This is a genomic window from Sinorhizobium terangae, from assembly GCF_009601505.1.
GTDB lineage: Bacteria > Pseudomonadota > Alphaproteobacteria > Rhizobiales > Rhizobiaceae > Sinorhizobium > Sinorhizobium terangae.
This window is the reverse complement of the sequence record NZ_WITC01000049.1, coordinates 1-57671: the sequence shown is the minus strand read 5'-3', so window position 1 is coordinate 57671 and position 57671 is coordinate 1. Positions and strand designations below refer to the sequence as shown.

43 protein-coding genes and 6 pseudogenes are annotated in these 57671 nt (G+C 58.1%); 14 read left to right on the top strand and 35 right to left on the bottom strand.

Translation table 11 applies throughout. From position 1 onward, the window contains the following. Positions 1 to 799: 799 nt before the first annotated feature. Together GHK62_RS13190 and GHK62_RS13185 are read right to left on the bottom strand one after the other, a co-directional pair. A complete protein-coding gene (locus GHK62_RS13190; protein WP_153439639.1) occupies positions 800 to 1723 on the bottom strand; it encodes a nucleotidyl transferase AbiEii/AbiGii toxin family protein in 924 nt (307 codons plus the stop codon). Further along, positions 1713 to 2558, bottom strand: a complete 846-nt coding sequence (locus GHK62_RS13185; RefSeq protein WP_153439638.1) for a type IV toxin-antitoxin system AbiEi family antitoxin domain-containing protein — start codon at positions 2556 to 2558, stop codon at positions 1713 to 1715. The genes GHK62_RS13190 and GHK62_RS13185 overlap by 11 nt, the downstream gene beginning before the upstream one ends. Positions 2559 to 2810: 252 nt before the next feature. Between GHK62_RS13185 and GHK62_RS34250 the strand changes: the two are divergent. Further along, positions 2811 to 2879: pseudogene (locus tag GHK62_RS34250) on the top strand (hypothetical protein); the annotation flags it as partial. A 377-nt stretch (positions 2880 to 3256) separates the two neighbouring features. On the opposite strand, the gene GHK62_RS13170 reads toward GHK62_RS34250, so the two are convergent. From GHK62_RS13170 to GHK62_RS13130, 9 genes and pseudogenes are all read right to left on the bottom strand, one after another. Then, the gene (locus GHK62_RS13170) at positions 3257 to 3766 is read right to left on the bottom strand and encodes a beta/alpha barrel domain-containing protein (protein ID WP_234886878.1); all 510 of its coding nucleotides are present in this window, start codon (positions 3764 to 3766) and stop codon (positions 3257 to 3259) included. A gap of 82 nt (positions 3767 to 3848) precedes the next feature. Next, positions 3849 to 4751 carry a terpene synthase family protein gene (locus GHK62_RS13165; RefSeq protein WP_153439637.1) on the bottom strand — a complete coding sequence of 301 codons (903 nt, stop codon included), beginning with the start codon at positions 4749 to 4751 and terminating at the stop codon, positions 3849 to 3851. Further along, positions 4748 to 6298 (bottom strand): hypothetical protein, encoded by a 1551-nt coding sequence (locus GHK62_RS13160; protein ID WP_184108974.1) that lies wholly within the window; start codon positions 6296 to 6298, stop codon positions 4748 to 4750. The genes GHK62_RS13165 and GHK62_RS13160 overlap by 4 nt, the downstream gene beginning before the upstream one ends. Positions 6299 to 6436: 138 nt before the next feature. Continuing rightward, the gene (locus GHK62_RS13155; RefSeq protein ID WP_184108972.1) at positions 6437 to 7444 is read right to left on the bottom strand and encodes a polyprenyl synthetase family protein; all 1008 of its coding nucleotides are present in this window, start codon (positions 7442 to 7444) and stop codon (positions 6437 to 6439) included. 141 nt (positions 7445 to 7585) lie between these two features. Beyond that, positions 7586 to 8928 (bottom strand): annotated as a pseudogene (locus GHK62_RS13150) (cytochrome P450). Continuing rightward, positions 8928 to 9764, bottom strand: a complete 837-nt coding sequence (locus tag GHK62_RS13145) for an SDR family oxidoreductase (protein ID WP_153439636.1) — start codon at positions 9762 to 9764, stop codon at positions 8928 to 8930. The pseudogene GHK62_RS13150 and the gene GHK62_RS13145 overlap by 1 nt, the downstream one beginning before the upstream one ends. Continuing rightward, on the bottom strand, positions 9751 to 10059 hold the full coding sequence (locus GHK62_RS13140) for a ferredoxin (RefSeq protein WP_153439635.1): 309 nt from the start codon (positions 10057 to 10059) through the stop codon (positions 9751 to 9753). Before GHK62_RS13140 ends, GHK62_RS13145 begins: the two co-directional genes overlap by 14 nt. Before the next feature lies 1 nt (position 10060). Further along, on the bottom strand, positions 10061 to 11350 hold the full coding sequence (locus tag GHK62_RS13135) for a cytochrome P450 (RefSeq protein ID WP_153439634.1): 1290 nt from the start codon (positions 11348 to 11350) through the stop codon (positions 10061 to 10063). Between the two features lie 94 nt (positions 11351 to 11444). Continuing rightward, positions 11445 to 11657, bottom strand: a pseudogene (locus tag GHK62_RS13130) (cytochrome P450); the annotation flags it as partial. A gap of 182 nt (positions 11658 to 11839) precedes the next feature. Here GHK62_RS13130 and GHK62_RS13125 point away from each other — a divergent pair. Together GHK62_RS13125 and GHK62_RS33535 are read left to right on the top strand one after the other, a co-directional pair. After that, positions 11840 to 12112, top strand: a complete 273-nt coding sequence (locus GHK62_RS13125; protein ID WP_153439633.1) for a type II toxin-antitoxin system prevent-host-death family antitoxin — start codon at positions 11840 to 11842, stop codon at positions 12110 to 12112. Then, positions 12105 to 12374: a hypothetical protein gene (locus tag GHK62_RS33535; RefSeq protein WP_167528229.1), complete on the top strand. Its 270-nt coding sequence runs from the start codon at positions 12105 to 12107 to the stop codon at positions 12372 to 12374. The genes GHK62_RS13125 and GHK62_RS33535 overlap by 8 nt, the downstream gene beginning before the upstream one ends. An 83-nt stretch (positions 12375 to 12457) precedes the next feature. Here the strand turns inward: GHK62_RS33535 and GHK62_RS13115 are convergent, their stop codons facing one another. The 3 genes from GHK62_RS13115 to GHK62_RS34830 all read right to left on the bottom strand — a co-directional run bounded on the left by GHK62_RS13115 (position 12458) and on the right by GHK62_RS34830 (position 14372). Next, a complete protein-coding gene (locus GHK62_RS13115) occupies positions 12458 to 13690 on the bottom strand; it encodes a cytochrome P450 family protein (RefSeq protein ID WP_153439632.1) in 1233 nt (410 codons plus the stop codon). Positions 13691 to 13875: 185 nt separating this feature from the next. After that, positions 13876 to 14049 carry a recombinase family protein gene (locus GHK62_RS34835; RefSeq protein WP_268833837.1) on the bottom strand — a complete coding sequence of 58 codons (174 nt, stop codon included), beginning with the start codon at positions 14047 to 14049 and terminating at the stop codon, positions 13876 to 13878. Positions 14050 to 14087: 38 nt separating this feature from the next. Beyond that, positions 14088 to 14372 (bottom strand): recombinase family protein, encoded by a 285-nt coding sequence (locus GHK62_RS34830; RefSeq protein ID WP_269285570.1) that lies wholly within the window; start codon positions 14370 to 14372, stop codon positions 14088 to 14090. Positions 14373 to 14486: 114 nt separating this feature from the next. Here GHK62_RS34830 and GHK62_RS13105 point away from each other — a divergent pair. Further along, a pseudogene (locus GHK62_RS13105) lies at positions 14487 to 14885 on the top strand (DUF4158 domain-containing protein); the annotation flags it as partial. A 190-nt stretch (positions 14886 to 15075) separates the two neighbouring features. Here GHK62_RS13105 and GHK62_RS13100 read toward each other — a convergent pair. From GHK62_RS13100 to GHK62_RS13015, 18 genes are all read right to left on the bottom strand, one after another. Continuing rightward, entirely contained in the window at positions 15076 to 15666 is a 591-nt protein-coding gene (locus GHK62_RS13100; protein ID WP_234886877.1) for a hypothetical protein, read from the bottom strand. 153 nt (positions 15667 to 15819) lie between these two features. Further along, on the bottom strand, positions 15820 to 16257 hold the full coding sequence (locus tag GHK62_RS13095) for a transposase (protein ID WP_184108970.1): 438 nt from the start codon (positions 16255 to 16257) through the stop codon (positions 15820 to 15822). A gap of 1723 nt (positions 16258 to 17980) precedes the next feature. Beyond that, a complete protein-coding gene (locus GHK62_RS13090; protein WP_234886876.1) occupies positions 17981 to 18844 on the bottom strand; it encodes an alpha/beta fold hydrolase in 864 nt (287 codons plus the stop codon). A 400-nt stretch (positions 18845 to 19244) separates the two neighbouring features. Next, positions 19245 to 20612 carry a glycosyltransferase gene (locus GHK62_RS13085; RefSeq protein ID WP_327791114.1) on the bottom strand — a complete coding sequence of 456 codons (1368 nt, stop codon included), beginning with the start codon at positions 20610 to 20612 and terminating at the stop codon, positions 19245 to 19247. A gap of 528 nt (positions 20613 to 21140) precedes the next feature. Next, positions 21141 to 22067, bottom strand: coding sequence for a LysR family transcriptional regulator (locus tag GHK62_RS13080; protein ID WP_153439631.1), 927 nt, complete (start codon positions 22065 to 22067; stop codon positions 21141 to 21143). 499 nt (positions 22068 to 22566) lie between these two features. Continuing rightward, positions 22567 to 23391, bottom strand: coding sequence for a response regulator (locus GHK62_RS13075; protein WP_153439630.1), 825 nt, complete (start codon positions 23389 to 23391; stop codon positions 22567 to 22569). Between the two features lie 261 nt (positions 23392 to 23652). Beyond that, entirely contained in the window at positions 23653 to 24693 is a 1041-nt protein-coding gene (virB11, locus tag GHK62_RS13070) for a P-type DNA transfer ATPase VirB11 (RefSeq protein ID WP_153439629.1), read from the bottom strand. A gap of 39 nt (positions 24694 to 24732) precedes the next feature. Then, complete coding sequence (gene virB10 / locus GHK62_RS13065) at positions 24733 to 25869, bottom strand: type IV secretion system protein VirB10 (protein WP_153439628.1); 1137 nt, start codon at positions 25867 to 25869, stop codon at positions 24733 to 24735. Continuing rightward, on the bottom strand, positions 25869 to 26747 hold the full coding sequence (gene virB9 / locus GHK62_RS13060) for a P-type conjugative transfer protein VirB9 (RefSeq protein ID WP_153439627.1): 879 nt from the start codon (positions 26745 to 26747) through the stop codon (positions 25869 to 25871). Before virB9 ends, virB10 begins: the two co-directional genes overlap by 1 nt. Before the next feature lie 2 nt (positions 26748 to 26749). After that, positions 26750 to 27457, bottom strand: a complete 708-nt coding sequence (locus GHK62_RS13055; protein WP_153439626.1) for a type IV secretion system protein VirB8 — start codon at positions 27455 to 27457, stop codon at positions 26750 to 26752. After that, positions 27444 to 27605 (bottom strand): type IV secretion system lipoprotein VirB7, encoded by a 162-nt coding sequence (locus GHK62_RS13050; RefSeq protein WP_153439625.1) that lies wholly within the window; start codon positions 27603 to 27605, stop codon positions 27444 to 27446. Before GHK62_RS13050 ends, GHK62_RS13055 begins: the two co-directional genes overlap by 14 nt. Before the next feature lie 31 nt (positions 27606 to 27636). Next, entirely contained in the window at positions 27637 to 28524 is an 888-nt protein-coding gene (locus GHK62_RS13045; protein WP_153439624.1) for a type IV secretion system protein, read from the bottom strand. Between the two features lie 82 nt (positions 28525 to 28606). Beyond that, the gene (locus GHK62_RS13040) at positions 28607 to 29293 is read right to left on the bottom strand and encodes a TrbJ/VirB5 family protein (protein WP_153439623.1); all 687 of its coding nucleotides are present in this window, start codon (positions 29291 to 29293) and stop codon (positions 28607 to 28609) included. Positions 29294 to 29307: 14 nt separating this feature from the next. Then, positions 29308 to 31677, bottom strand: coding sequence for a type IV secretion/conjugal transfer ATPase VirB4 (gene virB4, locus GHK62_RS13035; RefSeq protein WP_153439622.1), 2370 nt, complete (start codon positions 31675 to 31677; stop codon positions 29308 to 29310). Next, the gene (locus tag GHK62_RS13030; protein WP_153439621.1) at positions 31677 to 32003 is read right to left on the bottom strand and encodes a type IV secretion system protein VirB3; all 327 of its coding nucleotides are present in this window, start codon (positions 32001 to 32003) and stop codon (positions 31677 to 31679) included. The genes virB4 and GHK62_RS13030 overlap by 1 nt, the downstream gene beginning before the upstream one ends. Next, a complete protein-coding gene (virB2, locus tag GHK62_RS13025) occupies positions 32000 to 32365 on the bottom strand; it encodes a pilin major subunit VirB2 (protein WP_153439620.1) in 366 nt (121 codons plus the stop codon). The genes GHK62_RS13030 and virB2 overlap by 4 nt, the downstream gene beginning before the upstream one ends. Before the next feature lie 17 nt (positions 32366 to 32382). Further along, on the bottom strand, positions 32383 to 33084 hold the full coding sequence (locus tag GHK62_RS13020) for a type IV secretion system lytic transglycosylase VirB1 (RefSeq protein ID WP_153439619.1): 702 nt from the start codon (positions 33082 to 33084) through the stop codon (positions 32383 to 32385). Between the two features lie 713 nt (positions 33085 to 33797). After that, positions 33798 to 36131 carry a two-component system VirA-like sensor kinase gene (locus GHK62_RS13015; protein WP_167528231.1) on the bottom strand — a complete coding sequence of 778 codons (2334 nt, stop codon included), beginning with the start codon at positions 36129 to 36131 and terminating at the stop codon, positions 33798 to 33800. Positions 36132 to 38217: 2086 nt separating this feature from the next. On the opposite strand from GHK62_RS13015, the gene virD4 reads away from it, so the two are divergent. Then, positions 38218 to 39978 (top strand): type IV secretion system ATPase VirD4, encoded by a 1761-nt coding sequence (gene virD4 / locus GHK62_RS13010; protein ID WP_153439617.1) that lies wholly within the window; start codon positions 38218 to 38220, stop codon positions 39976 to 39978. A 297-nt stretch (positions 39979 to 40275) separates the two neighbouring features. Here virD4 and GHK62_RS13005 read toward each other — a convergent pair whose 3' ends face one another. The 3 genes from GHK62_RS13005 to GHK62_RS12995 form a co-directional block, all read right to left on the bottom strand. Further along, a complete protein-coding gene (locus GHK62_RS13005) occupies positions 40276 to 41484 on the bottom strand; it encodes a beta-ketoacyl-[acyl-carrier-protein] synthase family protein (protein ID WP_153439616.1) in 1209 nt (402 codons plus the stop codon). Next, a complete protein-coding gene (locus GHK62_RS13000; protein ID WP_153439615.1) occupies positions 41485 to 41763 on the bottom strand; it encodes a phosphopantetheine-binding protein in 279 nt (92 codons plus the stop codon). It lies immediately after the preceding gene. A gap of 356 nt (positions 41764 to 42119) precedes the next feature. Continuing rightward, a complete protein-coding gene (locus GHK62_RS12995) occupies positions 42120 to 43076 on the bottom strand; it encodes a glycoside hydrolase (protein WP_153439614.1) in 957 nt (318 codons plus the stop codon). 112 nt (positions 43077 to 43188) lie between these two features. Here GHK62_RS12995 and GHK62_RS34235 point away from each other — a divergent pair. From GHK62_RS34235 to GHK62_RS12955, 9 genes and pseudogenes are all read left to right on the top strand, one after another. Beyond that, positions 43189 to 43320 (top strand): annotated as a pseudogene (locus GHK62_RS34235) (IS5/IS1182 family transposase); the annotation flags it as partial. Positions 43321 to 43823: 503 nt separating this feature from the next. Further along, positions 43824 to 44019 (top strand): annotated as a pseudogene (locus GHK62_RS12990) (transposase); the annotation flags it as partial. 496 nt (positions 44020 to 44515) lie between these two features. Beyond that, complete coding sequence (locus GHK62_RS12985) at positions 44516 to 45286, top strand: hypothetical protein (protein ID WP_153439613.1); 771 nt, start codon at positions 44516 to 44518, stop codon at positions 45284 to 45286. Next, complete coding sequence (locus tag GHK62_RS12980) at positions 45255 to 46121, top strand: class I SAM-dependent methyltransferase (RefSeq protein ID WP_167528230.1); 867 nt, start codon at positions 45255 to 45257, stop codon at positions 46119 to 46121. The genes GHK62_RS12985 and GHK62_RS12980 overlap by 32 nt, the downstream gene beginning before the upstream one ends. 3 nt (positions 46122 to 46124) lie before the next feature. Continuing rightward, positions 46125 to 47030 (top strand): EamA family transporter, encoded by a 906-nt coding sequence (locus GHK62_RS12975; RefSeq protein ID WP_153439611.1) that lies wholly within the window; start codon positions 46125 to 46127, stop codon positions 47028 to 47030. A 942-nt stretch (positions 47031 to 47972) separates the two neighbouring features. Beyond that, a complete protein-coding gene (locus tag GHK62_RS12970) occupies positions 47973 to 54416 on the top strand; it encodes a non-ribosomal peptide synthetase (RefSeq protein ID WP_153439610.1) in 6444 nt (2147 codons plus the stop codon). A gap of 17 nt (positions 54417 to 54433) precedes the next feature. Beyond that, positions 54434 to 55822, top strand: coding sequence for an MATE family efflux transporter (locus GHK62_RS12965; protein ID WP_153439609.1), 1389 nt, complete (start codon positions 54434 to 54436; stop codon positions 55820 to 55822). A gap of 126 nt (positions 55823 to 55948) precedes the next feature. Continuing rightward, positions 55949 to 56599 carry a 4'-phosphopantetheinyl transferase family protein gene (locus GHK62_RS12960; protein ID WP_153439608.1) on the top strand — a complete coding sequence of 217 codons (651 nt, stop codon included), beginning with the start codon at positions 55949 to 55951 and terminating at the stop codon, positions 56597 to 56599. Between the two features lie 563 nt (positions 56600 to 57162). Continuing rightward, on the top strand, positions 57163 to 57671 hold a 509-nt coding region (locus GHK62_RS12955; protein WP_420377798.1), incomplete at its 3' end, for a calcium-binding protein.

Genomic DNA, 57671 nt, shown 5'->3' with positions numbered 1-57671 from the left:
GAGTTGCTTACAACGGAGGGTCGCGAACTATCTCAACACCGCGTGCCTCCGAAATGCGCGAGCCGTGTTACAAACTTGTTTCAATCATTTCCTTGGACGTGTTCAACCCGGCCATATCAGTGCGGTTTCAGATTGATCTGAACCCTTTGGTTAGAGTTTTCCGGTGGTTTCCCTGGTTGGGAAAATGAATGAAGACGATAACGCCATCGCAGTTGTCGGACGCGCAAAAGGCATTCATCTGAAGCAGGGTTCCCACGCGTCGTGACGCAATCCGTCCTTCGATCGTGAAATCTGGATCGTCGGCGCAAAGATGGCGCGCAGGGAAGCGCTCGTGGACGGTCTGGACGAAGCACCATGGGAGAACCGTCTGCGGCAGTTCCTTATGTACTGGGACGCCATGCGGACTGCCTGTGCCAGAGCGAATACCCGACTCAGATTTTATTGCTCTACTTGAGCTCGCTATTGGGCTTCCGCTGACGGCGCTCCCTTGAATCGAGCCAATCCCGAGGCTCGCGTCGGCTATGCGCAGAGATCCCGCGCGAGGTCGATGGTCCTCTGAGGGCACTAAGCAGACCGGGTGGCCGCTTGCTCAGGCTCGAACAGCGAGTCAACAAACGGCCGATGGCCGTTTTTGGATGGCCGCCGGTTTCTAGGCCGAGCTTCTCGGCCGCTCGTATCCGCATTAAGCTTGGTCATCTCCTCCAAGATCAATGCTGCCGCCATAGAGTCCCCTCTAATGTCGTTGCGGCTGCATGATGGCACTGAATACTCCGCTGCTTAACGTGTTTCGGGGATGGAGCTAGCTATATGACCGAAGCCCCTCGATCTCTCGCCGTTGCTCGGCCTGTTTTTTGGGATTCTGCGCCTTCAGCTTCTCGAGGTTGAGAATCTTCCAACGAACGGCCGGCAGATCGGCCGCTTGTGGCAGCCCGATTGCTTCGAAATCCGGTTCGCCATCGTGGAGTGACAGCAGAAAGCGCATTGCCTTGTCGTCGAGCCGTGTAAGAAGATCTGCCGTCATCCGGCTCTTCGCTACTTTCAGATCGTCGAGGCTGACGGGCTCGGTCGTCATCCCCTCGAATTCCTTCACGAAGGGCTCATCGAGTTCTGTGAGCGAGGGCCTGACCAATTCGTGCGGCGGGCGCCCGGAGCTTGCGACGTAGATCAGGAATGTCCGGAACAGGGCATCGGTTAGTCCTTCGTTTTCATATAGCAGCTTCACATCGAACAGGTCGCGAGGATGCTGGCGATCAACCGCCGCATGCAGTTTTCCACCGAACAGATCCTCGAACGAGACGATCTGCATTTCGGCAAAGCCGAATGTATTCTCCACGACCTCGCTGACACGTCGGCGCTCGGGTGCATGTACGGTGCCTCTTGCGACAGGCGATGTCTCGATTTTGATCTCGGCGGTTCCCTGGCGGACGAGAACGCGGGTGTCGTTGTTACCGCCGCCGGCCATCCTCTTGACGCTGACGCCGCGGAGATTGCGTAGCAGATCCTCGCGAATATTCTCGAGGATCGTGTCAATGTTTTTCAGCGTCGTTTCGCGATCCTCGATCGGGAGGTAGGTCAGGTCGATGTCGATCGAGAGCCTTGGCATATTGCGATAAAAGAGGTTGATCGCCGTGCCACCTTTCAGCGCGAACGCCTCGTGGCGGGCGATGAAAGGCAAGGTCCGCACCAGAAGATCGACCTGTCGCATATATTGTTCACGTGCCATACGGGGTTTCCGTGGGCATCAATTCTGCGGGGATTGTGATGCGATAGATGGGGTGCAGACGTCCGCCTTGTGTTAGCGCCCGGTCGCCCTTTCCGAGATCGATTGCTGACATGTCGATGTGTCGGCGCCATGCATGATTGTGCTTGTCAGCAAAGACAAAGAAGAGACGTTTGGTTTTCACGCTTCGGCATATGGTTAGCAGCGTCGTCAGCAACCGCGGACGGAGATTGCCAAGGCTCTCGAACGTCACGTCGACCTTGTGGAAGCTTTCGCCCTTCGGAATTTCGTCAAGCATTTCAAGGATCGCACGTTCAGGTGACGACATCGGCATTGGCCAGCGCCACGGGCTCTGCACCAGCTCTGGATCATCGTCGGTCGAGAGATCGAAATCGGCGTTTTCAACCCCCGTCGTTCCGTCGCCGAATAGGGCGTTGCTTTTGACCTTCACTCGGGCGTCCGTCCGCAACTTGGGCAGCCATGACGGGATGTCGGAGCCATAGAGATAGAGGGTGAAGTCGCCGCCTAAGGAAAGGTAGTGGACATGCCCTCGCAAGGATAGAGAGCTTGCCCCCCCGACATGAAATTTGTGCTGCATGAGCCACACAGCCGAAAGCAGGGGGATCTTCCAGCCGACGGTAGCCTCTGAAGTGGCGTCCAGCGAGAACGGTCGGCGGTAGACACCGGGCATGACCGGCTCGAGCCAGCCCTGTTTGATGTACCCTGAGACGGATTGCCGGGAGATGGCGTGACGGGTCATCCACCCCGAATCCACGAGAAAACCGGGGGGAACTTGTTGAAGAAGCTGCTTTAGCTTTGTCGTTGGTTGTCCATTCATATTTGCCACTATGGCAGAATTTTTGAAGCAGACGCGACTGAAACTTTACTTAAATGCAATTTTGTCAATCATGGATTGACCTAAGGCGCTGACTCTGAAGTTGCGAGGGGACGCCCTAATGGAGAGCTAGAGCATTTTTATCAATGACTTGATGCTTGTCACCACGGCACTGTTGGTGATCGCTCAAGTTCATTTCATGTATTCGGGGAGTGTGGCACGGCGATCAGGCTCATGATTTAGCCTAAGCCTGGAATGCCGCCGCGGGTTCAGACAGTGCTGAAAGCGTGCCGTAGCGTGAAGGTGAAGAGACTATTTCTCTGGTTCGCCGAACGGGGCGCTCATCCCTGGTTCGGCCGGCTCAATCTTGAATGTATCGTCTTGGTCGTGGCAAGCGCCAGATCGTGGTCGGAGGTCGGCTGGACAGCAAATATCAGATCACTGTGCCGGAGGCACTCGATGCCCCTCAAACTTACCGCGCGCAAGTCAGCCTCCTCGTTCGGGTTCTGCCACTCGTTGCTGAGGAGGATATCTTTGCTTGGCACGGCCATCAACCTCTTCGTAAGAGCCCTTCTACGCCCGCCGGTCGATATCGACCTGACTTATCTGCCGGTCGAGGATCGTGCGACGTCCCTCGCCAATATCGACGCTGGCAGGCCCACGCTGCGCGCGGCGCGAGCGATCTGCGCCAGGACACCGCGTCAGTCCCGGTCCCCCTCCGGCTGTACCGCTTCCTGCACCGGATTGAGATGGACGATGAGTCCATTGGCCTCCAGCGCATCCACCGCCCCGCGCGCCAGGTCCAGGCCGTCGGCCTCGCGCAGTTGCGCGGCGCCGATATTGGCCAGCGAGGGAATGTCTGTGGCCAGGCGGCGCAGCGCGCGCGTCAGGCCCTGGGAGTTGCGGGATTGCAGGCTCACGCGCTGCGAACCGACGCACATGGCGATCCCCAAGGCTTGCGCTGTCTCGCTCAGATGCCGGTTGATGGCCTCGGCGCGTGGCATGCCGCCGGTCATGGAGCTGACCAGCGCAAGGTCTTGCCCCGCAGCGAGGCGCGCTAGGTCGATCTGCGTCAGGTCCAACTCGGGCAATGCGCAGTGTTCGAAACGGATGCACTCCCAGCCGGGGGCGACCGTGACCGGCGCCGTTCGCCGATTCAGCACGATGTCCAGATGGTCGTCCTTGCGCCGGCTCAGGGCGATGTCGCTCATGCTCGCTCCATCCGTCGCATCGGCGTCGGCGTTGCGTCGGATCGGACCGACGGCAGCGCGCACGCCGCCGCTTCCCGCGCGTTCACGCCGGCGCACGCTGGCCCCCCTCCGCAGCGTCGCTGCAGTAGCGGCTGGTCGAGGTCTGGTAGTACTGCGCGCGGATGTCCGCCATGGCCTCGATCAACGGTCCCCACGGCGCGGGAAAGCGTTCTTCCGCCATCACCCGGTGCAGCATGCGCGTATGGCCGGCCAGCTCGTCGTTGAGGAACTCCACCACAGGCATAGCCGGATAGCGCTGCAGCAGCAGGATCGCCGCGTTGTCGGCCTCGCCGGCCGACCTGTCCTTGTCGCGTCCATGCAGATCGTTTTGCAGGCGGCCTATCGCACAGATGAGCCGCAGGACCTGGCGAAACGCCGGACGCGCGCGCAAGGTCGCCATGTCCAGCCCCCACAGCAACGACAGGCAACAGAACACGTTCGCGTAGCCGATCGAATCGATGCCGTTGTGCAGGTACTCGGCGTAGGACCAGCGTTCCGCCCCTGCCGCCTGCGCGTGTCCGGCCCGCAGCGCCGCGCAGTAGCACCGGGTATCGTCGAGAAGCTGAGAATAGTCGCGCCGATCGTAGGCGAGCGCGGCCAGCGAAGCGCGCAGCACAGCGCAGCCCTCGAATCCGGGGAGCGCGCACGGCACGCCGTGCCCCAGCGTCTGCTCCACCCCGGCGAGCTGCTCCGGCGCGATCAGGCCAAGATCGTTGCAATCATCGAGCCAGAACAGCAGCGCCAGTTCGCGATAGAACGCCACGATCAGCGTTTCGTCCTGCGGATCGCGGCCGGTGCGGGCGCTGGTGTAGCGCAGGCTCGGGCGGATGCGTCGCAGGATGTACTGACCGCCCCTGACCGCTTCGACGGCATGCTCGTCGGCGAACCCGGTCAGGGAACGCCCCCACTCCAGCACCTGCTGCAGCGCGCGTTCGGTCTGGATCATGACGCCGCTCCTGCTCCCTCGGCCGGGACGTGCCGCCCCCAACGAAGCGCTAGCCACAACCCGGCGAGTTCGGCCACGCGCACGACCCGGGTGGGGCAATACAGTTCCTTGCCGATCCACAGCGGCGTCTGCGGCAATGCATGCGCCGCATGGCGGGCGAGCATCCACTCCAGCGCACGCGCCACCGCCTGGGCGATGCGCCGGCGCCCCGTCGGCTCTTCGCTCCCGTCCATCACGTGCAACGCGAACAGCGCATAGGCGGTTTCCTCGAAGGTGGACGCGCGACCGGCGCCCCAGCCGCCGTCGTCGCGCTGCGCCTGCAGCAGCGCCGCCAGCGCGCGCTCGTCGCGCCACTGGGGCTTGCCTTGCGCAAGCGCAGCAACCGCATGCGCGGTGGGATACAGCCACGAAACGTGCCATTTTTCGTTGTCCCATAGACCGTGCGGGTTGCGATTGGCCTCGACGTAGGCGCTGGTGCCGGCGGCGGGCTTTCCCAACAGTCGCAACGCATGAAGGGCATGGATGTTGGTCGACACCGAGGCATTGCGCTCGCCGGGGAAGGTGACGAACAGCTCGCCGATCTCGAAATGGCGCAACGCATCGACAGCCGGGTCGCGGCCTGCAAGGCGCAGGACGCACAACGCAACGGCGGTGTCGTCCGCATCGGCCGCGAAGTGCAAGGCCGGGCCCAGACCGCGCACGCCCAGGCGGGCGTCGAGCTGCGCGACGATCACGCGCACCGCCTCGGCGAGCGCGGGATGCGCGAACAGCCCGGCCAGATGCAGGGTGTACAGCGACCAGCATGGCTCGAACACATTGATCGGCCAGACGTTGGGAACGACACCTTCGATGCCGCTGCGCGTCGCCCGCGATGCCGCCTGCAGATACGCGTCGGCGAGCCCGACCTGCGGCGTGCTCCCCTGTGTCACGGCGTGCGCACGCCACGCGGCGGTGGCCGCCGGAGAGATGCCGATGCTGCCGTCGTCATCCGGATACGCGGTGGTCGGTGACGTCCCCCAGGCTTCCCAGGAGTGCAGCAACGGATGGCCGCTAGGCAACGTCGCCACCGCCCCCAGCTTGACCAAGCACGCTTGCCGCAACGGCAACAGCGCCGGGTGGCGCGGAAACGCCAGCCCGCCCGGCAAGGATGCCGCCTCGCCGCACAACTGCGGCAGGATCAGCTCCGCGCCGATCGGCGCGTCTTCCGGCACCGCATGCGCGTAGGGATCGGGCTGGCGCTCGAGGAATCGGGTTGCAGCCTGGACTGCGTCGGCAGCGCCGGGAAGAGGACCGGCACGCTGCAATGCCAGCAACGCCGCCCACGTGGGCGCATGGCGGAACAGCGGGAAGTCCGCGCTTCCCCATCCGCCATCGGCCTGTTGCTGCGCGATGAGCCACGCGTATGCGTCCTGCCGACCGGTGACGTTGCCGTGGAACTGCAGAGCTCGCGCCGTGTCGTAGACGGACGGACCGACGCTGCCGCCGTCGCTCATCCCGCTCAGCAGGTGGCGCAATTCGGAAAGGATCTGTTCGGACAGCGCGTTCACGCGGGGTGTTCCTTCTGCAGACGGTTGACGAGAACCAGGATCGGGGCAGACGCCGTGGACTCGGACGCAGTGCAGCATGCACCGCGGCCGCCGGCCGATCGCAGCGGCACAGGGGCGGCTCCATGCGGACGGGCGCGCTCATGCGCATGGCGCGTGCTTGAACAGATACGCGTTGGCCCGCTGCACCATCTGCGCCAACCGTTCCGCACGCGGCCCCAGCGGGGCGATAGCCTCCCCGGCGTCGCGCAACAGATCCAGCGCGAACTGGCGCGCTGCCTGCAGCCCCATGATCGACGCGCAGGTCGGCTTCTGCGCCGCCGCGTCCTTGCCGGGGGTCTTGCCCAGCGTCGCGATATCCGCTGTCACGTCGAGAATGTCGTCGACCACCTGCAACGCCAGGCCGAAACAGGCGCTGTAGCGATCGAGCGCACAGTACAGCGCAGCGTGCGCGGCATCCTCCTTGACGGCGCATAGCGCGCCCATGCGAACGGACGCGCGCACGAGCGCTCCGCTCTTCATCCGGTGCATCGCCACGATCCGGTCCAGCTCGACGTGCTTTCCGACCACCGACAGATCCATGGCCTGCCCGCCTGCTGCACCCTCGGCGGACACCGCCTGCGCCAGTTCGCGCACGAGCGCGATACGATTGTCGCCCGGCGCATCCAGACTCGCCAGGGTCAGGAAGGCGTGCGCCTGCAACGCATCGCCGACCAGGATCGCAGTGGCTTCGCCGAACTTGACGTGCACGGTCGGAAGGCCGCGGCGAAGCACGTCGTCGTCCATCGCGGGCAGGTCGTCGTGGACCAGGCTACAGGCGTGCATCATCTCGATGGCGGCGCCCACGTCGTCGAGCATGTGCGCCGGCGTATCGGCCAGTGCTCCGGCAGCCAGACAGAGCAAGGCGCGGGTGCGCTTCCCGCCATGCAAGGTGGCGTAGCGCATCGCCGCCATCAGCTCGGACTCACCGTCGTCTTCGGCGCAGAGAAGACGCGCCAGCGCCTGTTCGACCCGCTTTGCGCCGTCCTGCATCCAGATCTCCGGCGGCAGTCTGCCGGATGCGCCGCGCGCCTGCGCGCCCAATCCGCCGAGCGCGGAAACGCTAGTTCGGCCTTCGTGTAGCGTGGAATCGGTCTGCATGTTGTCCATGTCCTTGTACCTGACAGGAGACGGCCACGGCGAGCGGCGAGCCGCCGCGGTGTTGCCGGCGTCGCACCGCGCGCGCCGAGTGCAGCAATGCCGCGCCTCGCCGGCGCCGCTGCCTCGCCACACGGGGCATGAGATGCCAGCTCATGAGAATCCGATGCGGATTGTCATGGACGGATGTGCGGTCGGGTAATAGCGCTGGCCTTTGTCGACGCCGCTCAGCAACCGCGGCCGCACCCCGGCCTTGTGCATGGTCAGCGCCAAGGCGATGCAGAACTGCACCAGTTCCAGCCATACCAGGTGGTAGCCGATACAGACGTGTGGGCCGGTACCGAACTGCAGCATGTCCACCGGCCGGATCGGCTCCGTGCGTTGCAGCCACCGCGCCAGGCGGAACTGATCAGGCGCCTCGTGCAGCAGCGCCGAGGTCGAGAAATGCAGCAGCGGGATGCACAGATCGGTGCCCGCGGGAATGCGCCGTTGGCCGAGTTGCAATTCCTGCAGCGCGCGACGCGGCAGGAGCGTGACCGCCGGATGCATGCGCACCGTCTCGCGGAACAGCGCCTCGGCAACCGGACACTGCGCCAGGTCCGCGTGCTCGGTCGGCACCGCGCCCACACGTTGCGCCTCCTCGACCAGGGCGTCCCACAGCACAGGCTGCCGCGCCAGCTCGATCACCATCCAGACCATCGTCGAGGCGGTGGTGTCGTGACCGGCAAGCAGCAGCACGCGGATATTGGCGACCAGGACGTCATCGGAGAGCGCATCGTCGCTGCGATCGAAGGCGCTCACCATCTCGTTGATCAACCCGGTGCGCGCGGCCTGCGCGCGTGCGTCGCGGACGAACTGGCGCAACTGCGCGTCGATCCAGTCGCGGGCGGCGCGGCCGCGCCGCAAGGGCAGTCCGGGCAGGTCGACCCGGGGTGCAACGATCAACTGCAGCAGTTGCCGGTACTTGCGATGCCATCCCGGCAGGTCTGCGCGGGGATTCCCATGAGGCTGAAGATGAGCTTGAGCATCAGGTCGCTGGTTTCGCGCAGGATGGTTATGTCGCCGCGGTCGCGCCACGCCTGCACCCGCGCCCGGATGACGGGCGCGAACAGGTCGCCGATGCCGCCCTGGGTCAGCCCCTTGGGCAGAAACGCCGCCTTGATTGCATCGCGCGCCTGCCGGTGCGGGCCGGCGTCCTGGGCGACCAACGTTCCGCCAAGCAATTCGGGCGCAATCTCTGCGATCAGCGCCGAGGACGCGTCCTTGTGCCGGAGCAGTGCGAACGCATCCGGATCCATGCAGGTCATCTGGTGTCCGGCAGGGCCGAAATCCAGCCAGAAATGGCTGCCCAGCATCCGTTCCGCGCGCTGCAGCAGGCGCGGCAGGTCGCAGACAATGGCAGGAAGATGCCCGACAAGGGGGAAAGCGCCGGGCACGACCGGGACGTCGTACCGCAGCCGGTGCCGACGGTTCAGCAGGTTGAGCAGCATGTCCATCAGCAGCGCTCCGCTTCGGCGGTATCGCCGGCAGGCCGCGCGGCGGGGCTGTTGCCGCCGTCGGCGTACGTCGGCACATGCGCCAGCATGCCGCCGTCGATGCACACGACCTGTCCGGTGATGAACGCAGCATCGTCGGAGAGGAGGAACGCCACCAGCGCGGCCACGTCCTCGGGGCGGCCAACGCGCGGCAGGAGCTGGTGCCGGCGTAGATGCCGTTGCATCCACTCGTCCAGCTTGGTAAGGAGACGCTCGGTCATGATGAGACCCGGCGCAACCGCGTTGCAGCGGATCTGCGCATGACCGTATTGGGTGGCGAGCGAGGCCGACAGCATGTTCATCGCCGCCTTCGACGCGGCGTAGGACGTCTGCGCGGTGTCACCGCTGAGTCCCTGGCACGACGACATGTTGACGATCGCGCCACCGCCGCGGGCGATCATCCGTGGGATGGCCTGCCGGCAGCAGAGCAGCGTGCCGCGCAGATTGGTCGCCATGGTCTGATCCCAGACCGCCAAGTCCAGGTCGAGGATCGTGCGGTCGCGCGGGGTCAGATGCATGGCGCTCGCGTTGTTCACCAGCAGGTCGACCCCACCGAAGTGCCGCTCCGCCTTCTCGAACAACGCTGCCACCGCCTGCGCATCGGCGATGTCCATGGCCAGGGCCAGCGCGTGGCCCGCTTCGGCCGCGATCTGCGCGGTGCAGGCGATGGCCGCCGAGCCATCAATGTCGGCCACCACCACTTTGCCGCCCTCGCGCGCGATGGCGAGGGCGCATGCCTTCCCGATGCCGGCGCCGGCGCCGGTCACCACGGCTACCTTGCCTTCAAACCGTCCCATCGTGTCCTCCTGGATTGCGTTGGTCTTTCGCGGCATGCCGCTCGGCGTCCGCCGGACAAGGCGCAGGGTCGGCGATGGCGCGCTCGTCATCGCCAGCGTCGCTTTCGATGACCCGAATGGCGGCGACCGGGCACTGGCGGGCCGCGAGCCGCACGGCGGCGTGCAGCGCCTGCGGGACCGTCACCACGCTCACTTCGGCCACACCGTCCGGTCCGCGCTGGCGAAAGGTGCCCGGCAGCGTCAGCACGCACTGCCCGGTGGTTCCGCACAGATCCTGGTCGATCACGACGCGCATCTCAGCCCCCCTGCGCATGCAGCCGCACTGGCAGCGCGCGGAACGTCCTAAGGAACGCGGAGGGCTCCCGGGTCGGCTGCTCGGCCAATGTCAGCGTGGGGAAGCGCGCCTGGATCCGCGGCAGGCTCTCGGCCAACTGCACCCGGGCCAGTTGCGCACCGAGGCAGAAGTGGATGCCGTGGCCGAAGCTCAGCATGATCTTCCCGTCGGTCGACATGCCAGGACTGGTGCCGTAGAACCGCGCGGGATCGAAGCGGTCGGGATCGGCGAAGGCGTGCGGGTCGCGATTGCCGGCCGCGATCAGCACGCGCACGTCCGCGTTCTTCGGGATCACCACGCCGCCCAGTTCGATGTCGCGCTGGGCGATACGCGGAATGGAGCTGAACATGGCTGGCGCGTCGCAGCGCAGGACTTCTTCGACGAATGCCTCCACCCCCACGGCGTCTTCCTGCAGCCAGTGCCGCTGGTCGGGATACGCCAGCATCGCCAGTACCGCATGGTCGATTGTCGCAGCAGTGGTGGCGAAGCCGCCCAGCATCATGCCCCATAGCATGCTGATCAACTCCGCATCCGACAGCGTGTCGGCATCGTCGTCGTGCGCGCCGACCAGCATCGACACGATGTCGTGGCGGGGATCGGTGCGCTTGCGCTGTATGAGGTCGCCGAAGTAGGCCTGCACCCTGGCGCTGGCCGCGTCCGCCGCGGCGAGCTGGGGATTGCTGGCGTGCGGGCTCAAGCCTTCCAGAATGGCGCCGATGACAGCAGCGAGCCCGAACATGTCGTCCTGTGGCATGCCGAACAGTTCGGCGAAGACCAGCATGGGCAAGGCCAGCGCGAATTGCCGATGCAGGTCCACCGCCTCCCCGCGCTCCAGCGCGGGCGCCATGCCGTCCAGGAGCGTTGCGACCATGCGCGCGATGCTCGGCCGCAGGTTGTCGATCCGGCGCATGGTGAAGTCGCGCGAGATCAGCCGGCGCAGACGCGTATGCGTCGGTGGTTCCTTCATCGCTAGCGTGGACGCCAGCAGATTGAGCGACAGGCTGGTCGCCGCACGCGGGAAATAGCGCGCCAGTTCGCCCGGCGCCGGACCCCGAAACGCATCGCCCGTGGCCTGGAGCGCCCAGTAGATGTCGGCGTGGCGGCTCAACAGAAAGAGGCCCGACGCCGCGCGATGCACCGGATCGTGCTCGCGCAACCACCGCATGAACGGATACGGGTCGTGGATGCATGCTGGCGACGCCAGTTCGGCGAAGGCGTCTCGGCATGCTGCCGTGGTTTCTTGCACGTCCATCTTGGTTACCTGTTGGCTGGCTGATCTGACCGGGGTGCGCCACGCGCGCCGATAAACTGCGGAGAAGATTGCGATCCCAGGCGGCCTCGGCGCATCACCAGAGCACCGGAAACTCCTCGAACCCGCCAGTGATGATCTCCTTGCGCAACTTCAGTTCTTCGGGCGCCACGGCCAGGCGCAGCGCGGGAAAGCGCTGGAAGATCGAACCGAACACCACCTTGAGTTCCAGCCTGGCCAGCGCCATGCCGATGCAGTAGTGCGGCCCGTAGGAGAACGCCAGGTGCGGCTTGTCGTCGCGTCCGATATCGGAGGCTGAAACGGCGGAGTACGGTATTCATAATTCGGCAGCGGTCGGCGCTCGCGTCATCGGCCCAGAAACTCGGATTGTCTCGAGAGAGAAGACCAGATTGAGCTGATCTTCTAAGGACTTAAAGCCGGAAAAAGCTCGCATTTCTGTATTATTCAGAATAATCAAACGAGGCAAGCTCAATGACCACCAAGACCATTTCCACCGTCGAATTTATTCGGCATTTCGGGCGCTACCTTGACGAGGCCATGCGAGAGCCCATCACGCTTACCAAACATGGCCGCGCTTCCGTTGTCGTGGTGCCCGTCGATCTGTTCGAGCGCATGACAAAGGGTTCAGAAGACCCGCGCAAGGTCTACAGGACCAGTGAGACCCCGCCCCAATTGGCCGACATGATCTTGACCGCATTGGACAAGCGATTGGCTCACGTGTCCGACGAGCCGCAGAATGACTAACGTCTTCGATGATGGCGAAATCGTCGAGTACGAATACCTGTGGGAGTGGCAGGCTGAGAAGGGCCGCACGAACGCCGAGAAAGACAGGCCGGTCTGCCTTGCGATGGTCATCAGGGACGACGAGCAGGGTTTAACCCATCTGATCATTCTTCCGATTTCGGGAACGCCGCCGCGCCCTGATCAGGACGCCATGGTCACTCCGTCCTTGGAGCTGCAGCTTCACCCTGCGGTCGCTGAAGGCCGGCGCCACGATCGTGCGTAACCGGGCATGCTCGCCCCCCTCGTGCGAGACCAGCCACCCCGGCGAGCCGAGAATCACCGAATCCGGGGTGAATGCCGCACTCCCTAAGCGATGGAAGGGCGGAAGGTGACCGGCAGGCGCTGCGGGCAGCGAATGACGTAGGACGGCATGTAGACGACGTCCTCCGCGGCGATGGTCAGCGCCAGATCCTCCAGCTGCCCGAACAGCGCGGGGAAGGCGCTGCGCAATTCCAGGCGCGCCAGCGCAGCGCCCAAGCACAAATGCGGCCCCTCGCCGAACGACAGGTGCGGGTTGTGCCGCCGGGTGACATCGAACCTGTCGGCGCCGGGACCGAAGGCCTTTTCGTCCCGGTTCGCCGCATGGAACGCCATCAGGACGGCGTCGCCGCGGCGGACCATGCATCCGTCGATCTCCACGTCTTGGGTGGCATAGCGGAACGGCAGATTGGCCACTGCGCTGCCCCAGCGCAGGATCTCCTCGATCGCATGTGACCACGGAACTTGGCCGCTGCGCACCAGGTGCAGTTGCTGCGGATGCGTCAGCAATGCCAGCACGCCATTGCCGATGACGCCGGTGGTGGTCACGAAGCCCGCAGAGAGCACCATGAACAGCATGTCGATGAGCTCGGTGTCAGAAACGATCTCGCCGTTGTCGCGCGCGACGATCAGGGCCGAAGCCAGATCGTCGTCGAGCTGGCCCCGCTTGAGCGCGATCAGGCGACGGAAGAACTCCGGGATGCGCTGCCGCGTCTGTCGCGCCTCTGCGGCTGTGGCGGAGGTATTGGCTAGGCTGTAGGTGAGCGCGACGATCTCCTCGCGCTGTTCGTCCGGCAAACCGAACAGTTCGGCGATAACGTTGGTGGGCAGCGGAACGGCGAACTCGCACATCAGATCGGCACTGCCGCCGCGCTGCGCCATCTCGGCCAGGAGTCGATCGACGCATTGTTCGATCCGTGGCGCCAGCAAGGCGATACGACTGGGCGCGAAGCTCCTGGACAGCAGGCCGCGCAAGCGCCGGTGATCGGCGCCATGCGCCGTGACCATGTTGTCCACTTTGCACATCCCGATCAGCGGATGATCCTCGGGAATCTCGCCGTCCTGCAGCGCCCGCCACTGTCGCCAGTCCCTGTTGAAACGCTGGTCGGAAAGAATCCGCCTGAGCGTCTGGTGATCGCCTGCCGCCCAGGTCACCACATCGCCTGGCAGCGACACTCGCGCCATCCCCCCCTGCTGCAGAATCGCAGAAGACAGATTATCAAGTTGCGTGGGAGCGACCGACACATCGATCACATCGCGATGATTGTTTTTTACGCGCATGCCAACAACTCCTTAAAGAACCAAGCTTGAACGCATGTCGGCCAGACCGCTTTATCTGCCTTTCGCATCTTCCTAATGGTGATCGACATAAATCCCCCTCTGCCAGGCGGTTGCGCGCCACAATATCGGCGACAGTGTTTTTGCTGATGCCGAGATCGCGTGCGATCCAGCGATAGCTGCGACCTTCAGCAACCAGGGCCCTGACCTTCGGCGCGAGTCGATCTGACTTGGGGGCGCTCTGCGGTCTGGCGACCGGGCGTTTTGCCCCGCGCCTTTGCAGCGGCGAGCCCGGACTTGACACGCTCACTGATGAGGTCACGCTCGAACTCGACGATGCCAGAGAGGAATGTCGCGAGCATGCGCCCATGGGGTGACGACAGATCGAACGCCATTCCGTTCAGGGCGATGACGGAGACTTTCCAACCTCCAGTTCGCGAAGGGTGTGGAGCAAATCAACTGTGGAGCAGCCCCAGCGAGAAAGCTTGGTGACCAGCACCGCGTCAATCTTACGAGCTTGGGCCAGTGCCATCACCTTGCGTCGCTCGGCACGGTCGAGTTTCGCGCCGGAGCCTGTCTCCTTGAATATTGCGGCAACCTCGTAACCTGCGCGAATGGCGAACGCAGCCAGGTCGCGTTCTTGGCGCTCGCATGACTGGTCAGCAGTCGAACCGCGGCAGTAGATGGCGGCGCGCTATCCTAATTGAACCCTCGTGGATTTTGGTGCCGGTAGGCCTTGGTTTGGTATGGGCCGATTGTTGTCCAAAACAGACAATACTTCAATAGGAACAGTTGCCGCATGCCAAGGCGACATATTCTCACCGAGCGACAACGCTCGGCACTCTTCCATCTGCCAATCGACGAACTCTCGCTGCTCAAGCACTATACGCTGGCCGACGAAGACCTTGAACATATCCGGGAACGGCGTAGACCGGAGAACCGGCTCGGGTTCGCTTTACAGCTATCCTGGTCGTGCGCTCACGCTCGGCGAATTGATCCCGAAAGAAGTCCTATCTTTGATCGGAGCTCAACTCGGCATCCCGGCTAACGCACTTCTCACCTATGCCACTCGCCGCCAGACCCGCCAGCAGCGTATGGAGGTCTTACGCGAGATTTACCGCTACAGAGGTTCGCGGGCCGTGGCGCGCGTGATTTGCGAGACTGGTTTCGATCAGCCACGGATATAAGAGCTCGCAAACCTCCGTCCCGTGGGTGTTCTGTCGCCCCGTTGTATAACGAGGAACGGCCACATGGTGGCATCGGCAACAAGGTGCCGATCTCGTTGATGAATTCGGGAAGCGCTACCAGTCCGCTCAGCGCGCGCATGTGAGCACCCATACGCTGCTGGCAGGATTTCCGACGCGGCCGTCGTTCGTCCAGCCCCAGCCTCACGTGACTTTAAACCGCTCAAGCATCCTCTTGAGCTGGAGGTTCTCTGCGTGAATCCGTGCAGCGAGGAGAGCCTTGAGCCGCTGATTCTCTGCTTCAAGGGCGGCCAGTTCATCGAAGGAAATTGAGCGTTCTACAGCTTTAGCGTGGCCCGTCTTATCCTCATGCACGTCCACTGAAATAGGTTCAGGGCGCTTGTGTGAAACATCGCTTTTGGAGCTTTTCCGAGGCTGCGATACTGGGGGGGCATCTTCCAATTGCACGACAGCGTCGGCTGCCGAACGACGACCCTCTTGCAGCTTCGACACTTCGACCTCCACGGGTTCGGCCGAGTTTATCGCTGCTTGCCCAATCTCCACGTTTCCTGGATCTTTGTCGGCAATACCGTCAATCGGCTCGATCGGCGGGGAGGGATCTGCCTTAGGCATTGCGGTAGCTTCTGTTGAACTAAACAGATGCGGCGCCATCTCTTCCACTTCGCGGTTCAAAGCCTTAAAGTCGGTCTCCCCCCACATTGAGTTCGTCCGCCCCTTCTGCTGCCGCCGTGCCGACTTGAACTCTACAATGAACTTACGTGGTGGTGTTTTCATATGTCTCAACCGCATAACGCCGATAGGCGCCACTGCATTCTTGCCGGGTGGACCAATACAGCCCCTTCCCGCTCTTTTCAAGTGATCGCCACAAGTGGGCTTTTCACAAAGGGCAGAGCGCCTATGGACGCTCTGCGGAGCTCCGACCCTTAATCAATCCATCCCAAGTCTCTTGCGCAGTTCGGCGTTTTCCGTACGCAATTTTTCCGCCAAGAGGTTGCGAAGCCGCTGATTTTCCTTCTCGAGTTGAACTAGGTCTGCCAACTCATCACCGGCGGACTCCGGCATGGCGACCTTTTGCTCGACAAGCTTGGCAGCTCGTTTCCACTGATAGTAAGTTTGCTCCGATATCCCGGCGCGCTTGATGGCGTCCTTCAGCGTACTATTGTGTTGGGCCACTTCCGTCTCAATGAGCTTGAGCTTATCGGCCCTTTCTTGTTCGCTATACTTCTTAGCCTTGGCAGCCGTTGTCTTTGTATCCTTAACCTGTTCGGTAGCTTTTTGACGCCGTGGCGACCTCCGCTTTTTAGCAGTCGGTGCTTTCATCTCGGCAGCCGCTTCAACTGGTCCCGTGTTACTCTCGTCAGCCACTGTGAATTCCTCCCTTAGCCATCTATGGTTTGGACTGAAAGAGCTCGAGAGTCAACTTGAGCGTTAAACTCAGACTTCACTCATGGTTGATTTTTGTTACCACATGCTCATCAAGCGCCCTAACGCACCGCACAGTGCGTACTTCCGGATGCACAAAAGCCCATAAAGGGACCGCTGTGGACCCCGGTCAGTGCAAGAGGAATATTTGAAGAGCGGCAACGCTACGCGTAATTGGGTGCTGAAATCTGTCCGGCCTGCGATGCGCCCATTCATTTGCCGCGGGCCTGTATGAGTTCCTAGATCGGAGCACAAATAGCTGGCTTTGCGAGCTCGTTTCTTACCGACTGTCGCGCCATACCAATCTTCGACCATCCTACACGCTCGACGACTTCAGGCAAGGCGGCTGTCCGGCCGCGGCCGGAGCTCTGTCGATGCCGTCCTTCGCCATGAGGTCCCAAACGATGCGGGCCAGCTTCTTGGCAAGGGGACGATCACAACCATACGAGGCTTGCGGATGAGCAAGCTCCCAAGCCACGATCCTTGAGGAACGCCGCGTCAATCCTCGTGGCGCGTCATGGCGCTCACCCGTACGACAAGCAAGCGCTCCGCAGCGTTCGCCCAACTTCGATGTGACACCGAGCTTCTGCTTTCCGCCGGTGGAGCCTTGCAGCGGCATGCGCCGGCGCGACCAATGCCGCTGTTGTTACCGGACCCATACGGGAATCGTTGCCAATTGCCGCGCATCGGTCCGGGCACGCCGCGTAATCTCCCCGTCGAGCGCTACTTGGTCCAGCGACCCAGCGCACCAATCAGCATAGCGGGCCAGCGGAACGCCTCCGGCAGATCGTTCGTAGGAACTGCGCCATTGATTGAACTTGGCAGTGTGAGCGGGGCCGTGGGCAACGGCCAGTCAGCATTCCGCAAGATGGCCGTGGGCAAGATATTGATCGCCCAAGTGCGTTATCGCACCAAACAGATCGCGGGCGCGGAATACCACTGCGCTCCCAATCCGCCACTAATGCCGGGACGTATGCTCGTCCCTACGAAAATGGCGATAAGCGCGGCGAGTCAGCTTCGTGCAACCCGTCCGTGCTCCTCAACTCCCGCACTGGGAAGCAGCTTTGAGGATCGGGTATAAGCGTTCTCAGACATCGATCGCTTCTGCACGCCGAACAACCTGCCGTCTACGCGGGTCTTGCCCCTAATTTGAGCAGGGGCAAGAACGATCAGGCCAGGGGCCATCCAGCGGGGCAATAAGTGCCTGCGCTGGTTTTCGTGGCGGCGATCGCGCGCCGCATCCCGATCCGCAGCTTCGAACCCAATATCAACTCCTGAAGGTCAAAGGAACGAAAGGGCGCGTGTCGCAATTTGCGCGCAAGCGTTTGACGGTCGCCTTCCGGATCCACGTAACCGCGCATCTGGGGGGCGCGGCATCAATGCGAGAAAGTCGGGTCGTCGACGAAATCCCGGCTGTCCTGATAGTGGATTAGCGAACCTGACAAGCCTAGGCTGCGCTTTTAAGGGGTATGGGAAGCCTGGAGCCGAACAAAGCCGCCATGTGGTCGAAGGCACGAAGACGGCATCAAGGCCACAATTGGAGAATGTCTCAAAGACCGCAGGACGAAACCAGGCCGCCCCTGCGAACGAGCCTTAACTGGCCGAAACGCGATCAAAACCCAGCGAACCCAAACACTAACTTGAATGCAGTCCATGCGCACATTCGTTATATACCAGCAGTGGCGAGGCGTCTGAGGCCGACTGTTAGGAAGCGGTCGAGCATTGCATTCACCTGATCAGCCACTTCGATGGTGTTGAAATGACCAGCTAACAGCGTCTTGGCCACGATGAGCTGTGAGCAGCGAGCCTGTAGCCAGTCGAGATCCCGTGCAGCGTTTACCAGCGGCACGTCCGCCGATATGTAGGCCATCGGGACTTTGCAACGCGATGCCGCAAGGGACGCGTCATAGTTGACAATGAAGTTACGGATTGCTGAATAGGCCACATGCTGCGGCGTCTTCTCGCACGAAGGCTGGATGTAGATGTTGTGGATGCTCTCGCGCCTGGCAGCATCGTCATAGTCGACGGCCATGGACAACGCATTTCTCCGCAAAACCGCCCGATAGTTTGGACCGGAAATTTCATCCAGCAACCGACCGACGTCGGCGCTTTCGCGCAGCGTCGATCCTGGCGTCACAATGGAATCGATCATCACCAGACCTGAGACCCGGTCCGGATGGCGCCCGCACAGCTCAAGTGCGACCGAGCCACCCAAGCTGTGACCGATGACCAACGGTTTCTCCAGCTTCAGCTCGGCGCATTGCCATGCTACGTCATCCGCAAAACCCTCTATCGTGTACTCCTGCTTCGGTGCGTCGCTCTCCCCGTGACCGCGAAGATTGACTGCAACGACGTGCCGACTGTGGGCGAAATATCCGATCTGCGGCGTGAATATCCTGTGATCGCCCGTCCAACCGTGAATCAAAACCAGCGGCGGACCCAGGGGTGAAGCCGGTTTTGCTTCGAAATGCGCGAGGCACACGCCGGCGCGGTTCATTAGGATAGGGCTCGATCCGGCTGCGTTACTCAAGGTCAGCTCCTTTTCTCTGTACTAAAGGGTAGTTGATTTGGTCCAGCGCGCAGAATGGCAAAGAACGGCAGTCAGATCGCGGAGGCGATGCGTTCGCCGATCCTCCCCAGCCGGTTTAGCCGGATCGACTGCTCCTGAACGACACTGGTGCGATCGAAAGCGCAAGTCCGTTATCAGTCGGTCTTGAGCCTCGGCAAAATAGGAACTGGATAATGCTGGAACACGACGATCTGTGAGAGGTAGCAAGCCGGGGATGAACGTCGACTTGGCCCAGTGCAGAAGCATCGGCGAAATGACGCGGATGCCTAAAGCCAGTCGGCAAGATGCCTGCGCGGGCCGAAGGTGAACTTGAAGAATCTGAATGCATGAGCACGATCGAACCGTTAGCATCAGTCGGCGATCAGGCAACGCGCCTGTTTGCCACCATGGCCTCCAATTCGTCAATGAGACCGGAGGCGGCGATTTCAGCTTTAATACCATCGCCCAACAGGCGGGCCGCATCACGGTAACGCGGTTCCTGAAGTAGCCGACTGACAGCATCGGCGATTTCGGCCTCACAAGCGCTCGGCGGTAGGCGTAAGCCAGCTCCCTTCGACACAACTCGTGCCGCATTATCGCCTTGGTCGCGCCCGTTGGGGAGCACCAATTGCGGCAGACCGTTTATCAATCCCCGGCTGACGGTGCCGTAGCCGCCCTGCGTCACGACGAGGCAGACTTCCCTCATCACAACGTCATGCGGTGCACCGTGCAGCAGATGCACGTTTCTGGGGGCCACCAGTTTTGTCGCGTCAACATGGGGACCGATGGTCGCTACTGCTTGCACGTCCAGCGTACCCAGTGCGCTGATGATCCGCTGAACCAACTCGTCTTGACCCTGAGCCCCGGTGCTGCAGGCGACAAGCACACGAGGTCGATCGGAGTCCACGGGCCAAGGAGCCTTCCAGCCCTTTGACCAATTCGGTTGATCGAGCAGCGGCCCGACATAGCGAACATTATCGGGCAGGGCGTCGGCTGCAAAGTCGAAGGTCTCGCTGATCGCGAGCAAGTACCGATCGGCACACTCGAACAAATCCACCGTCTTGTCTAAGCCGGAGAGGCCGAGGCCGGCGCGCGCCTCGTTTAAAAGTGGAAGGAACTGGTTCAGGAAGCAGGCCCAGTCTTCCCTCGCTGCCGCCGCCTCGATCCGCTCTTCTGGCGTTTGCGGCTGCACGTACCCGCTGGTGACAGGCGGAGTCCCTGGGAGAGGGCGAAGGCTGACATGGGGTGCCAACATTGCGATGGGCACGCCCGCAGCTTCGGCGCCCAATACGGCACCGAACAATAGATCGATGGCAACGACAGCATCCGTCGGGATGCGGCCGATCTCATCCCGGATATCGGCCGCATAGGCCGACGCGGGGCCGAACACCGCCTTTTGGAACCAGTCACCGATGTCCGAAAAATTAGTCGGGTCAGCGTCGATGCCTATCGGCGCACGCCGCCAGCACACGAACTCGAAACCCGCCGCAGCCACTTCACTCTGCATCGCTGGATCAGCCATGACGCGGACGTTATGGCCGCGTCGTTTCAGTCGTCGAGCCGCAGTCAGCAACGGACTCAGATTACCCGACGTCCCCCAGGACGCAAGCAGGAAGCTATACACAACACACCTCACCTTAACGTTGAATCGAAACCGAACTCGTTCGTAATCAGGGGGCGCCAAAGAATACATGATCGATGACGGTGACCTCATGGCGAGGTCGACGACCGCCACAATCGTATGCGGCACCAGAACACTTTCCTCAGCGGGACCTTCTCGGTAGAAAAACGGCGCGACGCAGGCGCCATCGCGCACGTTTTAAGCCGCTGCCGTAAACCCCTAGCATACAGTTCGACTGCATCCTGAGCTGACAGAGTCAGCATAGTGGGATCCAACTGCCTGGCCGGCCTCGATAGGGTAAAAAAACGTCATGCGAATTTGGGTCAGACACATTCTTCTCCATTGCCTCGCCGATGGCCCCGATCGTCCTTCAGCTCACGGTGTCGATCCTAACCTAACCGCTTTAGCTTCTTCTGCGGTTTTAAGGCGTTCAAGACGCTGAGTAAAATTGATTGATTGAATAAGTTCTATCCGTGAGCAGCATGACCTGCTACGCTGCTCGGCATCGGCCTGAGCACCTCGCTCCTGCTACACCAGCTTTTTGGGTCGGAACTGTCCAGCTTTGCCAGAGCGCTATCTATACCCCTGGTGCTGACGGGGCGATCGGGCCCGCAGATCCATGCGTTCGCTAGAAGTGGCGGATGATCTGCTTTTGCGCTAGCAAGTCTCGGATGGAGATTCGAATCGGGCAGCCTCCTGTAGCAGGACCTCCCGCATCCAGATGCTTGCCTGATCCCTGTTGTGGAGGGCGGGCCATTGGACAGCCTCGGTGAATGCTGGAAGCGGTAGCGGAAGCTCGACAATGCGTAGCGGCATTGTCTTTGCAAGATGAAGGGCGAGCCGAAGGGGTATCGTCGCGATACGCTCGGTGCCTGACAGCAACGACGGTAGTAAGCTAAAACCGGGCGCGGCGACCTCGACGCGCCTCTTGAGACGATGCTCGAGCAATAGCCATTCCTCGAGGGAGGGCTTCAACGTCCACCCGAACGTGCCTGCAACATGCCCCATCGACATATATGTTTCGAAGGAAAGCGGTCGCATTAGCTGCTGGTTCTTGGGGCAGCCGACGCACACGAATCTCTCCTCGAACAGATCCGCTTTTGGATGCTCGTTCGACATATACAGTTCCGGCATGATCAGAAAATCGAGTTCGCCGCGTCGCAGCGGCTCATTGGGATCATCATCGAGAGACAACAGCTCGAAACCGACGCCGGGCGCTTCCCGCGCCACACGCTCCACAACCTTCTCGAAGAACACAAGCGTCATGAAATCGGACAGGATGATCCTGAAACGGCGCTGCGATGCAGCCGGGTTGAACATGTCCCAGGAAATGATGGAAAACTGGATGTGCCGCAGGACGTCGCGGACTGCGGGAGCAAGGGCTTCAGCACGTGGTGTTGGGATGAGTTCGCGGCCCTGCATTGTAAATAACTCGTCGCCGAAATAGGTGCGTAGCCGGGCGATGGCCGCGCTCATAGCTGGCTGACTGAGATTGATGCTGCGTGCCGCAGCCGTGAGCTTGCGTTCGGTCATCAGAGCGTCGAGCGCAACGAGGAGATTGAGATCCAGGCCCTTAAAACGCATGTGCTAGTCCATACATGGAGCAATGGGCGTGATGGGCCGAGGCCGAAACCATCCGCCTTGGGGGAGGCCCATCTCGTTCACGGCCGGGCCGCCGGGGGTTGTTCTCGCCTCGACAGGCAGGAGATCGATCCCCGCGCAGTGCAACAGGCGTGGTCGCTAAGCCGTGCTGATAAATCAAGCTCTGTGTCCATAACTATCCTGTCGTTCAGAAGCAGAACACGCGCCTCGACTTAATTCGAGCGGCAAAATGGCTCGCCCAGTTCACCGCCGGGGCGGCCGACCGGCCCAATCTTGCTTGAACTGCGGCGCCCCATTAGCATGCGGGCCCGTGAATAGAAAATGGCAATTTTTCATGGAACTATGAACAATGTTCATAATGCCGATGTCCACAGCGACACGAAGGAATTAGATGCGGTTCTCCGGCGCGGAGGCCAGAAGCGACTTCAGCTCGCTGGCGATCACTGCAGTAGTGAAGCGTACATTGCGAAGGACGGGTATTTTACGGCCTGTTTGGAAACGAATGGGCGCTCCGGTCGGTTCGCCCCCCCGATTGCCGGGACACGGGTGCGGAGGGGGCAACGTCAACGGAGGTCAGGGAGCAGGCCGGCCAAGTGACGCCGTAGCTTATTTCCACGTCGGCATCGAAGAAATAACCCGCACCCCGGAATGTTTTAATCAGACGAGGGTTAGTCGGATCGGCCTCCAGCTTTCGGCGCAAACGCAGGATGAAAACGTCAACACTGCGGTCACATACCTCCTCTCCACGCACTCGGCTCGCAAACAGAAGCTGTTCTCTGGATAAAACATCGCGTGGTTTCTCCAGAAAGGCGATTAGAAGGTTGAACTCACCGGATGTCAGCTTGACCTCGCCAGCCTGTTCAGAGATCAGCTGGCGCTGCTTAACATTGAGCGTCCACCCGGCGAAATGAAACAATCGTCGATCCTTTGCCCTTGGGCTGATCGGGCGCTCGCGCAAGGCTACTCGGATGCGCGCTAAGAATTCTCGCATTCCAAAAGGCTTAGCTATGAAATCAGTTGCTCCAAGCTCCAGTGCAACAACTTTCTCAGCCTCCTCGAGACGATCGCCGCTGATGGTAATTATGGGAACATTGGATTTTGTTGCCAAATTGCGGACGATTTCGAGCCCATCCTCACGACCTAGATTGAGATCAACAACAACGAGATCGACCGCCTCACTCATGAGCACGCGATTGAACTGCCAGCTATCCGTTACTGCGGTTACCTTAAAGGCGCGCATTGTAAGATACTCGGCAATGAGGTGCCGCATGGCGACATCGTCATCAATGACAAGAACATGTTTCAACGTCTCACCTTTCAAACTCGAGCCCGACAGCTGGACCCCTCGTCAAGCACCGAAAGGCTACCCTTACACGCAACAGCTGCCCCAACGCCAATCCACTTGGCGAATGTCGGTATGCGTACCCGAGATGGCGGCGATGTTGCGTCACGACAGTGTCGGCAAATCGGGTCGTCTTATGACCGAGATCATGGCTCGTACAAATACCGATGCAAAAGGCTTGATAGGCATCCCGTAGCGACTGAACGATAGCTCCAGGAACAATGCCTAATGCTGTTTGAGAAGATCGGTCACTGTCTCTCCGCGTCGGCGGGCGTCGGCCGCAAGCCAAATCTCGCCGACCTCATAGACCTCGCCATAGGTACGGAACGGCACAATGACATCGATGGCGGCCGACAGCATATCAATCAGCGTGCGGTCTTCAAGAGCAGCTCCTTGCGAGCTGCTCTTGACTAGCGAAAACAGCTTTTTGCAAGCCTGAGCGGGATCGGCCCCATGTATAGTGGAGATTGATCCCGGATGGCCGGAAACTACCTCGCTGAGATAAGCCCAAGCGGCATCGTCGCGCATCTCGCCGAGCAGGATGCGATCCGGTCGCATGCGGAGGCTGGCCTGTAGCAGTTGTTCTGCCGTGACCGAACCTACGCCCACCCCATCCTTTGAGTAGAGTAGCCTGACGTGATTCTCATGCGGAATTACGAGTTCGAGCGTGTCTTCGATAGTGATCAGTCTTTCATGCGGCGGTATGGCGCTGATCAGAGTCTTGCTCATTGTCGTCTTGCCGCTGCCGGTGTGCCCGCACAGCAGCATCGTCAGCCGGGCTGTCACGCATGCATGCAGGAATCCCACCAGATCACCGCCGTCGTAATGCTGAAGGATCTGTTCGTCCTGTTCAGCTTGGCGCCGCTCGCGCGAGCGCCACTGATTCCATCGCGAAGCGTCATACCGCGACGCGACTTCCTTGAGCTCCGGAACACGTGAATTGGGACGCCGAATTGTCAGGCTGACGGTGCCCGACGGCACAGCCGGCGGCAAACAGATTTGTAGCCGTTCTCCATTTGGCAATTCGGTGGCGCAGAGAGGGCTTCGTGGCCCAACATCTTGCTTTCTTAACGCGCCCGCCAAGATCGCGATGTCTTCGAGGTCGTCGTAGGTGAGAGATAACGGATATTTTGTATATCCGCCGGCCTGGCGAACGAAAGCCTCTCCGGGTCCATTAATCGCGACTTCTTCGGTCCTTGGCTCCTCAAGCCATCTCAAAACTGGTTTGAGGAGAAACCGCAATTGAGGATCTGCCTTCGTCTGCATTCAGGTCTCCGATTTTCGTTATCGTTGAACTACCTGGGGCTAGGTTTTCCGATTTCCCGCTTTCGTTGCCCCAGTGGGTGTCCGAAGCTCGTATACGTCTGAAAAGTCGATGTCGCGCGCGACAAATATCGATACCGCGTCCCCCTGGTTTTTCTTCAACGTGGGTGGAATGTTGATCGACGCCCTTAGCAACGTATTGGCGCTTTGTTCTCCGTTCCCTTGAAAGCTGTTAATGCTAGTGCCGGCACCTGAGCTGCCCGCGTAACCACTAGCCGCCTGGAAAGCACCCTGGACGGCGCTCAAGAGCATTGCCCCTCCAACGCGCGCCCAGAAGTGATTGTCGACCGTGCCAGGCAGTCCCGAGCGGCCAACTTCGTCAGCTCCTGGTGACGCGAGCGACACAACGGCATGATCTGGTGTAACGGCGCGATTCCAGATCACAAACACGCGCGCATCTCCTTGTTGCAAGCCACGCTGGACTTCGCCAACCACGGTCGTGCCGCGATCTAGGAGCACAACGCTGCCGGTTTCCCCACGAACGTCCTGGGGCAATACGCATTTCACATACCCCGCCAAATTGGTATCGATCGCTGTTTGCAAAATGCACGGAATAATCGTTCCTTGCGTGATCATGAGGTCAGGGTGGGGTAAGAGTGTGGCCCGGCTTGCCTGCAGCACAGTCGGCTTCATCCGCGTTGAAAGATCATTCTCCACTGAAGCTTCGCCGTTAGGCAAGGAGCTGTCCAGTTCCTTGTCTTCGTGTTCGTGGCCAATGCCCGGCCGTCGTGCCGGCCTGCTGATGCCTTGATCACCGCTGCTATAAGCAAAAATCGGCGTTTTCTCAGGCCGTCCGTCATCGCCTTCCGGCTGGCTCGCCTCTGACGCAGGTCCTGTCGGCTGCGCAGGCTTCTGGGTTGCCGGGGGATCAGGTGCAATTTCAATCGGCGACGGACGAAAGGGTTCGGTGTTGGCGCTGAGAATCGTTGTTTGAGGCAGGGAAGCGCCGTCCACTTCCTTTGAGTGACCACCCAGCCAGATGAGACCTAGGGATAACGCCAGAATTAGGCCTGCGACCATCAACTTCTGCGTTCCCGAAAGGCGCCGACGAGGTGTGTCAGAAACAATGGATCCGGTCGCATCCACATCGTGCATGGATTGTGGATTGTTGTCGCTCATCACCGCGGTTCCTTTAAGACACGCCAAACATCTGGTCTGACCGTGCCGGTGCCGGGATCTCGGCCAAGTGGATCGTGCGCGCTATTCCAGATGCATAACACCGTGTCTCCATCTCTCAGTCGCCAACCACGAGCAACCGAGGAAATCTCGACATAGTCTCCTTTGACTGAATAATTGGCGGTGGCTTCCTTGCCATCTGGATTGATCGTATAGATAGATGGTATGCGCGCGTTGCCTGGGAAGCGGAATACAGTGGTGATGCCGTTGTCAAAAACTTCCAAGGGCATCAGCGAACGATCCCCCTGGGCGACGTAATGCCAATTGTTGGCGCTGGGACTGCCGGTTGCGGCCGGCTGATCTAATAAATCCTTAGCCCTGCGTTGATACAGTGCTTCCGCGCGGAGCCGATAGGCGACGGACCTCTGTTCCGCTTGCTTGCGCCGAGCCGCAACCTCATCGCCAGGATAGGCGAATTGTACGCTGTAGTAGAGCTCAGGCTGCTCTTTGTCGAGCCCAGACATGGTCTTGGCGGAGATGCTGAAAACATATCGCCGCATACCCGCATCGCTCGCTGTGAGCACAATAACCGGCTGCGGGGAGAGCACGCGACTTGCCTTGAAGAAGAGATAGTTACCGCGCGGAAGGGCTGCGAGGTCGTTGCTGTTGGAAACGGCGACGGCTGTGACCGTCTCGTTCGCTCCAAATGTCACAACCATAGTTGCCCCGACAGCGGTTGACAGGCGCACCACCTGGTCTGGGTTGTAGGCTAGATAGCGCATGCGAGGATCCAGCTTCCCGGCCGTAGGAATGTCTTCCGCACGCGCCCCCAGCGTGATGAAAAGCAAACAAGCCAGTGTGAGCAGCGTTTCTTTCGTCATGGTTAGTTGCCCCCCAGGTTCGAGACGGAATCCTCCGAGGTTTCATAGGAGGTAACAAGTAAGCCCCCCGGGTTGGTTAGCCTCGATCGGCCGGGCAGGCTTGTCACCTTTTCATAGTGAACGGTTGCAGTCCAAGTGCTCACCACCGGCATCTGCCCCTCCAGGAGGAGCGTGCGCTTGTAGCGAATCTGTTGCACACCCGGCGAGATGTCACTCGAGGCGATGTGCTCGACGTCCAGCCTGCCACGCTTACCGATTACCACTTGGGGGGATTCTGGATTGGGGTAGTTGAAGAACTCTTGATATTCTTGTCGCACGGCCGGAGCACTGAAACCTGACACGAGATCATAGGCATACTGAGCCGTGTCCGCTGTATAGCTCTCGCGCTGGCGCACATACTGCCAAAGGGAGGCATTCACAACTGCTTCCTCTTGCGTCGCCGGTAGCCGTGAAACGGCCACTTCACTGTCAACTGTACCATCGGGCCGTACCCAAAGATAAACAGGCACAAGCTTGTTTAACGGAACCATGGTGGCGATCGTAAACGCCTGTACAACATTTCCAAGAACAGCGACCGCTGCAGTGGCGATCAGCACCTTGGAGAGACGCCGTGATGACTTCGCACGTGCAGTTTGAAAGGCTTCCACCTCCTTGTAATGGGCAGCCAATGCTTCTCTCTCCACCAGCAGAGCATATTCAGGGCCCTTCATTAAGTTCTCCCGTGACCTGAAGATCTGATGGAGCCGGTTGCCAGCGTCCAACATTCAGCGGGAAAATTGGACCCTTGCAGGCCGCCGGCTTGCCGGTTGTCTGGCACGCGGCTAGAGTAAGAATTAGAAGCAAGAGGCAATACTTCATTCCATCTTCCAAGTTGAGTGAATGGTTGGATCTAGCCACGCGTTAATTGAGCGAGGTGGCGATTCAGGCTGCTGCCAATTTGGTGTGTTCCTCCCAAAAAGCCGCCTCCAATGTTGCCGGCGATCACCGGGAGCGCGACGATCAGAGCGTCTCCGGCGAGAAAGAACATGTCGAGTTCATAAAGGCCGATAATCTTGGCTGCGGTCGTGCCCGATAAAGAGATCACGCGCAGCATTACCGCAAGGGCGGCCGCTTCAGTCGCGATAACCATCGTTGCCACGATGTTCAGCAGGAGCAAAAGTATCCCGTAGGAGAGGAGTTGACCTACCCATTTAGCAGCCATGTCTCGAGTGCGTTCAAAGAGGTAGCCTACAAGGATCAGCGGTCCAATTGCCACCAGCACCTTCGTGAGAATTCCAGCGGAATCGTAGATTGCGAACGCAGTCCAAAGCGCGCCGTAAAAAACCCACTGCGCGCCTTCAAAGGCGAGAATATCTTGGCCGTTCATTGGTCCGATTTCGGATGCTATCCTTTGAAAATGGTATTGGCTTTGAGCGAATATGATGTCGAGCTTTACCGGAACCTCAACGAATGGAATGTGACTGCCACTGACCCGGTCCACGAAGTTTGGGATCGTGTCCTCAAAGATTGACACGACGTAATCATGGTAGTTCGCCTGCCCCACCACGAGGGAGACAACAAGGGACACCATGATGACCTTTGTAATGCCACGACGCGTGTCGATTTCACCGCGCATGACCAAAATGCCCTGAACTATTATCCAAAGCGTGACGCACGCCACCAGCGGCGCGCTGACCGCGCTCTGGATCTTCTCCAGTATCGTGTTCAGCTTGATGTTAAAGGCCGTATCAAAGGTCAGGTGAATAGCTGTAAACGGCGCGGCAATCCTGAAAGTCATCGCTCCAACCTGATTTGCTTCTCTCCGCCCTCCGGTGGGGACCGGCTGCGCGTCCACCCGAGCGATAAATCTGACCAAAAAATTACGGTGCCGTGGCAAACATCTTCGCAGTTTCCTGGCGTTCATGCCGCTGTGTCGTTGCCTCCTCTGCTTCTTGAAGGCGTGCCTGTGCAGCGGTCATCGTCAATAGGCTAGTAGCCTGAGTGTTCTGAATAATCGCGTCGTGGATCTGCTTGAGAATTAGACCGTTGGTGACGGTCGCCTGCATAATGTTCCTTGAGCCGGAAAGCTGATTTAGCGTGCTGGCATTTTCCCTCAGGCGATGATCCATAGCGTCCAAATTGCCGGCTGCGGCCCCCGCTGCATTGGAAGAGCCTATAATCTGCTCGCGTAAGACAGTCCCTTGCGCGTCGTTACCCCATACGACATCGTTTTCGGCATCCGATGCGATCGCGCGCGCTGTCGGCGATGCTGGCGCCCGAGCAGCAAACATCTGCTTTTCAAGGTGATCCGTAGACGGATAGCGGCTCGGCTGGTTGAGTGAGGTTAAAAGCCCCGTGACCCCGAAGGACGTCGTGAACATCTGCACCATTTGCACTGTTTGCTCGAGCAATGCCAATGTGTGCACAACGTTCTGCGCAGTGTTTCCTGCAGTTAGAAGCGACTGGGCTTCCGTTACCGGATCGCTGACGAGCAACTGCGCTCGGGCGGGGGCCCGCAGAAGGAGGCAGGCCGCAATCGCCGTTGCCGTGAGTTGTGCTATTTTCATGAATATTGCCTCCGTCAGTCTTGTACTTCATCGTAACGCGCCATGAATTCGTCGAGCCATGCAGGCGAGTTCTCGCCATATGTCTGACGTAGCTGATCTGCAAAGCGCACGGTGTTTGCCCGTCCCGAGAGTACGGCGACATATTCGCGCATCTCCCGAAGGTCGAATTCGCACACAACACTTCCGCTCTCGCGCTTAAGCAAAAATTTGCGGCTGCCGATCGTCATATCCTCACGGATCGCCTGAAATTCTCGTTCGGTACATTTCAGCCCGTCGATATAGGCAGATCGGTCTGCTGTAGGCGATGGGTAAAAGATTTTTGTCATGCATTGCGCGACAAGGCTGGCCCCGAGAGGCGACTCCAACACGTGCTCAGGTTGCTGTGTTGCGAGTATAAGCATGCCGTTATTCTTGCGCACAGTGAGCAGGAATTTGTCCACAACTGCGGAGAATTGCGGGTTCAGCAGGTAGAAACGAAACTCGTCGCAGCTCATGACAAATCGACGGCCATCCACGACAGCGCCCACCCGATGCAAGAGATATGCAGCGGCCGGCGCACAAACCTCCTCGTACTCCAGGAGTTGCGTCATATCGAAGCCCGTGACTGAGGCATCCAGCCTTACTTCATCGATCTCTCCGTCAAAGGCCCAACCGAGCGCGTTTCCTCTGCACCACCGCTGCAGTCGCGCACCGGCACCCTCGGATGGGCCGTGCAACAAGAATTCGCGCAGGCCTGCGAGTGAGCGCATACCCGGCTCAAACGAAAGCTGCCGAGCAATGCCTCGCTCCAATCGGCGGTTCTCCTCCGGGGTGATGCCGCCACGTCCATCGGCCTCGATCAGCGCCACGATCCATTCGCGCAGAAAATCCCGCGACGCCGATGTATTGGGCAGGCCGCGCAGAGGCGCCAAGCCGCTCGGCGCTCCTCTGCGTAGAGCCAGATATGTTCCTCCCGTTGCACGTACCAACAGTTCACCACCACGGTCCTTGTCGAAAAAGACGATCGCGCCATTGCGGTGAGCCATGCTCTGCTCGAGCATGCCCAGGATAAAGGTCATGAGCGTCGTCTTGCCTGTCCCGATAGGACCGAATATCGCGGTCATGCCAACGTCGTTCTCGTGGGGGACATAATCGAAAGGGGTCCCACCATTGGTGCGAAAGCGCGCAACTGCGTTGCCCCAGTGGCCCTCAACGTTGCCGCCAGGGAAATTCTCAAACGAGACAAGACCGGCTAAATTTCGCGAGGTGATCGCCCCGGGGCGCGTACGCCACTTGAAGTTGCCCGGAAGCTGCGACCAGTAAGCGGCCTCCATACCGATACTCTCTTGGACGGTGACGGCCCCTGCATCCGTCAACCGTGTGCGGGCTCGCGCAGCGCGATCGGCAAGACTATTGAGATTATCCGCATAGACGCAAAGGCTTAAATGATGCGAGCCCATAACGAATTCGTTGCTTGCAAGTGCGTCCTCTGCCTTGGCAAGTTCACCAATCTGGGTGATGGCCTTGTCACCGGAACTGATCATCTGACTGGACTTAAGACTGAGCTTGGCATGGGCCTGTGCACGGGTGAGGAACGAGAAACTTTGGCTCAAAACAAGCGGGAAGTCTGTGCACAACAGCGTATTGAGCATTCCCGGCCGCGTTTTTGCCGGGTATTCACGTAACGAAAAGATTGAGCCCACGTAACTATCTTGCGGCGTTCGGATCTCTAGCGCCCGCTTGCCGCAGATGACTCTGTCAGTATAGATCGAAGCGCCAAGTGAGCCGCTGACGACTGGAACCGGTGTAAAACGGCAAGTCATGATCAGGCGGAGGGCTTCGCCAATCTCCGAGAAAAGCACGTCATCTTTCTCACGAATACCGAGCCGGCGGGGACCATACGCGTCGAGGGCGCCAGCAAGCACGTGCCAGAGATCTTCCAGATTTCGCATCTGGCTTGCAAGATCGGCTTCTTTTCTTTTGTAGAACCTCGTGAACCGGCTGCTTATTTTCCCAAGCGGGGCGCGGGGAAACACAATCAAGGTTAGGAAGTGATCGTTGCGGAAGAGTTTACCGGAGAGCACACGCTGCTCAAAAGCTTCGCTCAGGCGACTCGCAAAAGCGCTGCGGAACTGCCGTTTTGGCAGCGGCGGAACATCGTTATGCCGCACAAGATGAGCGTTTATTGACACGTTATCATCGGCGATGTTGCGCAAGAGCGTATTAAACCCGCGGCAGCGTGCATTGCGGATTTCAACGTCTTCCAGTTCAAAGGGCAAACCTTGGACATGTGCCATGGTCATGATCGAACCGTCTTCCAGAACGACAACGTGATCGTTGAGGTGCCCGATATAAGGAAGATAGATCTCACCGGACCGCTCGGTCGCGCCGCTTGTGCCGAGCATTAGATCATTCCTCTTCCGCGCTGCGGCACCTTTATTGGATTGGGGCTAACACTTGCTCCGCCCCAAACTTGGCCATCAACGCTTCTGCCGGCACTCTGCAGAAAAAGCAACACTACGCTCATAGCGTTATAGTCACGCTCTACGATGACGCGCGCTGCGAACCAGAGTGGCACAAGAATAAGTTCGTAAAGGGGGTTCTTGAAGATGACGATCAAAAACCCGGCCGACATCATGAACAACCCAGCCACGGTTAGCGGCACCCCGAAAAACAACGCTGGTCGGGTCGCCGCCACATAAAGGGTGCTTTCTTCCAGACGGGCACTCATCCGCCGGCTCCTCCTATGAGCGTTTTACCAAGGAAGCTGGCTCCGAACATGATGACGATCCCCCCAACAACGCCTGCCACAAGGCCAAGTGAAGCACGACCGAACATCCAAGATACGCCAATGGCGACGATGCCGAGAACAGCCAGTGACTGTCCGAACGGACCAAGGATGAACCCGCATATGTTGTTCACCATCGCCGCAGGGTCACTTCCGCCCACCTGGGCCGCAACTGGCCCGGAGGAGACAAGGCTCCATCCGGCCGCCCCACCAGCGGCAGGCGCATAGTTGAAGGCCACGCGCAACACGATGTCCACAGGACAAAAGCGCTCCAAACGTCCGCGGCACCTTTTAAGGAATGTCATTGATACACCTCTGTTGTTCAATCGAATATGAGTTGATTGTCTTCTGGGGAGTTGCCGTCTTTCGGCATCTCGGGAGTACTTGATGAATCGCTGCCAGAACGGTGCCGCTCACGCGGAGCCCAAACATCCCACGTTTCTTCCGGCTTCGCTTTTTCATCGCCTTTGTCCGGCAGGTCGACCAGGGCCGGCAAGATCTTTCGCGCGGCTAACTCAACCTTCCGCACATATCCGTTCGCAAACCCGCGCGTCAGATTCCCAGTATTGTAGGCGGAGATTGCCTGACGAAGCGCCCGCTGCTCTGCCGCGGCAGTGTTGCCGCCCGCGTAGCGGCTTTCAAGCAAGGTCGCTGCAGCCGAGAGTGAGATGCAGGGCTGAAACGCATTCTCAGGCGTGATACCCAGCGCGGGAAAGTTCTTGGAATTGATCTGCATAAGCCCAACGTCGATCGAATGTCGGGCTTTGATGCGCTCCTTCACGCTCTGCGTTGCTTCCGCTGGATCTTTCCAGTGAAGAGTTTCACCGGTGGTATTGTCATGTGCCGAAAGCGGATGAAAATCACTTTCAACTTTGGCAATTGCTGCAAGCGTAGACGGAGAAACCCATGGCGCGCATTCGCGAGCAAGCTGGCCGAACTCACGCAGGGAGAGTGGCGCTGCCTCGCTTGAGATATACATGGAGGCCAAAAAGACCATCGACACGGGCCAAGCCGCATTCAACATTTCCACTATCCCCTCACTGTCGCAACCCGTCGGCCGGAACGAGTTGGCATCATCTGTTATTGGCCATTATGGGGAGGGTCGGTTACTCTAGAATTTTCGAATTGCTCTTTTCTGTTTCATCTGAAGCAAATGCCGTTTGAGGGCGTCAGGCGAGTACAAGATGCCGGATCCAGGGCGTCACCAACGCAACCTGTCGCCGCCGCGCCGGACCTGCGACAAGCCAAACTGATGCAGCTTGCTTCAAAGTTAGTTGACTGAGTCAAATCACGTGGACCGTCTAATGCAGTCAAACACGCCCTCGTCATTGCCACCCTTCGAGGGCTGGCCTTCCATTTCGAGGACTCTGCCGCGTTTCGCGCCTTTACGCGGCTGCCGTGCCCGAAGAAAACGAAGCTAGGACGGACGATCCGCGCCGACAGCACGGCGCCAGCAACAAACTGGTGTTGCAGGGGGAGGCAGGTGGATCAGCGCCGTCCGTAGATCAGCCTGACGCCGGCCGCTGCCCTAAACGTCGCACATGCTCGCCGGCAGAGCACCTTGCACGGACTTCCCTTGCCTCGCCGCACAGGACCTTGCCGCGCCGCCACCAGTACCAAACGCCGACAATCCGTCCATCCGCCAGCCAAGTGTCACCAGATAGCCTAGTAGAACAAACGGTTACGATGGGCGCGAGTCTGATTATCTGGTTGAACGCTGACTATGAGATGAACGGATTACTCGCTAAGCGCGAACATCCTCGAGGCGGCAATCCAGTCCTCATACATCTCCAGCGCAGCTGGATCGGGCTCTGCTACGGCGATGATCTCTCCGTTGCCAACTGGTGTATTACAAGGACCCACAAAGCTAGCAGGACTGACCGGCTCCTTAGGAGACGGCGGCAGATAGATGTCGAAGCGCGTACCGCGTCCAATAGCTGAGCGAACGTCAATGTACCCGGCAAGCGCGCGCACATGACCGTGCACTGCGGCGAGGCCGAGCCCCGTTCCGCCAGTGCGAGCGCGCGTGGTGAAAAAGGGCTCAAAGATATGTGGTAGTACGGCTTCAGCAATGCCTTTGCCAGTGTCTGCAACGGAAAGGAGGACATAGTCGCCGGCTGGTAGATCGCCATGCGCAAGGATCTTCGATCGAGTTACAACAACGCGAGAAACGCTGACCTCAATGCGGCCTTCATCCGTGAAAGCCTCCGAGGCGTTCTTGCAGAGATTCATCAGAATCTGCTGTACCTCAAGTGGACACCCCTCGATCACTGTCTGGTTCTCGTCAATTTTGAAGTTCAGCTTTACATCCGCACGAAGCGCTACGCGCAGCAACGGAGCCAGGTCCATTACTACCTCGGAGACGTTGAAGGGCTTCGTCATGCGCTCCCGATTTCGGCTCAGTGTCAAAATCTGATCGATAATCAGCCTCGCTCTGTCGCCTGCCGAGATGATTTGGTCGATGTAATCTCGAGTTCTTGAGGGGCGACGCAGAAGACCGTGGGCTATCTCAGCGTACCCAAGAATTGCCCCTAGGATGTTGTTGAACTCATGCGCGATACCACCTGCAAGTGTCCCGACGGCCTTCAGCCGTTCCGCATGTTCCAACCGCTTCTCCAGCAGACTGCACTCCTTCTGTCTACGTTGAAGGTCTAGGTAACTGCAGACACGGCCAGCCGCGCACTCAAGAAGTTGGATCTCCCTAGAAGAGGGCTGTAGACCGTCTCCTTCATAAAGAAGGCAACATACCGCGATGAGTTGATCCGAGACCTTGAAGACAAGCAATTGACAAAACCCGGGTGTCCCTTCCGCAACGCAGCCAGCCTTTTGCGCGGGAAAAAGGCGAAACACTGCCCTGCGCCCCTCCGCCTGAGCAAGAGCAGCGGTTTCAAGAAGCCAAGCATCGTTCCAGATCGGCGCAGGAGTGTCGGCGGCAAAGCAGTCGACAATACCCTCCACACTCACGTCGACCAGTGCCAGCGCGCACTGATCAGCATTGAAAAAGCGCTGGACAACTCGCAGTGCCGCTTGGGTGGAGGCGGCTAGCGAAGCCCTTGTTGCCCCACCATCCTCGAAGCAAGCCCCAATCTCTCTCGTTGCCGCTTGAAATTCCAAGCGCCTTGCCAATCGATCCGTCTGCAGTCGCAGCCTGGAAAATAACGCAATTATGCAGAAGCAAAGGCATATAGAAATTGAGCCTAGGAAAACATTTGCCCGCCGCTCGCTCGCATCGACCAAGCTGTAGCCCTTCAGATATTCGCGCTCCAATTCCACAGCTTTGTCGATAGTGTCGGATGACGCGATCCTGTTTACAGCGTCGTACACCTGCGGCAGCAAGGACAGGATAACCCGGCCATCGCGCGCAAGGGAATGTTTAATGGCTTCATCTTCGCCCATAGACGCCTGAAGCCGGTCGAGATCTTGACCGATCCGTGACGCGAGGCTCGCAGTCGGCCTAAGCGAGAACCGCAGAACCAGGTCGCCCAGTTCCAAAGGCCGTACAGTACCAGAAACGTCGCTTTTCGACGGCAATCTCGCAAGCAAGCTCAGCGACTGGACGAAGCGACTGAGAGAAGCTTGCAAGATCACGTCTTGCGCGCCCATAGCTGCCGCGGCCGCATCAGTCCTTTCGACCGAAGATTTTACCTGGCTGAGCAGGTGAGAGACATCACTGGCGTTCTCAAGAGCCGCCTTTTCGAACAGCAGCTCCAAGTTTGCCACGCTCTTAAGCAAAGCCCCTGTCGTGGTGAGAAGAGCTTGGCGATTCAACAGCGTGCCGGCACGTGCGCGAACGACATCACGTTGCAGCAATGCGCTATCAATCCGAATTGCGCCCAGTTCACGTAGGATCGCCTGGTTGGCCTCGTCGTCCTGCCCGCGCGTCATCCCCAGCCCCGCAAACAACAAAGTCAGGATCACCAACATTAAGATAAGGTTGGCATTGAGCCTTTTCTCCGTTGGGGACGGCGAACAACCATGTCGGTTTGCCTCCCTCTGCGAGCGCCGAGGCTCGAACATCAGCTCAGCTTCGATCTGGCGGGTGAATGGCCGCTGCTGCGTTAGGAAAGCCACTTTGGGCTCCATTTAGAAGAAATCGCATCCCAGCGACGATCCGCCATAGCCTTACTGGATCGAGCGCCACACGTTCGGATGGGGTTACGAAGGGTTATTCGGCTTATCCGGACCTCGGAGGAGTGAAACCTAGCCACGTATGACACTTTACTTCCTTGTGCATGCGAACGGATGTTCAGGACCAGTGCCGCGGAACCCCGTGTGCTAAACACCTAGGCACCTCTCGCTCTGTTTCAGCTAGAGGTGCCTGACACGCTATGACGAGCCTTTACGCGAAATAGCGCTTACACTGTGAACGTGACACGCTATGAAGCTCATCGCCCCCAGTTTGAGCGTTCTCTGCTTCTCAAGGAAGATGCCAGTTCCGCTCGCGCATCATTGTCAGTGCTATTGAGGCGTTCCGCGGTCGGACGCATCTCGCTCAGTTCCGCTCGAGAAACGGGTCCCTGTCCTGCTGCGTGCCCAAGTGCTTGAGCCTGAACCTGTGCGATCCTACTGTCCAAATTTGAAAGCGACGGCTCTGCCGCATGTCGAGCTGCAGACGGCGCAAGCGGCTCTTGACCGGGAAGCGCACTGACGTTCTGCAAATGGTCGACTGGTAGTTGCGCCCGTTGCTCTGCGTTCAGGTGGTGATATCCTTTTAAAAGGGCACGGGCAGCATTGTGCCTGGTGATGTGGTCTGGCGGATCTGTGACGAGCTCAACTGCCCGGTTAACGAGACGATTTCTGTTTCCACTGTCCAGGTCACCTAGGTAGTCCCCCACCTTAGAGAGCGCCATTGCTTGATGTCTCGGCGGGTCGATGTCCAGAATGCGATCGACAGCGGCTGTTTTTCTCTCAGGAGTTTGAAATTTGAATGTTGGTGCAATTACGGGAGCTACAGCCTGTGCGAACGTGCGGGCTGGCAGGCCTTCGTCCACGGCGACGCCGGCTAGGGCCCTGTCGTGCAACGCCCTGGCCGCGGTGCCCAGCCGGTTGATCCGCTCGTGAAACGGCCCAACGGGACTTGCCTGCACTGCCTCTCGCGTTGAGCGGCTTGCTAGTTCAAAGTTCGCTAGGTTATGTGCCGTTTCAGCTGTGTCGTGGGTCGGTAGACGGCTCGCCACCTCGGCCACCAGGTCGTTTGGAAAGTGAGTGGTTCGTTCGGCGCCGCCGCCATCTCGTACTGAATTGCCATCGACACGTCTCCGCTGTCTTTCGCGTTCCATTGGTTAGACCCTGATGTTGTTTCTACAGCGCCAAGGCTAACATCGAAGAGCGAGCCGCTAAACCGATATCGCGTTACATTTGTAGTTCCACACAAACATACAAGCTTGCCGAAGCATCGACTGCTCAAGGAATTGCGTTGCCAAATGAGATGCCACCGGACTCTGCAGCGCACTGGGCACTGAGAAATGGTGAGCCTACACGGTCAGCCCTCCACCGATTGTCCAACCAGCCTGGAAGGTTGACCATCTCTCCCGTAGCAGTGCTGAGACGGAGCGGTATGCCGCGACTCGTGCATATCAAATATCTGCGTCGCTGTGAGGCGGCGAGACGTCCGTTCGGCGCATGTTCTTGTAACGCGGCCGCGGGCATCAATATGCGCTTCGAGTTGACGCTGATAGTGTTGTTGAGTTCGCTAGAAAACGGCATCCGCTGGCCCACAGCCTTAGCGGCTCGTTCTCGTAGGCGCCCTAAAGAGAAAGTTCGTCTGTGGCGAAACTCTCTCATCTGGGACTCTCTGGAGCGATGCGTAGAGCGCACTTTTCCAGCGCGTTAGCGGCGACATGTCGTCGTGTGGACCTACCTGGAAAGAACAACAGGTCCAACGGTTTATTACCCTCCCGCCAGCAACAATGGAGACGGACAGATGCGTATTCCTGTTTGCGGCATGTCTAAGACCCGACGAGAGAAAGTGCTGTTATAAATTACATACCCGTTCTATTACGTTATATTTGTAACATAACACGAGTTACACATGCTTGAACATAACTCAGTGCATACATTACCTTGCATCGGACGGCATCTTCTGCTCTTTGACGGAGGCGTCGTAACTTGGAACAGGGCGCGACTCACGAAACCGCTCGATCTATACGGTGGATCAATGATTCCAGACAAGAATGCGCCCGCAAGCATAATTCTAAGCATCATGTGCTCACTGGCTGCAGGTTTTTGTGCGGCCAGTCTGTACGCAACATTTCGCTACGGATTTAGCGGTGAAGCGATGATGACATTCGACATCCTCGCTTTTTGGTACGAGACGCCTTTCTATTTGGGTTACACAACCCCCGCCTTCTATCGCGGCTTGGCAGTTGTCGTCTTAACGTCTGGCCTCGTTCTGCTGGTCCAACGAAGCGTGTGCCCCCCCAACCGCGAACATCACGGCACAGCGCGCTGGGCGCGACTGGACGAAATGCGGCACGCGGGTTATCTCCAGAGATACAGTCGCTTGACTGGCCCGGTATTTGGGAAGACGAGCGGCCCATTTTGGTGTGGATATTACCTGACCAATGGCGAGCAGCCTCACAGCCTCGTTGTTGCACCTACCCGCGCCGGCAAAGGTGTGGGCATCGTCATTCCAACGCTACTTACGTTCAAAGGATCAGTGATAGCTTTGGATGTTAAGGGGGAGCTATTTGAACTCACCTCCAGAGCACGCAGAGCTGCTGGTGATCATGTGTTCAAATTTACACCACTGGATCCGGAGCGACGCACGAACTGCTATAATCCTCTCTTGGATATCATAGCGCTGCCCCCCGAACGGCAGTTCATCGAGGCGCGTCGCCTGGCGGCGAACCTCATCACGGCCAAAGGGGAGGGAGCGGAAGGTTTCATTAACGGCGCACGAGATCTTTTTGTCGCCGGTATACTGGCCTGCATTGAGCGTGGCACGCCGACAATTGGAGCCGTTTACGATCTTTTTGCTCAGCCAGGAGAGAAATATAAGCTGTTCGCGCGGCTCGCCGAGGAGACCCAGAACAAGGAGGCTCAGCGGATTTTCGACAATATGGCAGGCAACGACACGAAAATCCTGACCTCCTACACTTCAGTGCTGGGCGACGGAGGGCTCAACCTGTGGGCAGATCCGTTGGTTAAAGCGGCGACAAGCCGATCAGACTTTTCCATCTACGATCTGCGCCGTCGAAGAACTTGCATTTATCTTTGCGTCAGTCCAAACGATCTTGAGGTGCTCGCGCCATTGATGCGCCTACTCTTTCAGCAGATCGTGTCAGTTTTACAGCGCTCGCTGCCTGGCACGGATGAGAAGCACGAGGTGCTATTCCTCCTCGATGAATTCAAGCACTTGGGCAAGTTGGAGACGATTGAGACAGCAATTACGACCATTGCAGGCTACAAGGGCCGCTTTATGTTCATTATCCAGAGCCTTTCCGCGTTGACGGGGACATACGACGAAGCCGGCAAGCAAAACTTCCTCAGCAATACTGGCCTGCAGGTCTTCATGGCGACGGCCGATGACGAGACACCGACATACATATCGGAAGCTATCGGGGACTATACATTTCAAGCGCGCTCGATTTCCCATGGCCGAGGCCTCGATCGCAATATTCAGATTTCGGATCAAGGTGCACGGCTATTGCGATCCGAACAGGTGCGCCTGCTGGATGACGAATGCCAGATCGTCCTTATCAAGGGGCAGCCGCCACTTAAACTGCGAAAGGTTCGATATTATTCTGATCGAGTCTTGAAGCGCATCTTCGAAAGCCAGACTGGAGACCTTCCGGAGCCTGCACGCTTGACGATGTCGGAAGAGGATCAAGGCCCATCGGGGATGCCCAAGGATGCAACAGCATCTGACTATGAAATTGCGGAAGGAATACTTCGGGAAAGGCCGTCAGGCGCCTGAACGACCGGCGACACACTGACCGCCACTGAGATCAGGGCCGTTCCCGGGTGCGGACGCCAATCTGATGTGGATGCAGGTTTCCCGGATCTTGTCGCATCATCGGGGCAACAAGTGTTTGTTTCCGAAAGTCCCGCACCCGTCGGAACCTAGCCTCTTTGCGTTTGTAAATTGGTATGACACGTTCGGTAAAGGACATTCAGGTACGGGCCGCGACGTCGAATAACAGGACCGAAGCGCGCTATAAAATGATCGAGGCAGAACGGGGAGCGTTGACCGGACACGGCATGACGTCCGCTACTACACCTGTCTGAATGCCAGAACCGCGTTTGTGCCTCCCATTGCGAACGCGTTGCTTAATGCTACTCGAATCTCTTTCTCGCGCGGCACATTCGGCGTGACGTCGAGGTCGCATTTTGGATCACGCTCATTGTAGTTTGCCGTGGGCGGGACAATCCCGTGGCGGATGGCCATCACACACGCAATCATTTCGATTGCACTTGCTGCACCGAGACAATGTCCATGCATAGATTTGGTGGCCGAGACTGGCATCGAGCGGGTATGGTCCCCAAAGACTCGCTTGATCGCCGCCGTCTCAACCACATCATTGACTCTGGTGCCGGTCCCGTGTGCATTGAGATAGTCGACATCTTCGGGATTCAACCCGGCGTCTTGAAGACACGCACGCATCGCAGCCTCCGGCCCCTCCGCAGCCGGTGCAACAATATGGAATGCGTCCGCCGAAAGACCAATGCCGGCGATCTCAGCAAGGATTATCGCCCCGCGCGCTTTTGCATGTTGATAGCTTTCCAGCACAGCCATACCAGCACCCTCTCCGAGTACCACGCCCCTTCTGTCGGCAGAGAAGGGTCGGCAAGTATCCGGTGCAAGGACGCGCAATGCTTCCCATGATTTTAGGACACCCCATACGAGCGGCGCGTCGCTACCACCGGCAAGCATGACGTCGGCTCGGCCGAGCCTGATCTGGTCCACCGCCGAAGCGATTGCATTGTTGGCCGAGGCACACGCGGCGGTAACGCCGAAAACTGGTCCGCGCAGACCCAGATGCATGCTGACTTGGCCCGCAGCAGCACCCGGCATCACTCTTGGAACAGTGAGGATCCCGGTGCGCTTGGCACCGCTCAAAAGGAGGGCGCGGTAATTTTCCTCAACTGCCTCGGAGCCACAGATACCGACGCCAACTGTTGCACCATAGCGATGGGCATTCCAGTCGTCGCAGGAAAGGCCTGCCTGCGCTACCGCCTCACGGGCGGCAAGCACGGCAAGAAGGCTGAAACGATCCATGGACGAAAGTTGCTTTTGACAGATGTCGTGCTCCGGCAGTACCTTAATCTCGGCACCGATAATGCCGTCTAGCTCATAAAGCTCGGTATTGGCGATCGGTCCGATGGCGGAAATGCCAGCACACATGCCTCGCCAAATGGAGGCCGCATTGCTGCCAAGGGCGCATAGTCCGCCAACCCCCGTTATGACGACGCGCCTATCCATTCAGGCTTCCTTTGCCAAAAGGGGGCGGACAGCTTCCACTATATCGCCGACGGTATGAAGATTTGACCAGGCGTCCGATAAGTCCAGGTCGATCTCAACGTTGTTGGCTCGCTCAAGATCCCAGAGAAGATCCGCTAGGTCGAGCGAATCAAGGTCGAGCGAGGTTAGTTCCGTTGCAACTGTTATTTCTTCGCAATCCGCCGATGTAGCTGCCCCAGATTCCGACTCGGCACGCTTCCTGATTGCAGTTATTAATTCCTCATTGAATTGATCGGACATGCCAATTCCTTCCATTATACGCGTCGATTTCGAGCGTATGCGTCTCAGACAGGTTCGCACAGCGGACTGGATTGCTTATTGAAGTAGAATGGAACATGGTTGGAATTGACATGGACAACAAAGTCATAAAAAGCACTTGGATGTTAAGTACATTTTACATGCACTATCGACTAAGATTAGGAAAATTGATTGTTTGGATGCCACGCATTGATGTTCTGAATAGACTGAATGCTATTTTCGCCACCTTTAGCTCTGCAGGAGACCAACGACCTGCGACCGACCTCAGCCCGGCATGCAAATGATCGAGGCGCGGCGAGCACAGCACTGGGTCAAGACGCACTCTTCGCTTTTAGCCATCAACAGCCGTGTTCGGGATCGACCGTCGTTACCCGTAGCTGTGCGGGGTGTTGATAAAAGGCATCCGCCAAAATATGGTGGTCATGGCGATAGACTTCGGCCATGATATCGTAGAGTTCTGGATCGTGAGCCTTGAAGTCCTCTGATGTGGCAATTGTGGTCTCGCCACGGCGGTAGGCCATATTCGTATTAAACCAAAACCGGGTGCCTTCAGCCCAATACTCGTCGACATTGTTCTCCATATACGCACACGCCCATAAGCCCTTCTTTTTGGCTTGAGTGTAAGCCCGCTCGACACGTGCAACGAGTTCAGGGTCCACCGTGCGAAGTGTGTTGAATATATTATGTGAGAACTCATGGACAAGGATGTTTCCTCCATAGTGCCACGTTCCCGGCACGGACATTAAATTCTCGGCGGCCCCCGTCGTATATAGTCCGCCAAGGCCACGCGCCCGATACGCCCAGTATTCCCGGTCCGTCATCTTGCCGATCGTGTTGGCGTAATTGCGCCGTTCGCCAGGAGTGAGTCGCGGATCATCGGGGGGCGGCTTCTTCAAGTCCCGCTGCTCGGGAATGTCAGTGGTCGTTTCATCAACTGCCATGACGCCCACCCGCGCCCCGGCCCGGATCATGGCATCGCGGACATCACGCCGTTCTGACAGCATGTAAATGACGATGTCACGGGCAATCAAGAGTGCCGTGTCTGGAACCTTCTCCGACGCAATAATAGGTACCCCTTCTGCGTCAGCGTATTTCGCGTAGAACTGATCCAAACCAAGCGATTTCGGCGGGCTGCGCACTATGAACCTATCGAAACTCGATATATCAGCCGCCTGCATCCGCGATGCGGATGCCCCTTGATCCCCGCCGCCTAGGTCGACTGCGGGCGCAGCCAAAAAGCCGAAAAGCACTATCATCACTGTCCAGATGCATATTATGGTCGTTGTTTCGTTCATATGCGGTCGCTCCTACCGGCTCACGATCAGCAGCGGCAAAAAACGTGCCAAAGCAAAATCTGTATTCTACCGAGGGGTTGGTTTGCGCTCCCAGCCGGAACCGACGCCTCCTATGTCAAACCTTGAAGCACGGATTGCGCCAAGGCACCCCCTTCAGGCGTTGCGCGACTTGGTGAACGCCGCGCTTGCGTCGCTGGATGGATCGTTTGCGGCACTCTATGCCAAGACCGGTCGGCCCCTCGTCGGTTCGAGCCACGGGATGCCAATGATGTGTGGCTTCTGCATAGGAGGGCATCTGAGGCTGTTGGTGTGCGTGGTCCGGAAGCGGTGTGGGAGGATGACTTACACAATATCGGCGAAGTATATATCGCATCAGGCGGCGACGTCGTAGTTGCGCACATCGGCTCCAAACTCACTGCTATGGGCGACGTGCAACCCGTTGACGATGACGTCGCCGAATTGAAACGTCGATCCGCCCTTTCAACGACGAGGACTTGGGGGGAGGATTCTTAGCGAATTGGAATCGCGAGCCGTTGCCCTAGGATTCAAGTGGATAAAGGTTGACACGACAACGATCCAATAGACGGCTGGCTATATCAGCCGCGGGGAAGGGATGTTGCACGGATACGGAGTGATCTTCTACGAGAAGTGTTTCGCCGACCGGGATGACGGCGCCACATGATTTATGAGGTTGTGTGCCGCGGGTCGCTGAGCAGTCGGTCGAATTAATGGCATCCCTGGTAGCCCGAACAGGCGCTGGTGTCGATGTTGGCGGAGATGTACGTCCAAAGTGTTCTCCACACGGAAGGTTAAGTCGATCACGGAAGAACTTTGCGGACATGACTTCTCCGCTTCTGCGATTTTAGCCATCAACAAACGCTTGGATGAGAGCCTCGCCAAGCGCCTGCTTCCCGAGCCTTTTCCTCATCTCATCCTCGACGCACCCGCCAGGAGAAAGTCGGTGGAGCTCGGGACGACCTAATAAGGTTCCAAGGACATCACACCAGGTGCACACATTCGTCGGCGTTTTGACAATATGTCCGACATGAGACACTGCGCTGTTAGAGTGATCACGTTGTCTGGAAATGGTTTTCTGGTTGGCACGGCAGTTGCTTGGGCAAAGGCCAACAATCCTACCGACGACTTAGCAGAGTTCCTCCATGCAGCCTCGCCAGTCACCACCCGGAGATCAGTCCAGCGAAGCCGCCTCCGCTTGGTATCGGAATGGCTAAGTCTTGTAGCGTTAAAACCCTGCCTGATGTCCGGCGTGCCAAAATCTTGGCGGCGGCCGACGGCCGGCAACATGAACTTATCCAAAATCAAGGTAATTGGCTCATGTTTATCCTCAGGGGACACGTCGATATAAACTGAGCGGGTAATTTGTACCAGATTACCTAGCATGAGAAATTGAAGTAAACGTATTATTTGGAGTTCTGCGCATGAATACGTCCATCTATACCTCAAAGGGCTTCGAGGCGAAGTATCATCTTTGGTCGTCGCTCGATGTCCTCGGACCCGATGGTTCGGCCCCTGTCGGAAAATGGACGGAACTTGCAGAAGAGCGCCGACCGTATTTCGAGCATGATATGAGTTCGGAATACGACTCTATCCATCTGTTAAATTATCTGAAATCACAGGGTATGCTCCTTTCAGATGGGTTTAAGACCTTGCATGAAGCGTGGCTGCGCGATGAGCAGAACCACTATGCTGGCTTGCGGGAGATATACCATCGTCTCTACGATACTCCTCGCGAGGAGATCGACAGAAAAATTAAGGGTCGGATTCCTGATTTCAGGCCGATTGCCCATCTGATCCAAGATGAGTTCTCTCTGCTCGTTGCGGTCGCCTTTGACGAGATCACTAGTGCACGCGCCTACGCGTATGATCGGGATACCTATACCGCCCTTGGCGGTGAGCCCTTCCTGACGTGGGTAAAATACGCGGGGCGCGACGAGGGTGTCCACGCGCGTAACGCGCTGGAATTGCTGAAGTACGCGCACGGGCATCGCCTGAATGAACTCGCTGAGCGTGTCGATGCGATATGCCAGTATGAATTGGCCGGCGACTTACACTATCACGGCACGTTCCTATTCGACCATGACACGGATGACTTCTCGAAGGAACTGTTTGTAGAATCCGGTCGTACCCTGTGCAGCTTTTTCAACCACGAGCGGGAGTTTGCAGATTTCTGCGCGCAACTACAATTCTGATCCTATGGAAACGTTTGAACGTATCCTGGTGGCGTGCGGTCCTGATCTGGCGAACCACGTTCGTCCAGGAACTGCGGCGGAAACGGCGGCGCGAATGCTTTGGATCGAGGCCGGGGGCAATGTAGATCAATTTGTTCGCTGGTTGAAACGATATCTTGCCGGGGACCAGCCAGAGTACATCCTCGGGTGGCAACTATTTGATGGTGTGCGCTACCATGCAGATCGCCGCGCCTACATCGCGCAGGACGACAGCTTGGCTTTTCTTGACCGGCTGGTGGCCGAGGCGCAGCGGCTGGTCGTGTTGCGCAGGCGCGCGCTGCGGATATGTGAGGTCGGTGTCGGTGGTGGCGCTTTCCTTTGCGCGTTATCAAGACGATGCGCGGCAGCCGCGCTTCCCGTCCTTGATTGGCTTGGACTGGATATTGACGGGGCTGCGCTGAATGTGGCGGCGATTAATTGTGAAATGGCACAGCTGCGTGTGCGCCTGATCGAGAGCGATATCTTGGCTGAGTTGGAGACCGACGCAGCTCCAGACATGATTTTCGCCTACCCCCCTTGGGGTAATCGCTTTGCTCCGGGCGACCGGTTCACCGGTACCGAATGGGAGCTGTTTCACCGTGCTCTTCCGCAGATTTCTTGCTATGTGGTTGGTGGAGAGACGCGGGTGCACGAAGAAATCCTCGAACAAGCACACCGCCGCTTTCCCGGCAGCGAGGTTCATATCTTCAACGACTACCTACCGCAGTCCGAGATCGACCGTGTGCTGGCGCTGCATCCGAATCTGATGGTCGAACCCTGCGGTCCAAGCATGACGGCCTTCGCAAAACGGGGATAGGACTTGGAACAGTGGATCGTGGTTGCGCTGGTGTGCCCGTTGTTTTGGGCGTTGTCCAATATCGTAGACAAGATTGGTATGGACCATGCCATCGAGACGCCGCAGCAGTTCATGTTCCTTTTGAGTCAATTTTACACGGTGGTCTTCGTGGGGTGGTTAATGGTGACCGGAATAGGCGGGTCTCTGTCACTGCTTGCGGTGCTGGTAGGCGCCCTCTTGTTCGTTCTCTACTATCTCTATGCGGTCGTGCTTAACGACGAAGACATCACATCGGTCATTGCCGTTCACCAAATAGAGCCGTTCTTCGTGATGCTTCTGGCTCTTGTCTTGTATAGCCGATTGCCGACGGGACGTGAAGTCTTGGGATTCATCCTAATAATCGTCGGTATCCATTGGTTCACCTCTTGGCGTACAGATACGGCATCGACGAGAAAACCACTAATTTCTTTACGGAGCACCGGTCTTTTGGTTGCTTCGGCGTTGATCGGTGCAATTGCAACAATCGTTTCCGACGTAGCCTTGACGGATATGAGGGTTATGGACATCGCCGGACAAAGTGCATTGGGCTATGGCGGGTCTGGATTGATTGCGCTGTCAATTAAAAAATACCGTGCGCGTTCCTTTCACGCTGGGCGGATTGGCCTTCTAAAGAAGGCCGGATTGGTATTCCTTGCAGGAGTTTTTGATCTTCTGGGTTATGTGTCCTTCTATAAGGCCCTGAATATTTCAGATAAACCTGCTATGGTTTCGGCGGTTTCGAGTATCCACCCAATCTACGTATTTATTTTGAGCGCCACACTGTCACAGGCGTTCCCGAATCTAATGCGGGAGGACAATGGGGGAGGTAAGTTTAGCCGAAAGGCCATAGGGAGCCTAATTGTTCTTCTTGGGGTGATGGCAGTGAGCTGATGCGTACGCCGAGAATCTATCGACGTGCGCACGAGGATTGCGCGGCTTGTCGAAAAAACTTGGGAATGGTGGAGGTAATGGAGACTTTCGCGCTCGGCTTTGGTTCGATCGGGCGTGGCACGCTGCCGGTAAAAGAGGCACTCTTGTTGAGGGCATCGCGTTGGTTTCCCACTAAACGACGGTAAGGACTGTCGGGCTTTTGGCCGGGAGGACCGCAAATGCGCAAGCACGAACTGCTGAGCGAAGCCGAGCGGGAACAACTACTGGGGATCCCGATCGATCGTGGTCTCGCAACAGGCTCAGCGAGCGCCACGTGCATCGCCGACCCAGGTCTTCGTTCGACATCTTGGCGGTTTCGAGCCGCTGCACGCGCTTGCTGGCGATGGGCGCGCAGCGGCTCGACGGCACTCGCGCGAGCCCGGACAGAGGCGCGCGTAGATGTGGCTGTGAATATCACCCACTGCGGCTTAGCTTCCGTTTCCGTTCCACGTAGCCAGCACCAAATTCCGCCCACCGGCGTCGCAAGGAAGCTGTCGTCCAGCTAAAGCTGCACCACTTCAATGGCGCCCGACGACTCTTGTGTCGCAACGGTGGCGATCAAACGCGTCTCCACCGGCTCAAAGAAATCGCGCTGTGCAGGATTCGTCGGCGCAACGCGGACTTGAAACCGTGCTAAGGCTGCACTCGCACTGGTTAAGTTCACACTCTCCTGTCCGCTATGCGTCGGAAACGCGCCTAACCCGCCACCGTTGTCCGTTTTGTAGAGTCCGCGACAAATGTAGCTCGACCTAGCTTCTTGCTCCTCATTTAAACGGTTGATATTGCACTTCATTCTTGCCTGAGCGCCTCTCTGCGTGAGCTGGCACGAATTTTGAAACTCCTCCTCGCGACGCGTCACGAAATACCGTGACCTACTGATCGCAGCGCCCCGAGAGGAGACTTATGCTTCACGAAGTTCGATCTGATAAACCCGAATTTGTCGGAAACCAGTTCATCGATGTCGTCGTGGCTATCGATAAGATTGCGGCATCATCCCCCGACAGGATTGCGATCCAACATGGCTCGGAGGAACTCACATATGGTGAGCTGCGGGTGCTGTCAGACACCATCGCAAACACCATACGGGAGCGCTGCGCGGATGGCGCAGTCGTGGCCTATTGCGGCGAACGGAACTTCAATTGGGTAGCCACAGTAATCGCCATTCTGAAAAGCGGTTCAACATATTTGCCGCTCGACCCATCCTTACCGGCCTCCCGAATTTCCTTCATGATTAAGCAAAGTGGATGCACTCTGATTATCGGGCCGGAAAAACCCGAAGCGCTTGGTCTTTTTGAGAAGGACTGCGACGGCGTCAGACAATTCATGACGGTGGAAACGGCGCTACTCGGTAGCCGCGTCTCTCCTGCAAGACCATCTTCGGCTGATCCCCATCTCGCTTACATTGTGTTTACGTCCGGTTCGACGGGAAGGCCCAAGGGCGTGATGGTTCAGCGCGCAGGTCTAAACAACCATTTGATGGCCAAGATAGATGCCCTCGAACTAAGCGAGCAGGACTGTGTCGCACAGACTGCCTCTCATGGCTTTGACATCTCCCTGTGGCAGCTTTTGGCAGGCTTGTGTGTCGGCAGTTGCGTCGCGATCATAGATGATGCTGCACTGCGATCTCCGATGGCCCTTCTTAGAGCTCTGCAGGCCCATCGTGTTGCAATCGCCCAATTCGTTCCATCGGTGCTCGCCGTATTCGTTGAACACCTGCAGGCACTCTCAGCCAACGAGCGGCTCCTCAGTGCCTTACGCATGATCTCCACCGTAGGCGAACCGCTGACGCCTGCCTTGGCACGCAGTTGGCTGACGCTCTATCCTCAAGTCCCCATTCTCAATCACTACGGCCCGACAGAATGTGCGGACGGGGTGACGCACCATTTGATATCGGTCCCACCCAGCGCAGCTGACACCTATGTGCCCATCGGCAAGCCGATTTCGAGTCTTAAGGTCTATGTCGCCAATGGAATGCGTCTGTGCAAGACGGGAGAAGTCGGCGAGATCTATGTCAGTGGAGTCGGTGTCGCTGATGGATACATCAACGATAACGACCGTACCAGAGACGCCTTTCTGCCAAACCCGTTCTCCGACCACCCGTCCTATCGACACCTCTACAAGACCGGCGATCTCGGGCGCATCAGGGCAGACGGCCTTGTGGAATGTCTGGGTAGACGAGATCGTCAGATCAAACTCCGCGGGCACCGGATCGAACTTGGAGAGATCGAGTCTCACCTCTGCGCTCATCCTTTGGTAACGGCCGCAGTGGCTACCGCACCCGTCCACGAGAACGTGAAGCTTACGGCGAGGGACATAACCTGTGTCAACCGCGAGCCTGGCCGAAGACGAATAGTGGCCTATGTGTCGGCTCCTGCCGAGCTAACGGAGGGTGAACTCCGGCGCTTTGTCGCCGAAGCGCTTCCCAGCTACATGGTTCCAGAACGAATCATTCGTGTCGACCGGCTTCCTATCACCCCAAACGGCAAAGTGGATCTCGCGTCACTGCCCGAACCGTCGGCCGTTCGCCCCGAGCTGCTGAGCCCGTTCGAGGAGCCAAAGACGGAGTTGGAAAGCACGCTGCGAGATATTTGGTCCGACGTTCTTGGGATCAAAATTATCGGCGTCAACGACCAGTTCATGGACCTCGGCGGTGACTCGCTCCGGGCGACGCTTATATTGGCTCAAATGCACAGGCAGCTCGGGGCGAAGGTGGATTTCAGGCTTGTTCTGAATGGGACCATCAGATCGCTGGCAGCGGCGATCTCAACGCAATCCAAGACAACACAGAACTTGCTTCCTGCGAGCGGGAAGCTCAAACGATCACCCCTGACACGAGTGCAAGAACACCTCTGGTTCTTATGGCAGCTCGATCCGAATGCGAAGAACTACATTATCCAGGGCGGTCTGCGCATACGAGGTGCCATCGATCTGACCGCATTCAATGAAGCCTGGTTCGATGTTGTTCAGGCGCATGACGCGCTTTCAGCACGTTTCAGCGACGAAGACGGGCCGGTTCAGATTTTTGATGATCCACAGGGCTTCGACCTAGAGTTTATGGACGCCACTCACCTGACTCAAGGGGAGGCCGACGAACTAATTGCGGAGCTGCGGCGCACGGAGCTCAACACCACCTTTGATCTCAGTCAAGGACGTTTGTTTCGTGCACGGATGATCCGCCTCGGCGCAGATGACCATCTCATACTGATAAGTGCGCACGAAATCATCATCGATGCGTGGTCTATCTCTGTCCTCCTTAGAGATTTGCAGACGAGATACTCCAATGCCGCTGCGTTCTCTCCAGCCGAACGCACATCCCTCTCGACATATGCTCTTTGGGAAAGTGTACACATTACACCGGAGTCGCTCGATGAGCAGCGACGTTATTGGCGTCGGCAGATAGGCGACAATCCTCCGGTACTTCTGCTAGGTAACAGGCGACTGCGGCCGAAAGAGAACTCCTGCCGCGGGAGCTCGCATGCGTTTTTCCTTGGCCGCGAACTGTCTGAGCAAACGCGAGACTTTGCACGTCGGCACAGATGCACGACTTCTACGATCCTCTTAGCGTGTTTCAAGCTGCTGTTGCGAATGTATAGCGGGCAAGACGATGTTGTCGTTGGCATACCGCATGTGGTGCGTGGCCAACCAGGCACCGAGAAGATCGTGGGATTCTTCCTCAACATGCTGCCAATCCGAACCACGATCGATGTCAATAAATCCTTTGTGAAGCACGCGACTGACGTGCAGGACATTGTAAGCGATGCTATCGCGAACTCGGCGTATCCATTTAGCTGGATGGTCCGGGATACTCGATTCCACCGCGAGCCTGGTCAATCGCCTATCTTCCAAGTCATGTTCAACATGTATTCCGAGCCTGCGGAACCTCCGGCAAAACACGATCTGGATCTGACATTTCGCGAATATGACACAGGCTATGTGAAATTCGACCTTACCCTGTACGCGCAAGACGAAGGCGATGCAATTGCGTTGCAACTGGCTTATGCCGAAGACAGTTTTTCGAGCGATGTGATCGCTCGCATGGCCGATAATCTTCGCCATCTCATTGCTGCCTGTATCGAGAGGCCAGACGAGCCGATTGTCGCCTTAAGCGACCTCAGCCCGTCGGAAGTCGCCTTTCTAAACGCGCTAAAGGGCGATGAGCCGTCATGTGAGAACGAGCCTTCGCTTGTGGAAGCGTTTAATCAGGTAAGCGCTTCAACAGGCGATCAGGTGGCTTATTTCGGCGAGTTCGGGGCAATCACGTATGGCCAGTTGCGCAAACGCATGGATACGATCCAGTCCGTTCTGCGAACTTGCGAGGTGGGTGCGGGTGACAGGGTCGCCATGCTGGTCGACCGGTCGCCAGATGTAGCGGCCGCAACTTTGGCGATCCGCAATTTGCAGGCGACCGTAGTGCCTATATCGCCAAGTTTCCCGAAGGAACGGGTTGGCCACATCATAACGGACAGTGGGGCAAGCCTCCTTGTGCACGCAATCGCGGATGAAGAGGCCCCTTTCGGTGTGCCGTGCGTTAATCTGTCTACGCTGCAGGGTGGATACGATCCTCGACGGGTCTCGAGCCGAACTGTCGAGCGACTCGAGGAGGGTGCAGCCAGCCTAATATATACTTCGTCCTCGACGGGTAAGGCGAAGGGCGTTCTTATACCCGAATCTGCAATTCTCAACCGATTGAACTGGATGTGGCGATGCTTTCCTTTCGATCGCACCGACGTGATGGTTGTTCAGAAGTCAGCGGCGCTTGTTGCTGCGTTGTGGGAGTATTTTGGAGGGCTCCTGAAGGGCATTCCGACGCTGATCCTTACGCATGAGCAATTGGTCGACCCCGATCTCTTGTTAGGGGCATTGACAAGGTATCAGGTTACGCGGTTGTTTGCCTCTCCGCCCGTTTTGACTGGGTTAATCACCTCTCAAAAGCGACAGGCGAAAACGACCAGCTTACGCCTAGTTACAAGCAGTGCTGAACCGATGCCGCCATCGCTTCCTAGTCGTTGGCGAGAGTGCTTTCCAGATGTGCCGCTATGGAATTTTTATGGCACTACGGAGTGCGCATCTAATGCGGCGGTGTACCGAACATCGGACGTCGACGATGGCTCATCAGTTGTTCCGGTTGGGCGCCCGATCGATAATGTGAAAACTTATGTCCTTGATGCAGAGTTGAAGCGGGTTCCCGTCGGAGTCTTAGGTGAACTTTGCATGGCAGGACGCTGTGTGAGCGCGGGATATTGGAAGGACCCAGCACGAACTAAGCACTCTTTCGTGCCAAACCCATACGATGAAGGCCAATACAGTGTCCTTTATCGCAGTGGCGACATCGCTCGCATCTCAGCCAAAGGCCTTCTGGAGATTTGCGGTCGTGCGGACAACCAAATTCAGCTTCAGGGTTTCCGAATTGAGCTGGAGGAAATTGAAGCGGCGCTTGAATCTCATCCTGGCATTGCGCAAGCCGCCGCTCTGGTAGAGGGCGTGGACGACGATCGGCGGCTCGTTTCCATTGTGGCCCCAGCTCGCGAAAATCTGACCTCAGGAGACATTATTACTCATCTGCGCCAGGCACTCCCATCTTACATGATGCCATCAGACTTTCGCATAGTGGAATGTATGCCGCTCACACCCAGCGGGAAAATAGATCGGGCTCGTTTGCCTTCTATCTCGTCCCGGCCGATCCAAAAAATCAGATCGCCTGAACCGCGCACGGAGAAGGAGCAACTCCTCGCCGCGATCTGGCAAGAGCTGTTGGGCACCAAATCTGTCGGCATTGACGACAGCTTCTTTGACATCGGCGGAAATTCGCTTCTGAGCGTGCGGTGCGTCACACTAGCGCGTAACGCGGGATTGAACTTGACGGTCGGTCAGCTGCACAGGACGCCGACGATTCGGCAACTGGCAACGCACGAAGCGCCGGCGGCGACGTGTGCCACTCCCAAGGGACCACTGCCGGTAACCCCTGCAGTCACACATTGGAATAGCGTTGTCGGAATCGGCGAGCACTACAACATTGGCGATCTTTTCTTCATGCCCGCCGGAGTCTTGAATATATCCATTCTTGAACGTGCCCTTTTGCATGTCATCGGCCGGGAGGAAGGACTGAGGCTCCGTATCGACCAAACGGACAGGGGCCTATCTCAGGTAATCGGATCAGCAGCAGATTCCCCGGTAGAGGAAGTGGACCTTGTCGGTGTGCCCACATCAGAACAACTCAAAGTCATCGAGCGCGCCTGCGCGGAGCGTCAGCACGGTTTTCGATTTGACGGCAGGACGCCTCTTGTCAAAGTCTCGGCCTTCCGGACATCAGAAAGCGGCGATTACTATTTACTTGTTCTGCTCCATCACTTTGTAGCAGACGGGGTTGGATACCGACTGTTCCTGAATGCGCTCGACGCAGCTTATAGTTCGTTTGCTGCGGGCCAAACCCCTGTAGATCCAGGGGCCACGCCGCTGTCTCAATGGCTCGGCCGTTTGAATGACTACGCGAATGGTGAAGCGCAAGCCGAGCTCGAGTATTGGGAGAGCCTACGGTATGACTTGTTCGATATGCGCGTAAGCGACGCCGGGTCACGTGCGGCGGGATTTTCAGCTGAAACTGCGAGGTGGCTCCACTATGCAGGCTTTGAGGAGATAATCGACGAGAAGCTCTGCAGCCCGCTGTGGAAAGATCATGCTACATATCATCTTAGGATCAGTGAGGAGACGACGGCGTGCCTTCTCAAGGCTGCGCCAACGTCCGCGCATTGTGAAGATTTCGACATTCTGCTTGCGGCTATCTCGGGGGCATTTGGCCGCACTTTTGGAAATTACTCGCTCTGGATTGACAGTCTCACCTCGACTCGGGGAGGTCTTTTCGACGACATCGATTCGTCGCAAACGATCGGCTACATCGGTGAGCTGGTACCGCTGCCATTATACGTTACGGAAACGGAGTCTCGTCTAGACCGCGCTCGCTCTATATATCAGCAACGCAGCTCCTTGCCCCGCAAGGGCATAGGTTTTAGAGCTTTGAAGTACTTGAATCGGCAGCCCGCAGTGCGGGAGCGGATCGATCGTCTGCCATTACCCAGGATAGGAGTGAACTACCGAACGAGACTCCAACGTCACTATCCGCGCCGCCTGCTATCCAGAGATTCACACCCGCTATGGATCGGCGAAGACATGAACCAGTCAGTTATGAATTATCTCTTTTGGTTCCGTGTCGGATACCAATCGGGCGAACTGCAAATTGAGGTGAGATACGATCCAAGACAAGTAGGCTACGAATCCACCCGCAGCCTCTGCACGAACTTTCGCGAGGAGCTCCTACGGACTGTCGATGCGTTTGCACAGGTCAACGGATGAGGCCGTTGGAGCTACATATGAAAGGCAAAGACGAACGCATGGCATCGCCGGCAGAGCACATCAGTTTGTTGGACGGCAACGTTTTCCGCCTCATCATGCGCCTCGCCATTCCCTCGATTATCGGTTTGTCGATCAATGGACTCCAGCAGGTCGTGAATGCAATCTTTGTCGGAAGGCTTGGCCCCCAGGCAATCGCCGCCGTCAGCATTGCTTTTCCGCTCGTAGTGCTGCTCTCCTCAGTGGGGCAGGGGATCGGAGCCGGTACGGCATCATTCGTGTCCCGCAATCTTGGCGCCGGCAACTCATTGGAAGCGAGTCGTGGTGCGAGCTTGGCGCTGGCTCTCGTGCCTCTGATTGGGCTGGCGCTTACTGTCGCCCTCCTTTTCAGTTTGCGCGACGCTCTCGCTTTGCTCGGCGCCAGTCCGACGATAATGCCCGTCGCGCTCGACTATGCATCGACACTCGTAGTTGGCTACACCCTCATCCTGTTGAACATGGTCAATGGCTACATCGTAAGGGCTGAGGGTAACACCCGGTTCAGCATGTGGACCATGATTACGGCTTTTACGTTGAATGCGCTGCTCGATCCGGTTCTAATTTTCACGCTGGATCTCGGAGTTCGCGGCGCCGCGCTGGCAACACTGTTGTCTCAGATTGTCGCCACCAGCATGTATGTCGTGTATTTCGCGAAGCAGCGCGGGATTGTCCGTTTTCGAGCTTCCTACATCACTTTGAGAGGCGACCTAGTAAAGCAGATCGCAGCCGTTGGGGCCCCAGTGACCATCAACGGTATTCTGACTGCGGCTTCATTCATGCTCTTGTACAGGGCTGCTGCCACATTCGGCGACAATTCCATTGCCGCTGTGGGTATAGCCGCACGATTGCTAACAATCGGAACATTCCCGATCATTGGCTTTTGCATCGGCTCACAAGCGGTTCTTGGTTTCAGTTGGGGAGCACAGGATTTCGCTCGGGTGCAGAAGGCGGCGAGCTTCATGTTTTCCACAGTCTGCGCCTATTCAGTCATCTTTTCTGCTTTGGTTGTGATTTTCGCCCGGCCAATCGTCCACCTTTTCAGCGACAGCGAGGGTGTTACTGAAATCGCCGTTTCCACCTGTATTATGTTCCATCTCTTTTTCGGGCTGTTTGGCGTCCAACACGTGGTAATAACTATGCTTCAGTCGTTCGGGAGAGCACGCCTGAGCGCGGTCGTTTGCTTCGCAAGGCAGGGATATCTCTTCGTGCCAGCCATACTGCTGTTTCCACGCATTTGGGGCTTCACAGGATTATTAGTCAGCCAGGCAGCTGCTGAGCTGCTGGCAGGACTGCTTGCTGTCTTTGTAGCGGTCAAGCAGTTCAACAATCTCAAAGGAATGCTCCGGCAGGCTAAAGCCGAGTGTATTTAGCAAGTCATGCTTACTTACCCTTGGCTGCTAACGCTTAACCCGCTTAAAAACGCCATGTGCAGTGATCGCCGCAAGCACGACTTTCCATGAAGTACGCAATAGTGCTCAAGCGAAAGGAAATCTCAAATGATAGAGACGCTGCTTCCATCGAATATAGCCGTGCAAACCTCGCGAGCAGGTACAGACAGCAGGGCCGACGTGATGGTCGAAGAAGAGAGTGCAGTGGCCGGGGCCGTCGAAAGCAGAAGGCGTGAATTCTCCGTCGGACGAGCCTGTGCCAGATCGGCATTGTCCAAGCTTGGCTTTCCTCCGTGCGCCATTCCAAGTGGACCTGACCGGGCACCCCTTTGGCCAGCCGGCATAGTCGGCAGCATAACACATTGTGCTGGATTCTGTGCCGCCGCTGTGGCCCTGCAGGAGGACTACGTTGCGCTCGGTATCGATGCAGAAGTCGACGAGGAGCTGCCGTCGGGCGTGTTGGAGCTCATTTCGGTTAACGAGGAGCGAAAGTGGCTGGCCAACGCACCAAGGCACCTCAATTGGGGCCGATTGCTCTTCAGTGCTAAGGAGAGCATCTTCAAGACGTGGTTTCCGCTCACACGTGAATGGTTGGGATTCGAGGATGCGGTGGTCACTTTCATTCCGGACGGGACGTTTGTTGCTCGGCTTCCCAACACGCTCATGCCGACCCGCAATTGTGCTTGGGAACTCCGCGGCCACTTCCGCATTGCAAATGGACTGATACTAACTGCAGTATTCATTGCAGGGCACAGCTAGCGCCGGAGCCTGGCGTTCTCTGATTAAGTGAGATCTGCGCCTGATGGAGCGCTCAATGGCGAGCCGTGACAAGGAAGCGGATCTATTGAATGAATGGCGCTCACCAATCTCCGCAGGCTGGTGCCCCGTCGCTCCGATTGCGAAAGCACTTTGGAAGCAAGAGCCTGTAATATTTTGAAGATACTGACGATTCTCTGAGACGTACGGCGGTCATGGTAGGCTAGTGATGTTGAACGTCACCCGATCCCTCACGAGCAACACCGGGATGCTCCACCCCGCGATTGCGTTATTCTAGCGGCGGTGAGGCGATGGTGAACGCGAGCCGCATCAGGCGAGGGAGCAGGATCTCGCCTGCCCACGTGTTTATTGCGACGCTACCCTGGTCGCCGGCTCGCGGGCACCGCATGCATGATCCCGCGTCGGTCCATAAATTCAAAGCAGTGAAGTGAAGGGCGCCAATGCATCCGACATGTGGATCGCTCCCATCAAATCAATCGATTACTCCAATAGTCTGATGCGGGGTAAAAAGATGGTGTTGGGGTGTTAGACCAAGGAGATCTGCAATGCTAATCCATGGTGGTCCAAGTGACAACAGCCTCCTCGGCAGCGATGGTGACGATCTGCTCATCGATCCCACCGGCAATGACTGGATTGACGGTGCTCGCGGTAATGACTCCATCTCGTCCGGCAATGGCAATGACCGAGTCTTCGGCGGCGAAGGCAATGACCATATCTTCGGCGAAGCGGGCAACGACTATCTTTACGGAGACAATGGCCGCGAAAGACCGCCCGTGGCCGGTCAGGACAATGACAAGCTCTACGGCGGTCCCGGCGACGACGTCCTCTTCGCCAGTGACGGCAGAGATCAGCTGACCGGCGGCGACGGCCAAGACACCTTTGTGTTCCAATCCCACAATCCGGTCCGCGACCCAGCGGGCTGGCCGGACCCGGGCTACACGGTCATCTTGGATTTCGACCCGAACGAGGACACTTTCGCCTTTGATGCGGCAGGCTATTACAGTGACGGTACCAGCGCAAACTTCGTCAGTCACGCCAGTTCGCGGTCTGGCCA

Bases quoted from the DNA above. Each gene is read 5' to 3' on its own strand.
- GHK62_RS13115 (WP_153439632.1), bottom strand. From the start codon at position 13,690: ATGCGCGTAAAAAACAATCATCGCGATGTGATCGATGTGTCGGTCGCT.
- GHK62_RS13055 (WP_153439626.1), bottom strand. From the start codon at position 27,457: ATGAAGGGCCCTGAATATGCTCTGCTGGTGGAGAGAGAAGCATTGGCT.
- GHK62_RS13050 (WP_153439625.1), bottom strand. From the start codon at position 27,605: ATGAAGTATTGCCTCTTGCTTCTAATTCTTACTCTAGCCGCGTGCCAG.
- GHK62_RS13005 (WP_153439616.1), bottom strand. From the start codon at position 41,484: ATGGATAGGCGCGTCGTCATAACGGGGGTTGGCGGACTATGCGCCCTT.
- GHK62_RS13135 (WP_153439634.1), bottom strand. From the start codon at position 11,350: ATGGACGTGCAAGAAACCACGGCAGCATGCCGAGACGCCTTCGCCGAA.
- GHK62_RS13125 (WP_153439633.1), top strand. From the start codon at position 11,840: ATGACCACCAAGACCATTTCCACCGTCGAATTTATTCGGCATTTCGGG.
- GHK62_RS12960 (WP_153439608.1), top strand. From the start codon at position 55,949: ATGATAGAGACGCTGCTTCCATCGAATATAGCCGTGCAAACCTCGCGA.
- GHK62_RS13155 (WP_184108972.1), bottom strand. From the start codon at position 7,444: ATGGACAACATGCAGACCGATTCCACGCTACACGAAGGCCGAACTAGC.
- GHK62_RS13185 (WP_153439638.1), bottom strand. From the start codon at position 2,558: ATGAATGGACAACCAACGACAAAGCTAAAGCAGCTTCTTCAACAAGTT.
- GHK62_RS13190 (WP_153439639.1), bottom strand. From the start codon at position 1,723: ATGGCACGTGAACAATATATGCGACAGGTCGATCTTCTGGTGCGGACC.
- virB10 (WP_153439628.1), bottom strand. From the start codon at position 25,869: ATGAGCGACAACAATCCACAATCCATGCACGATGTGGATGCGACCGGA.
- GHK62_RS13040 (WP_153439623.1), bottom strand. From the start codon at position 29,293: ATGAAAATAGCACAACTCACGGCAACGGCGATTGCGGCCTGCCTCCTT.
- GHK62_RS13170 (WP_234886878.1), bottom strand. From the start codon at position 3,766: ATGAGCGACATCGCCCTGAGCCGGCGCAAGGACGACCATCTGGACATC.
- GHK62_RS34835 (WP_268833837.1), bottom strand. From the start codon at position 14,049: ATGCTCGCGACATTCCTCTCTGGCATCGTCGAGTTCGAGCGTGACCTC.
- GHK62_RS13165 (WP_153439637.1), bottom strand. From the start codon at position 4,751: ATGATCCAGACCGAACGCGCGCTGCAGCAGGTGCTGGAGTGGGGGCGT.
- virD4 (WP_153439617.1), top strand. From the start codon at position 38,218: ATGATTCCAGACAAGAATGCGCCCGCAAGCATAATTCTAAGCATCATG.
- GHK62_RS13045 (WP_153439624.1), bottom strand. From the start codon at position 28,524: ATGACTTTCAGGATTGCCGCGCCGTTTACAGCTATTCACCTGACCTTT.
- GHK62_RS12985 (WP_153439613.1), top strand. From the start codon at position 44,516: ATGAATACGTCCATCTATACCTCAAAGGGCTTCGAGGCGAAGTATCAT.
- virB2 (WP_153439620.1), bottom strand. From the start codon at position 32,365: ATGACATTCCTTAAAAGGTGCCGCGGACGTTTGGAGCGCTTTTGTCCT.
- GHK62_RS13080 (WP_153439631.1), bottom strand. From the start codon at position 22,067: ATGCGTTTTAAGGGCCTGGATCTCAATCTCCTCGTTGCGCTCGACGCT.
- virB11 (WP_153439629.1), bottom strand. From the start codon at position 24,693: ATGCAGACGAAGGCAGATCCTCAATTGCGGTTTCTCCTCAAACCAGTT.
- virB4 (WP_153439622.1), bottom strand. From the start codon at position 31,677: ATGCTCGGCACAAGCGGCGCGACCGAGCGGTCCGGTGAGATCTATCTT.
- GHK62_RS13000 (WP_153439615.1), bottom strand. From the start codon at position 41,763: ATGTCCGATCAATTCAATGAGGAATTAATAACTGCAATCAGGAAGCGT.
- GHK62_RS13100 (WP_234886877.1), bottom strand. From the start codon at position 15,666: ATGAAAACACCACCACGTAAGTTCATTGTAGAGTTCAAGTCGGCACGG.
- GHK62_RS13020 (WP_153439619.1), bottom strand. From the start codon at position 33,084: ATGTTGAATGCGGCTTGGCCCGTGTCGATGGTCTTTTTGGCCTCCATG.
- GHK62_RS33535 (WP_167528229.1), top strand. From the start codon at position 12,105: ATGACTAACGTCTTCGATGATGGCGAAATCGTCGAGTACGAATACCTG.
- GHK62_RS12970 (WP_153439610.1), top strand. From the start codon at position 47,973: ATGCTTCACGAAGTTCGATCTGATAAACCCGAATTTGTCGGAAACCAG.
- GHK62_RS13145 (WP_153439636.1), bottom strand. From the start codon at position 9,764: ATGGGACGGTTTGAAGGCAAGGTAGCCGTGGTGACCGGCGCCGGCGCC.
- GHK62_RS13140 (WP_153439635.1), bottom strand. From the start codon at position 10,059: ATGCGCGTCGTGATCGACCAGGATCTGTGCGGAACCACCGGGCAGTGC.
- GHK62_RS12965 (WP_153439609.1), top strand. From the start codon at position 54,434: ATGAAAGGCAAAGACGAACGCATGGCATCGCCGGCAGAGCACATCAGT.
- GHK62_RS13030 (WP_153439621.1), bottom strand. From the start codon at position 32,003: ATGAGTGCCCGTCTGGAAGAAAGCACCCTTTATGTGGCGGCGACCCGA.
- GHK62_RS12995 (WP_153439614.1), bottom strand. From the start codon at position 43,076: ATGAACGAAACAACGACCATAATATGCATCTGGACAGTGATGATAGTG.
- virB9 (WP_153439627.1), bottom strand. From the start codon at position 26,747: ATGACGAAAGAAACGCTGCTCACACTGGCTTGTTTGCTTTTCATCACG.